54 protein-coding genes and 2 pseudogenes (1 of these 56 running past the window's edge) are annotated in these 56724 nt (G+C 61.0%); 23 read left to right on the top strand and 33 right to left on the bottom strand.

Annotated features, from left to right (window positions below):
• From HX821_RS02040 to HX821_RS02055, 4 genes are all read left to right on the top strand, one after another.
• Nucleotides 1-605 carry the 3' portion of a glutathione S-transferase family protein gene (locus HX821_RS02040; protein ID WP_177035211.1) on the top strand. It extends 28 nt beyond the left edge of the window, so 605 of the gene's 633 nt are visible here — the last part of the coding sequence; its start codon lies off the left edge, out of view; it ends in the stop codon at nt 603-605.
• 16 nt (nt 606-621) lie between these two features.
• A complete protein-coding gene (locus HX821_RS02045) occupies nt 622-1359 on the top strand; it encodes an NAD(P)-dependent oxidoreductase (RefSeq protein ID WP_177035212.1) in 738 nt (245 codons plus the stop codon).
• Nucleotides 1360-1370: 11 nt separating this feature from the next.
• Complete coding sequence (locus HX821_RS02050) at nt 1371-2780, top strand: MFS transporter (RefSeq protein ID WP_177019375.1); 1410 nt, start codon at nt 1371-1373, stop codon at nt 2778-2780.
• Nucleotides 2781-2915: 135 nt separating this feature from the next.
• Nucleotides 2916-3425 (top strand): hypothetical protein, encoded by a 510-nt coding sequence (locus HX821_RS02055; RefSeq protein WP_003213081.1) that lies wholly within the window; start codon nt 2916-2918, stop codon nt 3423-3425.
• Between the two features lie 137 nt (nt 3426-3562).
• Here HX821_RS02055 and HX821_RS31955 read toward each other — a convergent pair whose 3' ends face one another.
• The 3 genes and pseudogenes from HX821_RS31955 to HX821_RS02065 form a co-directional block, all read right to left on the bottom strand.
• Complete coding sequence (locus HX821_RS31955) at nt 3563-4135, bottom strand: methyl-accepting chemotaxis protein (protein WP_371132976.1); 573 nt, start codon at nt 4133-4135, stop codon at nt 3563-3565.
• Between the two features lie 18 nt (nt 4136-4153).
• A pseudogene (locus HX821_RS31960) lies at nt 4154-4882 on the bottom strand (PAS domain-containing protein); the annotation flags it as partial.
• Between the two features lie 167 nt (nt 4883-5049).
• Nucleotides 5050-5919: a LysR family transcriptional regulator gene (locus HX821_RS02065; protein WP_008431612.1), complete on the bottom strand. Its 870-nt coding sequence runs from the start codon at nt 5917-5919 to the stop codon at nt 5050-5052.
• A 98-nt stretch (nt 5920-6017) separates the two neighbouring features.
• On the opposite strand from HX821_RS02065, the gene gstA reads away from it, so the two are divergent.
• Nucleotides 6018-6620, top strand: coding sequence for a glutathione transferase GstA (gene gstA / locus HX821_RS02070; protein WP_003213075.1), 603 nt, complete (start codon nt 6018-6020; stop codon nt 6618-6620).
• Between the two features lie 106 nt (nt 6621-6726).
• Here gstA and HX821_RS02075 read toward each other — a convergent pair whose 3' ends face one another.
• The 9 genes from HX821_RS02075 to HX821_RS02115 form a co-directional block, all read right to left on the bottom strand.
• On the bottom strand, nt 6727-8121 hold the full coding sequence (locus HX821_RS02075) for an aromatic amino acid lyase (RefSeq protein WP_177035213.1): 1395 nt from the start codon (nt 8119-8121) through the stop codon (nt 6727-6729).
• Complete coding sequence (locus tag HX821_RS02080; protein ID WP_177035214.1) at nt 8118-9122, bottom strand: ornithine cyclodeaminase family protein; 1005 nt, start codon at nt 9120-9122, stop codon at nt 8118-8120. Before HX821_RS02080 ends, HX821_RS02075 begins: the two co-directional genes overlap by 4 nt.
• A gap of 344 nt (nt 9123-9466) precedes the next feature.
• Complete coding sequence (locus HX821_RS02085; RefSeq protein WP_087693173.1) at nt 9467-10393, bottom strand: aliphatic sulfonate ABC transporter substrate-binding protein; 927 nt, start codon at nt 10391-10393, stop codon at nt 9467-9469.
• Nucleotides 10393-11406 (bottom strand): ABC transporter substrate-binding protein, encoded by a 1014-nt coding sequence (locus tag HX821_RS02090; RefSeq protein WP_003213067.1) that lies wholly within the window; start codon nt 11404-11406, stop codon nt 10393-10395. The genes HX821_RS02085 and HX821_RS02090 overlap by 1 nt, the downstream gene beginning before the upstream one ends.
• Before the next feature lie 60 nt (nt 11407-11466).
• Entirely contained in the window at nt 11467-14106 is a 2640-nt protein-coding gene (locus HX821_RS02095) for a TonB-dependent receptor (RefSeq protein WP_177008467.1), read from the bottom strand.
• Nucleotides 14107-14359: 253 nt separating this feature from the next.
• Nucleotides 14360-15295, bottom strand: a complete 936-nt coding sequence (locus HX821_RS02100) for a FecR domain-containing protein (RefSeq protein ID WP_177035215.1) — start codon at nt 15293-15295, stop codon at nt 14360-14362.
• Entirely contained in the window at nt 15292-15801 is a 510-nt protein-coding gene (locus tag HX821_RS02105) for a sigma-70 family RNA polymerase sigma factor (protein WP_003213062.1), read from the bottom strand. Before HX821_RS02105 ends, HX821_RS02100 begins: the two co-directional genes overlap by 4 nt.
• 218 nt (nt 15802-16019) lie before the next feature.
• The gene (locus HX821_RS02110) at nt 16020-16799 is read right to left on the bottom strand and encodes a phosphate/phosphite/phosphonate ABC transporter substrate-binding protein (RefSeq protein ID WP_008431597.1); all 780 of its coding nucleotides are present in this window, start codon (nt 16797-16799) and stop codon (nt 16020-16022) included.
• A 9-nt stretch (nt 16800-16808) separates the two neighbouring features.
• Nucleotides 16809-17750, bottom strand: coding sequence for a fatty acid desaturase (locus HX821_RS02115; protein ID WP_177008471.1), 942 nt, complete (start codon nt 17748-17750; stop codon nt 16809-16811).
• Between the two features lie 334 nt (nt 17751-18084).
• On the opposite strand from HX821_RS02115, the gene HX821_RS02120 reads away from it, so the two are divergent.
• Together HX821_RS02120 and HX821_RS02125 are read left to right on the top strand one after the other, a co-directional pair.
• Nucleotides 18085-18522 (top strand): GNAT family N-acetyltransferase, encoded by a 438-nt coding sequence (locus tag HX821_RS02120; protein WP_087693187.1) that lies wholly within the window; start codon nt 18085-18087, stop codon nt 18520-18522.
• A 60-nt stretch (nt 18523-18582) separates the two neighbouring features.
• Nucleotides 18583-19401, top strand: a complete 819-nt coding sequence (locus HX821_RS02125) for a class I SAM-dependent methyltransferase (protein ID WP_102606205.1) — start codon at nt 18583-18585, stop codon at nt 19399-19401.
• A gap of 136 nt (nt 19402-19537) precedes the next feature.
• Here HX821_RS02125 and def read toward each other — a convergent pair whose 3' ends face one another.
• From def to HX821_RS02140, 3 genes are all read right to left on the bottom strand, one after another.
• Nucleotides 19538-20077 carry a peptide deformylase gene (gene def, locus HX821_RS02130; RefSeq protein ID WP_003213049.1) on the bottom strand — a complete coding sequence of 180 codons (540 nt, stop codon included), beginning with the start codon at nt 20075-20077 and terminating at the stop codon, nt 19538-19540.
• A gap of 3 nt (nt 20078-20080) precedes the next feature.
• The gene (locus HX821_RS02135; RefSeq protein ID WP_003213047.1) at nt 20081-21025 is read right to left on the bottom strand and encodes a YihY/virulence factor BrkB family protein; all 945 of its coding nucleotides are present in this window, start codon (nt 21023-21025) and stop codon (nt 20081-20083) included.
• Nucleotides 21026-21206: 181 nt separating this feature from the next.
• On the bottom strand, nt 21207-21392 hold the full coding sequence (locus HX821_RS02140) for a CsbD family protein (RefSeq protein ID WP_003213044.1): 186 nt from the start codon (nt 21390-21392) through the stop codon (nt 21207-21209).
• A 199-nt stretch (nt 21393-21591) separates the two neighbouring features.
• Here HX821_RS02140 and HX821_RS02145 point away from each other — a divergent pair, with 199 nt between their 5' ends.
• Entirely contained in the window at nt 21592-21969 is a 378-nt protein-coding gene (locus tag HX821_RS02145) for a hypothetical protein (protein ID WP_003213043.1), read from the top strand.
• A gap of 183 nt (nt 21970-22152) precedes the next feature.
• On the opposite strand, the gene fadD1 is transcribed toward HX821_RS02145, so the two are convergent.
• Nucleotides 22153-23844 (bottom strand): long-chain-fatty-acid--CoA ligase FadD1, encoded by a 1692-nt coding sequence (gene fadD1 / locus HX821_RS02150; protein ID WP_003213041.1) that lies wholly within the window; start codon nt 23842-23844, stop codon nt 22153-22155.
• 394 nt (nt 23845-24238) lie between these two features.
• A complete protein-coding gene (fadD2, locus tag HX821_RS02155) occupies nt 24239-25927 on the bottom strand; it encodes a long-chain-fatty-acid--CoA ligase FadD2 (RefSeq protein ID WP_177035216.1) in 1689 nt (562 codons plus the stop codon).
• 209 nt (nt 25928-26136) lie between these two features.
• Between fadD2 and HX821_RS02160 the strand changes: the two genes are divergently transcribed.
• Together HX821_RS02160 and HX821_RS02165 are read left to right on the top strand one after the other, a co-directional pair.
• On the top strand, nt 26137-27081 hold the full coding sequence (locus tag HX821_RS02160) for an alpha/beta hydrolase (RefSeq protein ID WP_003213037.1): 945 nt from the start codon (nt 26137-26139) through the stop codon (nt 27079-27081).
• A 58-nt stretch (nt 27082-27139) separates the two neighbouring features.
• On the top strand, nt 27140-27610 hold the full coding sequence (locus HX821_RS02165) for a MaoC family dehydratase (RefSeq protein WP_003213034.1): 471 nt from the start codon (nt 27140-27142) through the stop codon (nt 27608-27610).
• Nucleotides 27611-27665: 55 nt separating this feature from the next.
• On the opposite strand, the gene HX821_RS02170 is transcribed toward HX821_RS02165, so the two are convergent.
• Complete coding sequence (locus tag HX821_RS02170) at nt 27666-28133, bottom strand: PA2169 family four-helix-bundle protein (RefSeq protein WP_008431582.1); 468 nt, start codon at nt 28131-28133, stop codon at nt 27666-27668.
• Nucleotides 28134-28339: 206 nt separating this feature from the next.
• On the opposite strand from HX821_RS02170, the gene HX821_RS02175 reads away from it, so the two are divergent.
• From HX821_RS02175 to HX821_RS31710, 3 genes and pseudogenes are all read left to right on the top strand, one after another.
• Nucleotides 28340-28576: a DUF3820 family protein gene (locus HX821_RS02175; protein ID WP_003213031.1), complete on the top strand. Its 237-nt coding sequence runs from the start codon at nt 28340-28342 to the stop codon at nt 28574-28576.
• Nucleotides 28577-28588: 12 nt separating this feature from the next.
• On the top strand, nt 28589-29770 hold the full coding sequence (locus HX821_RS02180; RefSeq protein ID WP_008431580.1) for an aminotransferase class V-fold PLP-dependent enzyme: 1182 nt from the start codon (nt 28589-28591) through the stop codon (nt 29768-29770).
• Nucleotides 29761-29868, top strand: a pseudogene (locus HX821_RS31710) (outer membrane lipoprotein carrier protein LolA); the annotation flags it as partial. The gene HX821_RS02180 and the pseudogene HX821_RS31710, both read left to right, overlap by 10 nt.
• Nucleotides 29869-29967: 99 nt before the next feature.
• Here HX821_RS31710 and HX821_RS02185 read toward each other — a convergent pair.
• From HX821_RS02185 to zwf, 3 genes are read right to left on the bottom strand one after another with little or no spacing between them, the layout of a single operon-like run.
• The gene (locus HX821_RS02185; RefSeq protein WP_003213027.1) at nt 29968-30633 is read right to left on the bottom strand and encodes a bifunctional 4-hydroxy-2-oxoglutarate aldolase/2-dehydro-3-deoxy-phosphogluconate aldolase; all 666 of its coding nucleotides are present in this window, start codon (nt 30631-30633) and stop codon (nt 29968-29970) included.
• Nucleotides 30634-30650: 17 nt separating this feature from the next.
• Nucleotides 30651-31364 carry a 6-phosphogluconolactonase gene (gene pgl / locus HX821_RS02190; protein ID WP_177019390.1) on the bottom strand — a complete coding sequence of 238 codons (714 nt, stop codon included), beginning with the start codon at nt 31362-31364 and terminating at the stop codon, nt 30651-30653.
• Nucleotides 31351-32817, bottom strand: a complete 1467-nt coding sequence (zwf, locus tag HX821_RS02195) for a glucose-6-phosphate dehydrogenase (protein WP_063027707.1) — start codon at nt 32815-32817, stop codon at nt 31351-31353. Before zwf ends, pgl begins: the two co-directional genes overlap by 14 nt.
• A 218-nt stretch (nt 32818-33035) precedes the next feature.
• On the opposite strand from zwf, the gene HX821_RS02200 reads away from it, so the two are divergent.
• Nucleotides 33036-33896: a MurR/RpiR family transcriptional regulator gene (locus HX821_RS02200; protein ID WP_173406104.1), complete on the top strand. Its 861-nt coding sequence runs from the start codon at nt 33036-33038 to the stop codon at nt 33894-33896.
• Between the two features lie 142 nt (nt 33897-34038).
• On the opposite strand, the gene HX821_RS02205 is transcribed toward HX821_RS02200, so the two are convergent.
• The 10 genes from HX821_RS02205 to HX821_RS02250 form a co-directional block, all read right to left on the bottom strand.
• The gene (locus HX821_RS02205; protein ID WP_003213018.1) at nt 34039-34884 is read right to left on the bottom strand and encodes a D-hexose-6-phosphate mutarotase; all 846 of its coding nucleotides are present in this window, start codon (nt 34882-34884) and stop codon (nt 34039-34041) included.
• Between the two features lie 178 nt (nt 34885-35062).
• Nucleotides 35063-36409 (bottom strand): carbohydrate porin, encoded by a 1347-nt coding sequence (locus HX821_RS02210; RefSeq protein ID WP_003213016.1) that lies wholly within the window; start codon nt 36407-36409, stop codon nt 35063-35065.
• Nucleotides 36410-36514: 105 nt separating this feature from the next.
• Nucleotides 36515-37675: an ABC transporter ATP-binding protein gene (locus tag HX821_RS02215; RefSeq protein WP_017475738.1), complete on the bottom strand. Its 1161-nt coding sequence runs from the start codon at nt 37673-37675 to the stop codon at nt 36515-36517.
• Between the two features lie 2 nt (nt 37676-37677).
• On the bottom strand, nt 37678-38523 hold the full coding sequence (locus HX821_RS02220; RefSeq protein WP_003213012.1) for a carbohydrate ABC transporter permease: 846 nt from the start codon (nt 38521-38523) through the stop codon (nt 37678-37680).
• A complete protein-coding gene (locus HX821_RS02225; RefSeq protein WP_003213011.1) occupies nt 38516-39424 on the bottom strand; it encodes a carbohydrate ABC transporter permease in 909 nt (302 codons plus the stop codon). Before HX821_RS02225 ends, HX821_RS02220 begins: the two co-directional genes overlap by 8 nt.
• Nucleotides 39425-39512: 88 nt before the next feature.
• Complete coding sequence (locus tag HX821_RS02230; RefSeq protein ID WP_177035217.1) at nt 39513-40799, bottom strand: ABC transporter substrate-binding protein; 1287 nt, start codon at nt 40797-40799, stop codon at nt 39513-39515.
• Between the two features lie 106 nt (nt 40800-40905).
• Nucleotides 40906-42165, bottom strand: a complete 1260-nt coding sequence (locus HX821_RS02235) for an AGE family epimerase/isomerase (protein WP_177035218.1) — start codon at nt 42163-42165, stop codon at nt 40906-40908.
• Nucleotides 42166-42321: 156 nt separating this feature from the next.
• On the bottom strand, nt 42322-43149 hold the full coding sequence (locus tag HX821_RS02240) for a hypothetical protein (RefSeq protein WP_003213005.1): 828 nt from the start codon (nt 43147-43149) through the stop codon (nt 42322-42324).
• A 118-nt stretch (nt 43150-43267) separates the two neighbouring features.
• Nucleotides 43268-44266 (bottom strand): NAD(P)-dependent oxidoreductase, encoded by a 999-nt coding sequence (locus HX821_RS02245; RefSeq protein ID WP_003213003.1) that lies wholly within the window; start codon nt 44264-44266, stop codon nt 43268-43270.
• Nucleotides 44267-44318: 52 nt separating this feature from the next.
• On the bottom strand, nt 44319-45212 hold the full coding sequence (locus tag HX821_RS02250; protein ID WP_003213001.1) for a LysR family transcriptional regulator ArgP: 894 nt from the start codon (nt 45210-45212) through the stop codon (nt 44319-44321).
• 98 nt (nt 45213-45310) lie between these two features.
• On the opposite strand from HX821_RS02250, the gene HX821_RS02255 reads away from it, so the two are divergent.
• The 7 genes from HX821_RS02255 (at nt 45311) to HX821_RS02285 (ending at nt 52988) form a co-directional block, all read left to right on the top strand.
• Nucleotides 45311-45712, top strand: a complete 402-nt coding sequence (locus HX821_RS02255) for an ACT domain-containing protein (RefSeq protein WP_003213000.1) — start codon at nt 45311-45313, stop codon at nt 45710-45712.
• Between the two features lie 5 nt (nt 45713-45717).
• The gene (locus HX821_RS02260; RefSeq protein ID WP_003212999.1) at nt 45718-46320 is read left to right on the top strand and encodes a LysE/ArgO family amino acid transporter; all 603 of its coding nucleotides are present in this window, start codon (nt 45718-45720) and stop codon (nt 46318-46320) included.
• Between the two features lie 175 nt (nt 46321-46495).
• A complete protein-coding gene (locus HX821_RS02265) occupies nt 46496-47092 on the top strand; it encodes a superoxide dismutase (RefSeq protein ID WP_003212997.1) in 597 nt (198 codons plus the stop codon).
• A gap of 158 nt (nt 47093-47250) precedes the next feature.
• Nucleotides 47251-47448 (top strand): hypothetical protein, encoded by a 198-nt coding sequence (locus tag HX821_RS02270; RefSeq protein WP_003212995.1) that lies wholly within the window; start codon nt 47251-47253, stop codon nt 47446-47448.
• 269 nt (nt 47449-47717) lie between these two features.
• Nucleotides 47718-49769 (top strand): bifunctional diguanylate cyclase/phosphodiesterase, encoded by a 2052-nt coding sequence (locus HX821_RS02275; RefSeq protein ID WP_003212994.1) that lies wholly within the window; start codon nt 47718-47720, stop codon nt 49767-49769.
• 162 nt (nt 49770-49931) lie between these two features.
• Nucleotides 49932-51269 (top strand): imelysin family protein, encoded by a 1338-nt coding sequence (locus HX821_RS02280; RefSeq protein ID WP_003212990.1) that lies wholly within the window; start codon nt 49932-49934, stop codon nt 51267-51269.
• 264 nt (nt 51270-51533) lie between these two features.
• Nucleotides 51534-52988, top strand: a complete 1455-nt coding sequence (locus tag HX821_RS02285) for a TrkH family potassium uptake protein (RefSeq protein ID WP_177008478.1) — start codon at nt 51534-51536, stop codon at nt 52986-52988.
• Here HX821_RS02285 and HX821_RS02290 read toward each other — a convergent pair.
• Nucleotides 52945-54000 (bottom strand): AraC family transcriptional regulator, encoded by a 1056-nt coding sequence (locus tag HX821_RS02290; protein WP_003212986.1) that lies wholly within the window; start codon nt 53998-54000, stop codon nt 52945-52947. The genes HX821_RS02285 and HX821_RS02290 overlap by 44 nt on opposite strands.
• A gap of 161 nt (nt 54001-54161) precedes the next feature.
• Between HX821_RS02290 and HX821_RS02295 the strand changes: the two genes are divergently transcribed.
• Both HX821_RS02295 and HX821_RS02300 read left to right on the top strand, forming a co-directional pair.
• A complete protein-coding gene (locus tag HX821_RS02295; protein ID WP_003212984.1) occupies nt 54162-54473 on the top strand; it encodes a DUF962 domain-containing protein in 312 nt (103 codons plus the stop codon).
• A 33-nt stretch (nt 54474-54506) separates the two neighbouring features.
• On the top strand, nt 54507-55091 hold the full coding sequence (locus HX821_RS02300) for an HD domain-containing protein (protein WP_177035219.1): 585 nt from the start codon (nt 54507-54509) through the stop codon (nt 55089-55091).
• Here the strand turns inward: HX821_RS02300 and HX821_RS02305 are convergent.
• A complete protein-coding gene (locus HX821_RS02305) occupies nt 55088-56362 on the bottom strand; it encodes an MFS transporter (protein ID WP_052024259.1) in 1275 nt (424 codons plus the stop codon). The genes HX821_RS02300 and HX821_RS02305 overlap by 4 nt on opposite strands.
• Nucleotides 56363-56724: the final 362 nt, after the last annotated feature.

Genomic DNA, 56724 nt, shown 5'->3' on the forward strand with positions numbered 1-56724 from the left:
GCACTTCTTCCATCAACGTGCGAAAAGTCCTGTGGACCTGCCAGGAACTGGATATCCCCTACGATCGCGAAGACTGGGGCATCGGCTTCGCCTCCACCCAGTCCCCCGAATTCCTGGCCCTGAACCCCAACGCCCAAGTCCCGGTGATCATCGACGACAACGGCGTGCTGTGGGAATCCAACACCATCTGCCGCTACCTCGTGAGCCTGCACCAACGCCACGACCTGCTGCCCACCGAGCCGGTCGCCCGTGCGAAGGTCGAGCAATGGATGGACTGGCAAGCCACCGAACTCAACCCGTCGTGGGGCTACGCCTTCCACGCTCTGGTACGCAAGAACCCGGACTACCAGGACCCGCAACGCATCAAAGCCGGGGTAAAAAGCTGGAACGACAAGATGGGCCTGCTTGAAGAGCAACTGATCAAAACCGGCGCCTACGTCGCCGGTAACGACTTCACACTCGCCGACATCCTCATCGGCCTGTCGGTGCACCGCTGGTGGATGACGCCCATGGAGCATCCGTCCTACCCGGCGGTCAGCGCCTACTACGAAACCCTCAGCCAACGCCCCGGCTTCAAAACCTTCGCCCTCGACGGCCACAACTAAAAACAAGGACTACCCAATGAACGGACTCAACGTACTACTCACCGGCGCCTGTGGCCGCATCGGCAAGACGTTTTTCGAAGCCTCGAAAGACCGCTACCGCTTCACCCTCACCGACCGCATCGAGCCGGATTTCGCCCTCGGCGAGCACCGTTTCATCCACGCCGACCTGAGCGACAAAACCGCCCTCGCCGCCCTGCTCGACGGGATTGACGTGATCGTGCACCTGTCGGGCATCCCCCACGCCAGCGCGACCTTCGACGAGTTGTTGCCCAACAATATCCTGGCCACCACCTACCTGTTCGAAGCTGCCGTGGCCGCAGGTGTGAAGCGCCTGGTATTCGCCAGCAGCGCCCAGACCATCGAAGGCTACCCGGTAGACCGGCAGATCACGCCGGGCATGCTTGTATTGCCCGCCAACCTGTACGGCGTGAGCAAATGCTACGGCGAAGCCCTGTGCGGTTTTTACGCGGCCAAAACCCCGCTCTCCACCATCGCCCTGCGCATCGGTGCGTTTGAATTCCCCGAAACCCACGACCTGAACAACGCCCGCGATCTCAGCGCCTGGCTCAGCCCCCGCGACGCCGTGCAACTGCTGCAACGCTCGGTGGAAACCATCGGGGTGAAACACCTGATCGCCCATGGCATTTCCAATAACCGTTTCAAACGCCTGGACCTCAGCGAAACAACCCGTGTGCTGGGTTACCAACCGGTGGATGATGCGTTCCAGGAATTCGAGATCCCGATCACTTATTGAGTCTTCTGCCCATGTCTTCACCCTCTCTTGCAGACGGTATCGACCCGATCCGCGCCGCGCACATCAGCGCGCGCATTGATCGGTTGCCCGCCGTCGCCACTGTCTGGCGCCTGGTGGCGCTGCTGTCGATTGGCGGCTTTTTCGAGCTGTATGACTTGTTCCAGACTGCCTATATCAGCCCCGGCCTGATCAGTGACGGAATTTTCCACACCGGCAGCCAGGGCGTATTCGGCTTCTCCGACCAGGCGGCCTTTGCCTCGGCGACCTTTCTCGGCCTGTTCCTCGGCGCCAGCCTGCTCAGCCCGATTGCCGACCGCTACGGGCGCCGGGCGATCTTCACCTTTGCGTTGATCTGGTACACCGTCGCCACCGTGTTGATGGGTATCCAGACCTCCGCCCTGGGCATCATCTGCATGCGTTTCCTGGTGGGCATCGGCCTGGGCATCGAACTGGTGACCATCGACGCCTACCTCTCGGAACTGGTGCCCAAGCGCATGCGCAGCTCGGCGTTTGCCTTTGCGTTTTTCATCCAGTTCCTGTCGGTGCCGGCGGTGGCGTTGATGTCGTGGTGGCTGGTACCCCAGGCACCGTTCGGGATTTCCGGCTGGCGCTGGGTAGTGGTGAGCAGTGCGGTATTTGCGCTGTTTATCTGGCAACTGCGCAAGCGCCTGCCGGAATCGCCGCGCTGGCTCGCACAAAAAGGCCGTTTCGAGGAAGCCGGGCAGATCATGGACAGCCTCGAAGCGCGCTGCCGGAAAGACCACGGCAAGCCACTCGATGAGCCGGAACCGCAAGCCGTCAGCGTGCAGGGCCAAGGGCGCTTCGCCGATATCTGGCAACCGCCGTACCGGCGCCGGGCGTTGATGCTGATTGTGTTTCATGTGTTCCAGGCCATCGGCTTTTTTGGCTTCGGCAACTGGCTGCCGGCGCTGCTCTCGGGCCAGGGCGTGAGCGTCACTCACAGCCTGGGCTATGCCTTCATCATCACCCTCGCCTACCCGCTGGGGCCGCTGCTGTTTGTGAAGGTGGCGAACCGGTTTGAGAACAAATGGCAGATTGTCGGCTCGGCGCTCGGCGCGGTGATCTTCGGCAGTTTGTTCGCGCTGCAAACCACCGCCGTGGGCCTGGTGATCTGCGGGGTGATGATCACCTTCTGCAACGCCTGGCTGAGTTTCAGTTATCACTCCTACCAGAGCGAACTGTTCCCCACCAACATCCGCGCCCGGGCGGTGGGTTTCTGCTATTCGTTCAGCCGGTTGTCGACGGTGTTCAGCAGCCTGTTGATCGGCGTGATCCTCGAACACCTCGGCACTCCCGGCGTGTTGGCGTTTATCGCCAGCAGCATGTTGATCGTGATGATCACCATCAGTTGGTTCGGCCCGCGCACCCGCAACCTGGCGCTGGAGAACATTGCCCACTAGCGGCAAACAATGGCCGGCGGCACGCCAACGCTTGCCGACGGTAGCGGCCAAAAGCCCCGTAAACACGGGGCCATACCACTGGGCACGCTAATTGCTCCACCTGTGGCACCGCCCACATCCACAGGTGTCCTGATCATGCTGATCAACAACAACCCCCAGGCTCAGTCGACGATCCAACGCATCAAGCGCGCAGACATGGACCCGGCCAACGCCGCGGCCAGCGCGCTGTACAGCGGTGCTGCGCAAAACGTGCAACAGGGCACTACGACTGTATCGACCACACAGGCAGCGGCCGACGCCACTGCCGACAACATCAATGCCGCCTTCGCCAAGACCCGTGTGCAGTTGCAAGCCACCACCGCAACCGCCTCGACCACCGATACGGCCAAGACCGACTCCACCACGTCCGCCCGCAGTGACTTCACCGACTACATGAAAAAAAGCCCGGCCGAGCGCATCCGCGAGCAACTGCTCAAGGAACAGGGTTTGACCGAGGATGATGTGAAGAACATGCCTCAGGACAAGCAGGATGCTATTTCCAAAGAAGTGGCAGAACGCCTGAAGGAGCAGCAGGCGCAGCAGGTAGCGGCGAAGACCGCTGACCCGCAGGCGCAGACGGTGAAAGAAACCCTGGCTGCGATCTAAGCCACACCACAAACCAAATGTGGGAGCGGGCTTGCTCGCGAATGCGGTGTGTCAGTCAATCCATGTGCTGACTGACACACCGCATTCGCGAGCAAGCCCGCTCCCACACAAGCTCATTCCACATTTGATCTGCGGTGTTACTGCAATTGCAGTGTCGAGTTGAACTGACTGATCGCATCCACCACATGCCGTGACCCTTCCTGAATCTCCAGGATCACCTGCCCCGCCTCATTCGCCAGCTCCACCCCAAGCCCCGTGCGGCTCAGGCTCGACTGCATGCTCGACACCGCGCTGATCGACAGGTCGTGGTTCTTGCGCACCACATCCACAATCTCGATCGTCGCCTGGCTGGTTCGCGCCGCAAGGCTGCGCACCTCATCCGCCACCACCGCAAACCCGCGCCCATGCTCGCCCGCCCGGGCCGCTTCGATCGCCGCATTCAGCGCCAGCAGGTTGGTCTGGTCGGCGATGCCGCGGATGGTCTGGACGATGGTGCCGATGATGTCCGACTGCTTGCTCACTGCGTCGATGCTCACGGCCGCTTCGTTAAGGTCACGGGAAATTTCTTCGATGATCTGCACGGTCTGCTGCACCACTTCCGAACCCTTGCGGGCGCAGGCGTCGTTTTGCACCGAGGTGGCGTGAGCCGAGTCGGCAGCCGTGCGCAAGGTGGTGACCTGGTCGGTGATGTCGCTGGCGAACTTCACCACTTTGTACAGGCGCCCGTTGGCATCGAAGATCGGGTTGTAGGAGGCTTCCAGGAACAGCGTTTGGCCGAATTTATCTTTGCGCTCAAAGCGGTGGGAGTGATATTCGCCGCGGTTGAGCGAGGCCCAGAATGCCTTGTAGGCCGGCGAATCGGTCTCACCGCGATGACAAAACAGACTGTGGTGCTGGCCGACGATTTCACTGAGGGAATACTTCACCGTCTTCAGGAAGTTGTCGTTGGCATTCAGGATCTGGCCTTGCGGGGTGAATTCAATGACCGCCATGGAGCGGCCGATGGCGTCGATCAGGCTCTGGTTTTCATGCTCGCGGTGAATCCGCGCCGAGATGTCCGAGGCCACCTTGATCACGCTTTGCACCTGGTTGTCGGCACCGATTACCGGCATGTAACTGGCCTCCAGCCACACTTCCTGACCATGCTTGTTCAACCGCATGAAGGTGCCACTGAGGGGCTCGCCCCGCGCCAGGTCGCGCCAGAGCTTGGCGTAGGCGTCGGTGTGGGTGTAGGCCTCTTCGCAGAAAATCCGGTGATGCTTGCCGCGAATTTCTTCGGCGCGGTAGCCCATGGTCTTGCAGAAATTTTCATTGGCATCCAGCACGATGCCGTCGCGATCAAACTCGATCATTGCCATGGAACGGCTGATGGCGGCCAATTTGGCTTTGGCTTCGGTAAGGGCACAGGAGAAACGTTCGATTTCCAGCAGGTCGGATTTGTGTTGGCGGTTGAACATGTCAGATCACCCTTTATTTTCCCGACGCCCACGCGGGCGCATTCCATTCACGGTTTGAATCTTGATCGAAGACCTTTATGGGGAAACCTATCCGAAACGCTTTATATGCCGAGCGTCATCAACGGTTCTGGGTGAGCATAGACAGGCGTTGGCGCTATGCAAGGCCACTAGTCAGCCAGCATTTGCAACAAAGCATTAACCACTGCGGAGGGCGGTTGGTGGCGTGATGTCACCAACGCAAACTCGCGATGCACCGGCTCCGCCAGGGGCATGATGCGCAAGCCTTGGCGCTGGGCCGGCAGGGTCATCTCGGGCACCAGCGTCACTCCCACGCCTTCACGCACCAGGCTAAAAGCGCTGTTCCATTCGCGCACTTCCACCCGCACCTCGCGCAGCACCAGGCCGGCTTCCTGGGCCAGGCTGCGGGCGTTGACGGTGCAGCCGCCGGTGGCAAGCACGAACGGTTGCTCCACCAACTCTTCCAGCGTGACCGTTGCCTGCGCCGGGCGCCGGGAAAACCCGTGGGCCATCGGCAGCACCGCCACCCAGTTATCGCGCCCCAGCACGGCGGCATTGCGCTCGGACGGCGGGTTGAGCACCACGCCCAGGTCGATCAGATTCGCGTCGAGCAAGGTGTTCACTTCATCGTCGGTCACTTCCAGGGCGGTGACCTCGATGCCGGGATAAAGCTGGTTGAACCGACGCAGCAGCGGCGGCAGGAACACCGCCAGCACCATGGGGAAACTCGCGATGCGAATCGTCCCACGCAGCATCGGCCGCGCTTCGTCCACGGTGGTGCGAATCGCCTGCAAGGCCCCGAGCATCACCCGCGCCTGCTCGATCACTTGCAGGCCCAGGGCGGTAGGCACGGTCTGACGCGCCTCACGCACAAACAACTGCGCACCGAGGTTGGCCTCCATGGCCGCCATCGCCTGGCTGGCGGCGGACTGAGTCATGCCCACTCGTTCGGAGGCGGCAGTGATGCTGCCGTTGTCCGCCACGGCCACCAGCAGGCGCCAGTGCATCAGGTTCATCATGGCAGTAGCTGTCCTTATGGCAGGATTCTGAAAGATTAATTTTACCCAAGGTGCCATGCCCACGAGACTGAAGGCAACTGTCCTGCGGAGTTGCCCCGATGAAGCTGTATTTTTCCCCGAATGCCTGTTCCCTCGCCTCCCATATCGCGCTGCGGGAATTGGCCCTGCCGTTTGAATTGATTCGCGTCGACAACCAGAAAAAGCTCACGGCTGACGGTGATGATTTCCTGCAGATCAACCCCAAGGGCTATGTGGCCGCACTGCAACTGGACAATGGCGAGGTACTGACCGAAGGCGCCGCCATCCTGCAATACCTGGCCGACCGTGTACCCGCAGCGGGCCTGGCGCCGGCCAATGGCAGCTGGGAGCGGGTGCGTTTGCAGGAGTGGCTGAACTATGTCTCCAGCGAGATTCATGGCGGACTGGGAGTGTTGTTCAAGGACGCGATTCCCGATGAGGTGAAGGCGCTGTTCAAGGCCACGCTGTTCAAGCGCTTTGCGATTCTGGTGCAGACCCTGGAGCGCCAGGATTACCTGCTGGGCGCGCAGTACTCGGTGGCGGATGCGTACCTGTTTGTGGTGCTGCGCTGGGCGGGGTTGTTTGATATCGACTTGCAGCAGTGGCCGGCGTTGGCGAAGTTTCAGCAGCGGGTCGGTGAGCGGCCGGCGGTGATTGCCGCCCTGGCCGCTGAAAATCCATGACCTGAAATGCGATCAACCTGTAGGAGCTGGCTTGCCTGCGATAGCGATGGTGAATCCAACACCGCTATCGCAGGCAATCCAGCTACCACAGTTGGTCTTCATAGTTTTAGAGAATGGGTTTCAAACCATCGTTTTCGATGAATGCGCTTAACGCCAACACATCCACCGACCCCGAACGGTCCTGATCCAGGTGCGCCACCTGGCGACGCACCGCCTGATGAATACGCCGGGTGCCCTGCCCCAGTTGAACCGTGCCGCGCAGGTCTACCGCCTGCGCCGCCACGATCAACTCAATGCTGCCCAGCCACACCACGCGCTGCACCAGTTGCCGGGTTTTCTCGACCACCGCCAGCGCCTGCCCCGCATAATCTTCCACGCGATCCGCCACCGGCACGCTCACCGCCGGGATCGGATTGGCCAAGTGCCCGATCTCCGCCACCAACGCCGAACCGGTGCGCTGCAAGGCGGCCATGCCCACGTGCCCGGGCTGGTTGATCAGAAAGCGCGGCAGTTCACTGGAAGCCGGCGACAGCAACTTGGCAATCCGCTCGGCGCTGCACACCGCCACGCGGCTCAACGCCAGGCCCAAGCCTTCGGCCGCCAGCGCGAGATGGGTGCTGTCGAAATTGGCCGTGGCCAGCACCAACACGTCTTCGCTGATCAACGCCGGATTGTCCGCGCCGCTGGCCAGTTCCAGTTCGATCAACTCGCGTAACGCCTGCACTGCCTGTTGTGCCGCGCCTTGAACCACCGTGGCACAGCGAAAGCTCAGCGGGTCCTGTAGCCGACGCGGGTTATCGGCCAATTCGCCGCCCGCCAGCAATTCCAGCAACGTCGCTGATTGCCCGCTTTGCCCCGGCGCCGGGCGCAACCGCGAAGCCCAAGGCTGGAACGGACTGAGGTTGGCCCGATAGCCTTCACACGACAACGCCAGCCCCGCCAACACGGCCTGCAATGCCTGTTCGGCCTCGGCCACCAGCAACGCGCCAAGGCCGATGCTCGCGGAGTTGGCCGACACCAGCGCCAGGCCATCCTTGCCCGTCAATGGCACGTTCAGCGCCAGACTCAAATGCGCCAACGGCGCCAGGTCGCTCTCACCCAGCGAGCCGAGCAACGGCACCGCGGGCTCCATGCCGCAGTTGAGTAACGCCAACAGCGCCTGCGCTGCACCCGGCGAAATACCCGAACGCCCCTGGGCCAACCCGGCCAAGCGGGCTGCGGTGATCGCGCGTAATTCCTCACGCGTGGCCAGGCGGCCAACGCCCACCGCACGCCCCAAAGGAATGTTTGCCTGTTCCGGCGCGACCTGCGTATCCACCGCCGCACCGAGGCCGGTGGTCACCCCGTAAATCGGCGTGCCTTCAGCCACCAGGCGCAGCAACAGTCGATGCCCTTCGTCGATACGTTGGCGCGCCGCATCGCTGAAGTCAGCCGGTGCGTCTTGGCGGGCAATCGACAGCAAATGCTCAATCGTCAAACCGGCGGGATCGAAGTGAATCATGCCCAGCGCAACCGCTGGCCGATCCCCAGGCGTCTGGATTTTTCCAGCAGTGCGTGGCCCAGGGCGATATCGCTGAGGCTCAAGCCACGGTGCCAGAACAGGATGGTTTCCTCGGGGGTTTCCCGGCCGGTCTTCAAGCCGGCCACGATCTGCCCCAACTCGCCATGCAAGGTCTCGGCGCTGAGTTTTCCGGCGTCGACATGGGCGCGCAATGCGCCGAACATCCCGCCCTTGCACTGGCCCCAATCGTCCACCACCAGCTTGTGCATGATGTCGGTCAACGACAGTTCCACCGCGCTCATGGTGCCGTAGGGCACGACGAAGGCACCGGGCTTGATCCACTCGGTGTGCAGCAACGGTTGCGGCTGATCCAGGCGTGAAGCTTCCACCACGATGTCGGCGCCGCACACCGTGGACTCCCAATCGTCGGTGACAATCACCGGCTTGCCGAGGTCTCGGCGCAGGCGTTCGGCGAAGGCTTCGCGGCTTTCACTGCGGCGCGAGTGCACGCGGATTTCGTCGAAGTCGAACAGGTGGTCCAGCAGCCGCACGTTCCAATACGCCGTGCCACGGGCACCGATGTGCGCGAGGACTTTACTGTCGGGACGGGCCAGGTATTTGGCACCGATGGCGGTGACGGCGCCGGTGCGCATGTCGGTGATCGCCGAGGCGTCCAGGATGGCCTTGGGGATGCCGGTGGCCGGGTCCAGCAGGTTGAGAATCGCCAGTTCCGAGGGCAGGCCCTTGCGGTAGTTGTCGACAAAGTCGCCCACCACCTTGACCCCGGCGTAGCCGATTGCGCCGCCCAATACACCGCGCAGCACGTTGAAGTGGCCGTTGATTTCACCGCCGGGAATCAGGTGCATGCGCGGCTCGATCACCGCCTCGCTGCGGCCCTGGATCGCCAGGCTGGATTCGATGGCGTTGAGGATTTCATCGTTGGTCAGGGCCAGTTCGTCGATGTCCAGGCCGTTGAGGAAGTCGATGTAGATCGGTTGCATGGTCTGCTCACTGATGGGTTGCGAAGGTCGATGCTGAAGATGCTTTTATGGGGTGAGGGAGATTGCTGTGGTGAGGAGCTTGCTGTGGTGAGGAGCCTGTCGTGGTGAGGAGCTTGCTGTGGTGAGGAGCCTGTCGTGGTGAGGAGCTTGCTGTGGCGAGGGAGCTTGCTCCCGCTGGAGTGCGCAGCGCTCCCGCTTTTTTTGGGGCCGCTACGCAGCCCAGCGGGAGCAAGCTCCCTCGCCACAGCAAGCTCCCTCGCCACAACAGCTCTTTCCCTAAAGCAAGCTCCCCTGCCACAGCAAGCTCCCTCCCTACAGCAAGCTCCCTCTCCACAGGGATCAAGTTATGGAGCCTTGAACACAACCTGCTGCACATCGACCTTTTTCGGGATCAGGCCGTTGGCAAAAAACGCGTCGGCCGTACGTTGCTGGTTGGCGATATCCACCGCTTCCAATGGCCGGCTCGGCGTCGGCGAGCGGTGCTGGAAGTAACTCTCCACCACCGCCGGCTGCAAGCCCAATGTCTTGGCCATCAGCGCGACGCTTTCGTCATGCTGGTCCAGCGACAACCGCTGCGCCTGGGCAAACACCTTGAGAATCGCCGCAATCGCCTGCGGGTGCTGCTTGGCAAACGGCCCGCTGGCGATGAAGAAACTGCCCGCCGGGTTCAGCCCCTGGCCATCCCCCAGCACCTTCGCCGAACCGTCCACCACGGCCGCCGAGTAGTACGGGTCCCACACCACCCAGGCGTCGACCTTGCCTTGTTCAAACGCGGCACGGCCGTCGGAGGGCGACAGGTACACTACGTTCACGTCCTTCCACTGCAAGCCGGCACGCAGCAAACTTTTGAGGAACAGGTTGTGGGCGCTGGAACCCTTGAGCAACGCCACGCGCTTGCCCTTGAGTTCGGCCACGCTTTGCACGGTGCTGTCCTTGGGCAGCAGGATGGCTTCGGTGCGCCCGTCATTGGGCTCGACGCCGATGTAGCGAATGTCGATGCCGGCAGCCTGGGCGAAGATCGGCGGGATGTCGCCGATATTGCCGATGTCGATGCTGCCGCCATTTAGGGCTTCGATCAGCGGCGGGCCGCCGAGGAATTCGATCCACTCGACCTTGGTGCCCGGCAACCCTTGCTCGAACAGGTGATGCTCACGGGCGAGCACCATGCTCACCGAGCTTTTCTGGTAGCCGACGCGCAGGGTGGCCGGTTCTGCCGCCAGCAGCGGCCCGGCGCACAGTGCCAGCAGTGTGGCTGCGATGAACTTGCGCATCAGAGACTCTCCTTGACCTTGGCCGCGACGTCCGCCGGCACCCACTGCTGCCAGACCTGCGGCTGTTCTTTCAGGAACGCTTCGGCCACCTGGCGCGGCGCGGTACGTTTCTCGGCCATTTGCGCGAGGATGCCGTTGAGCAGGTCAATCGGCAGGTCGACTTTTTCAAAGAACGTCACCAGTTGCGGGTACTGCGCCTTGAACGGCGCCGACACGCCAATCGCCAGGTGCGCTGGCATCGAACGAGTACCGATGGGGTGCGGGTTGTTGGCGTCGGCCAGGGTCTTCCAGGCTTCGGCGTTGAACGGTGGTTCTTCCAGTTTGATCAACTTGAAGCGCCCCAGCAGTGGCGTCGGCGACCAGTAGTAGAACAGCACCGGCTTGCCGCGACGGATCGAGGATGCAACCTCGGCATCCAGCGCCGCGCCGGAGCCGGTACGGAAGTTGACGTAGCTGTCGGTCAGGCCATAGGCCTTGAGTTTCTGGCTGTTGACGATCTCCGAGGTCCAGCCGGTGGGGCTGTTGAGGAAGCGCCCACGGGTCGGGTCTTCGGGGTCGCGGAACACGTCTTTGTAGCGGGCCAGGTCGGCGACGGATTTAAGCTCCGGGGCCAGGGGTTTGATGCCCCGTTCGGCGTCGCCCTTGATCACGTATTCCGGCACCCACCAGCCTTCGGTGGCGCCTTTGACGGTGTCGCCCAGGCCGAACACCTTGCCTTCGCTTTCGGCCTTGACCCACGCCGGACTGCGCCCGGCCCACTCTTCGCCGATCACCTGGATATCGTCCTTGGCCAGGGCGGCCTCCAGGCTCACGGTGCTGCCGGGCAAGGTGTCGGTGGGCAGGCCATAGCCTTTCTCGACGATCAGGCGCAGCACTTCGGTGATCAGGCTGCCGCTTTCCCAGGTGATGTCACCGAAGTGGATCGGTTTGGCAGGTTCGGCGGCCGTGGCTGATTGTGCCAGGACGGTGAGTGCCAATAGCGAGCCACCGAGCAGGTTCTTGATTGTTTTCATGTGTTACCTCGTGGTGATTCCATGAAGAGTGCTCCCTCGCCACAGGTTTTGCATCAGGGTTTAAAAGTCATAACTGAGCCGCGTGTAGTAAAACGCCCCTTCCGGCGCCGTCGGCGACAGGTAGCTGTATTGCTGGCCCGGGGTCTGGCGCAAACGGGTGTTGTAGTCGTCAGGCTTGCTGTCGAACAGGTTGTTGACGCCCACCGACACCCGCAGTTGTTTGGTGAAGGCGTAGTTCACGTCCAGGTCGGTGGTCCATTGCGCGCCGAAGGTCTGGTCGTACTGGGCGTTGGCTTCGCTGGAGGCATATTTGCGGTACTTGCCGTAACGGGTTTCGTTGAGGGCAATGGTCCATTGGTTGAGCTTGTGGACCGCGCCAAACACCAGCTTGTCTTCCGGGTAACCGTGCTCCAGGAAGCCACGGGATTCACGGGTCAGCACTTCGAAGCCGTTGGGGTTTTCGTGGACCTTTTCGATAGTGGTGCGGGCCTTGGTGTAGCCCGCCGACAGGTTCAGGTTGCCGAACTGCTCAAGGTCCAGGTTGTACTTGCCCACGATGTCGACGCCGCGGGTGCGGGTGTCGGCGGCGTTGGTCATGAACTGCGCCCAGGAGTACTGGCCGTAGCCGGCGTCCTTGAGGATCTGCTCGGCCAGCGGCCCGGAAATACCACCGCTGAACAGCAGGCGGTCACGAATCGAGATCTGGTAGGCGTCGATGGTCAGCGAGGCCTGGTCGGTTGGGCGCAGCACCAGGCCCAGGGAGAAGTTGGTGGACTTCTCGGGCTTCAGCGGCTGCGCACCGAGGGCACGGGCGGCCGGGTTGTCGGCCGGCAGCATGCGGGTCAGCACCGGGTTGCCGTTGGCGTCGAGGTTGGTGGTGGTGGTCCAGGAGGTGCCGATCTGGCCCAGGCTGGGCGCGTGGTAGGCATTGTTGACCGTGGCCCGCAGGCCGACTTTCGGGGTGAAGTCATAGCGCGCCGAGAGTTTGCCGGTGGTGGCTGAACCGAAGTCCGAGTAGTGCTCGGTACGCCCGGCAATGCCCACCTGGAGCTTGTCGGTGACCTGGTTTTCCAGGCCGAAATACACGCCGCCCACATCACGCTTGAAAGTGCCGGCGTCGTCCGGGGTCAGGCCCGAAGCCTGCACCGCGCCAACCTGCACGCCGTCGATGCCACCGTAGGAATAGGAATCGTAGTCGCCGGCCTCCAGCCGGTATTGCTCATGCCGGTAGGCAACGCCCGCCGACACGGTGAGTGGATGGCTCGACCAGTCGACGTTCAGATCCTTGGCGTAATCCAGGGTGATGTTGGTCTGGTCGTTGACCAGGGTGGCGACGTTGAACTTGGTCGGGCTGTTGATACCGTAGCTCGGGTTGACGGTGTTGAAAGCCAGTTCGTCGTGCTCGTCGCGGCCATAGGTGGCGCTCAAATCGAAGCGGCCGATGCTCTCGTCTTCATAGCGGGTGCCGACGGTGACGGCGCCGTCTTCATAGCGATAGCGGTATTTCGGGATGGTGCCGTTGGGGTAGATCCCGGCCACGTTGTTCGGGCTGCTGGCCAGCAGCGGCGGCGTGTTGTTTACCGAAGTGTCCTGGCCGAAGGTGGCGAAACTGTAGAGGCGCCATTGGTCGTTCAAGCCGATTTCGGCGTTGGCCGCCAGGTTGTATTTGTCGCGCCCGGCACCGCCCCAGCGCGGGTCTTGTACCTGGCCGTCGGCGACGTATTTGTCGCCGATGTCATCGGGTTTGTTGTTCAGGGTGTTGAAGCTCAGGGTCAGGAAACCATCCCCCGGCAAGCCGATGCCGTACCAGCCATCGGTGGTTTTGCTGAAGCCGTCGCCCTGGGCGTATTTGCCCAGTTGGGTGTTGATGCCGCCACCGCTGTCGCGCTCCTTGAGCACGATGTTGACCACCCCCGCCACCGCGTCCGAACCGTATTGCGCCGAGGCACCGTCGCGCAGCACTTCGACGTGGTCGATGGCGCTGATGGGGATCATGTCGAGGTCCACCGGCTGCGCGCCAATGAACGGCACGCCACCGGAAATGTTCACCACCGCCGAGGTGTGCCGGCGCTTGCCGTTGATCAGCACCAGGGTCTGGTCCGGGGACAAGCCGCGCAGGGAGGCGCCTTTCGGATCCTGGCCGCGGGTGGCGCTGTTGTTCTGCGGAAAGTTGAACGAGGGCAGCAGTTGGAACAGCGCCTGGTTAAGGCTGGTGGCGCCGGTTTGCTTGAGTTCTTCGGCGTTGATCACATCCACCGGGGCGCTGCTGGTGAGGGCCGTGGCGTCACTGCGACGGGTACCGATGGCGACCACACGGTCGAGGGTCGGCGCCTGGGCTTCGGCGGTTTGCGCCTTGATGCTGTTGCTGGCAGGCGCGACTTTGGCGCCTTCCTTGATGATGAATGCACCGTCCGGGCTGACCTGGACTTGCAGGCCGGTGCCCTTGAGCGCGGCGTCTACCGCCTGTTGCGCCGACAGCGAACCGTCGACCCGCGCCGAGGAATAATTGCCCAGCTGCGGCGTGAAGGAAATCACCTGGCCGCTCTGGCGGCTGATGTTCAGCAGCACTTCGTCCAGCGGGCCGGGCGCGATGTGGTAGACCTGGCGCGCCTCTTCGGCGCTGGCGGCGAAAGACAGGAACAGACTGGCCAACGGCACCAGGGCAAAGGTTCGAAGCGGTGTACGGTTGAATGGGCTCACGTTGGCTCCCCCCAAGGAAACTCCTGAGCGCTGCTCCCCGCAGCGCTTACGGGAGTGATGTGGGATGGCCGGGGGAAAACTTGCAGATCGTTTGGTTATGTCGTTAGAACCGACATTCGGAAACGACGCGGTCAACTGTGGGAGCTGTCGAGCTTTAGCGAGGCTGCGATGGTATCGCTGCGGTACATCTGAGAGGCCGAGGTGCTCGCATCGCAGGCAAGCCAGCTCCCACATTGACCGAGGTGAACCGTTTTCATGTGGCACTGACGGTCACCCACAACCCGGTCCGGCGGGTGATGTGGATCGGCAGGGTGCGTGCCAGGGTGTCGAGGATCTGGTCGGGATTGTCGAGGCGGTACAGGCCGCTGACCCGCAACCCTGCCACCGCCGGATCGAGGCGCAGCACACCGTTGTGATACGGGCGCAGTGCGTCGATCACTTCCACCAGCGGGCGGTCGCGCACTTGCAGGAAACCGTCGATCCACGCCGTCGCCCCCGAGGAACTGGCCAGCACCGGGCCGAAGCCGAAGCGGTCGTAAGTCACCTCGTGCCCGGCCTCCAGTTGCAGGCGTTCGCCGTTCTGGCCGTCGATCTCCAGGGCGCCGTTGAGCGCCACCACATGGCCCTGCCCTTCGCGCTCGCGCAGCAACAGGCGATTGCCCAAGGCATGCAGTCGAGCTTGATCGGTCTGGATGAAAAACGGTCGGTTGCTGTCCCTGGCAATCTTCACCAGCAACTCGCCATCGCGCAGGCGCACCACGCGGTGTTGTGGGTCGAACTGGATGTCGGCGGCACTGCGGGCGTTGAGCAGTAACTCGCTGCCATCCGCCAGCGCTACAGTGCGCCGTTCGCCGGTGCCGGTGCGGATATCGGCGGTCAAATCCTCCACCACCGGCCGGGCCAGCCAACCGGCGCCCAGCATCAGGCCAGCGCCCACCAGGGCGCCGCGCAACACCGTGCGGCGGCTGGATGGCGCGTCCAGTGCCTGCTGCAATACCTTGCCGCTGACGCCTTGGGCCTGCGGAATTTGAAACACACCGAGGCGGGTTTCCAGTTGTTGGCACAAGGCTTCGTGACGCGGGTCTGCGGCGCGCCACTGATGGTAACGCTGCCAGTCGGCGGCACTCGCCTCGCCGGAGCGCAGCAACACCACCCAGCGAGTGGCGCTGTCGATCAGGTCGTCGCTCATTCCAGGCACAGCCGCAGGCAGCGGTTGACGGCACGGGTCATGTAGTCGCTGACCGAGCGTTGGGAAATGCCCAGCTCGGCCGCGATTTCCGGGTAGGTCAGGCCATTGAGTTGCGACAGCAGAAAGGTCGCCTTGACCTTGGCCGGCAAGCCGTCGAGCAACTGGTCGATGGCCTGCAGGGCTTCGAGCATCTGCGCCAAATCCTCAGGGGATGGCGCGGGCGAGGTTTCGTCCTGGTCGAGGGCGTCGAGGTAGGCGCGCTCCAGGTCACGGCGACGCCACAGCTGGTACATCAGGCGTTGGGCAATGGTGGTGAGCAAGGCGCGTGGCTGGCGGATCGGCGCCACGCCCGGGGAACTCAGGAGCTGGACGAAGGTGTCGGCGGCGATGTCTTCGGCGTGGGCACGGGAATCGAGATGGCGGTGCAAACGGCCGCACAGCCAGTCGTAATGACTGCGGAACAATCCGCCCACGTAATCGCTGTGAGAAGTGTCGGCGCCGGACATAGTGGCTCCATCTGAGTAGGTTGCGCGTTATGTCCGGTGTTCCGGTGGAGCGATCCTAGCAAGGCTGCTTATTCTTTAATAATATTTAAAAGGTATTTTTATATAACCGATCGGTCACACGCTCTGCGTGGGAATGCCGCCTTGGACGCTCTGCGTCTGCTTTGAAATCGTGACGCAGAGCGTCACAGGATGCATTCCCACGCGGAGCGTGGGAACGATCATTGGAGGCGTGGATAACCCAAGGCTTCCGCCTGCTGCCGGTAATCCAGCAGCACCTGGTAATCCGCTTCGGTGGCGGGCAGCACTTCGTGTACGCCGAGGGTTTGCACCACTTCGGGCAGATCCTGCAAGGCCAGGTTCATGACCTCCCGCAGGTGTTCACTTGAGCCCGGCGCGCTGATGTAAGGCAGCGTCGGGCTGGGCGCGCTGCGGGTGACGATCCTCAGCCCGGCCACTTCCTCTGGGGCAAAACGGGCGAGGTAGTCGTAGGTCACGCTGTCGATGGCGGCAAGGTCGGCGCGGTTTTCCCGCAGCCAGCGCAGGCTTTCGCGATGGGCGCCGCTGATGCCGACTTCGGCAAAGAACCGACCGCCCTGCTGCAGCGGCGCCAGGCGTTCGCGCAGCAGGTTCATGCCGCTGTTGGAGTCATGGCCGTTGATCACGCCGCGGCTGTCTTGGAAGTCCGCCAAGGCAACGCGGGGATTGTCGTCGCGGGTCAGCAGCAGGCTGCAATGCTGGCCGCCGCTGCTGTGGGGCAGTTCGTAGCGCGGGCGGCCAATCACCTGGACTTGCCCGCGCAGCTCGGTCATCAGCGGGTAGCCGCAGGTTTGCGTCAGCAGCAATTGCGGGGCGCGCCACAGGCTGCGCAGGTCGAGATGATCAGCCTTGCGGCGGGTCGCGCCCAGGCGCTCAAGGATGCGCGAAAGCCAGCGCTCATTGGCCTGTTGCACCTGCTGCGGCGCCACGTACATCAGCAGTTCGGCGTAGCGGTCACTCATGGTCGTCTCTCAAGCAAAGGGGTGCCGTGGGCTGTCGATGGCCTTGAGCCCGTGACGGCCGATCAACTGGCCGTAACCCTGCACCAGGAACCCGCCGCTGCGCGCCACCCATTGTTCGCGGCGCGCGCGGTACACGGTGGGCAGCAAATACCACGGCAGCTTCGGCAAGTCGTGATGCACCAGGTGCAGGTTGTTGTTGAGGAACAGCCAGGTCCACGGCCAGGCGGCTTCGTTAAGCACCGTGCGCTGTTCCGGTTGTGGGTGCGGGCGATGCTCATAGTAGGAACGGATCGCCGCCACCGACAAGGCCGGCACGCTGACCAGCGCCACGTAGTGCCACACCGGCAGCACGCTGTAGTGGGCGATGAAGGTCAGCATCAGCACGGTCACGGTGCCATGGCTCAGCCACATCAGCCACGCCTGGCGCTGGCCTTTGCGCAGGCGTCTGACCTCGTTGCGCGCCAGCTTCCACAGCGCCAGCGGCGAACCCAACAGGAAGCGCCCCAGGACGGTCTTGGTCAGCCAATGCAAGGTGCGCTCGAACAGCGAACTGTCATCCCACTGCCGCTGATTCAGGTAGCGGCTTTCCGGGTCGACACCGGGCACCGTCAGGTCTTCGTCGTTGTGGTGCACCAGGTGGCAGTTGCGGTACAGGGTGTAGGGGTACCAGACGGCAAACGGTGCGTAGCCGAGGAGTTTGTTCAAAGCAGTGAAGCGGGTGGGATGGCCGTGCAGCAGTTCGTGTTGCAGGGACATCCACAGCGTCACGAGCGGGATCAACAGTGCGGTACTCAGCCACAGGCCAAGCCAGCGGCTGGCGAGGATCACGGCAAACCAGCCGGCATAGACGCCGATCAACAGCAGCCAGGTCGGCCACTCGGTGCGGGCGGTAAAGGTCTGGGCCAGGGCTTCGATTTCCCGGCGCTGGGTTTCATCAAGGTAGTTGGACATCGGCAGCTCAGGGCAGGCGTGGCCGACGAAAAAGTCGGCTTCATCCTGCTCTGTGCAATGGGGCGGGAAAATCTTGCAGATCGTTTGGTGCTTAGCTTAGAACTTAATGACCGAACAGGTTGCTGTCGGTTTTCTTGGCCTTTTTCTCGGCGCGTTTTTCATCGGCGGTCTTTGCCGGTTTCTTCTTGTCAGCTTTCTTGGAATTCAGACCTTTGGCCATGATGCGTGCTCCACTTACAGGGGATGTAACACTGGGTATAACACCGATTGCCCAACAGAAGGCGCTTTGCCCGACTTATAATCTGCACCCCCTGGATTCGCGTGTTTGAAAACCATGCCCGAGTTGCACATCGACCGACTGGCAGAGCCGTTGTGGCCGCTGCTGAACAAGTTCTATCGCAGCCATAACTCACCGATGAAGGCCCTCAAGGGTGGCCAGTTGTGGGTGGCCAGGGGCAGCGAGATTGTCGCGGGCCTGTGCCTGACGCCGGTGGTGGGTGGGCAGTGGTTGACCGGGCTGTTTGTCGACCCGGCGCTGCGTGGCCAGGGGCTGGCGGCGCAATTGATTCGCGCCTCGGTCGCAAGCGTTGAAGGCACGGTGTGGCTGCTGTGCCATCCGGACCTGGAAGGCTTTTATCAACGCCAGGGTTTTACCCAGGACACGTTGCTGCCGCAGTCCTTGTCGGAGCGCCTGGTGCGCTACAAACGCAACAAGCCGATGATCGCCATGGGCTTAGAACCGTTGGTGAGGTCGACCTTCAATAAAGTGTGATCAGCCGTTGTGGGCCCCGTGCTAGCCTCGGCGGCACCAGCGGCCCATTACAGGATGATCATGAAAGCGACCCTTGCAGCCTTATCCCTTGCAGCCCTCCTCGCCCCGGCCTTGAGCCAGGCAGCCGAAGCGCCGGTTTCCGCCGAGCAGTATGCAACCGTGCTCGCCGGCAGTTGGCGCGTGCCGGCCAACAGCGCGCGTGATGTGTATCGTCACCCGCAGCAGACCCTGGAGTTCTTTGGCCTGCGGGGCGACCAGACCCTGATCGAAATCACCCCCGGTGGTGGCTGGTACAGCGAGCTGCTGGCGCCGCTGCTCAAGGATAACGGCCACTACATCGCTGCCGTGCAGGCGCCGAACAGCAGTGCCTACGCGCGTACATCAGAAGAAAACCTGAAAAAGAAATTCGCCGCAGACCCGGTGCATTATTCCAAGGCCGGCTTCGCCGAGTTCGACCCCAAGGCTCCGGTGCTGGGCAAGCCTGGCTCGGCCGACACCGTGCTGACCTTTCGCAACGTGCATAACTGGGTGATGGCGGATACGGCGCCGGCGATGTTCGAGGCGTTCTTCAAGGTGTTGAAACCGGGCGGCGTGCTGGGGGTGGTGGATCACCGGGCCAAGGACGGGGCATCGCTGGAAGACATCAAGCACAGCGGTTACCTGACCACCGCGTATGTGGTGAAACTGGCGACGGATGCGGGGTTCAAGCTTGAGGGGCAGAGCGAGGTGAATGCCAACCCGAAAGATACCAAGGACTACCCGGATGGGGTCTGGACCTTGCCGCCGGCGTTGACGTTGGGGGAAAAGGACAAGGCGAGGTATGTGGCGATTGGTGAGTCGGACCGGATGACGTTGCGGTTTGTGAAGCCCGCAAAATAAGCTGAATGCACACAGAACAAATGTGGGAGCGGGCTTGCTCGCGAATGCGGTGGATCAGTCTATATCTTCGGTGACTGGCACTCCGCTTTCGCGAGCAAGCCCGCTCCCACAGTTTGAGGTGTGTTTTGCCTGAGGGTTATTCGTCTGCCGTAGGATCCATATCCGGGAACATCACTTCGATAAACCCGAACTTGCTGAAATCGGTAATCCGCGACGGGTACAGCCGGCCGATCAGGTGATCGCACTCGTGCTGTACCACCCGCGCGTGAAAGCCTTCGGCAATCCGCACAATCGGCTCGCCCTTGGGGTCAAACCCTTCGTAGCGAATCTGCTGGTAACGGTCCACGGCCCCGCGCAAGCCCGGCACCGACAGGCACCCTTCATAGCCTTCTTCCAGCACCGGGCTGAGCGGCGTGATCAGCGGGTTGATGAGGATGGTCTGGGGCACGGCGGGCGCGTCCGGGTAGCGTTCGCTGCTCTCGAAACCGAAGATCACCAGTTGCAGGTCCACTCCAATCTGTGGCGCGGCCAGGCCGACGCCGCCGACGTGTTCCATGGTCTGGAACATGTCATCAATCAACTGCCACAGCTCGGGGCTGTCGAACATTTCCGGCGGAACCGGCGGGGCAATGCGCAGCAGGCGCTCATCGCCCATTTTCAGGATTTCACGGATCATCGATCAGACTTCATCGGTAGTGGGCTTTAGGGAAGGGTCGCGGCCAAGGCCTGAGACATGCTTTTTTTCGTCGTGCTCGCCAAAGTCCTTTTCACCAGGATCCTTGCCTTCGGCCGACATGTGTTCGATCACCGCATTCATCTCCGCCCCCAGCAACAGCACGGCAGCCGAGATGTAGAAGTACAACAGCAGCACAATGATCGCGCCGATACTGCCATACATGGCGTTGTAGTCAGCAAAGGTTTTGACGTAGTAGCCAAAACCCAGGGAAGCGACGATCCAGACCACCACCGCCAGCACCGAACCCGGTGTGATGAAGCGAAACTTCTGCTTCACGTCAGGCATCACGTAGTACATCAAGGCCACGGAGAACATCAACAGGATGACGATCAGCGGCCAACGCAGGATGGTCCACAGCGTGACCACGAATTCCTGCATGCCGATCTGCCCCGCCAGCCATTCCATCACCTGGGGCCCGAGCACCATCAAGGCGGCGGCGGCCAACAGCATGCCGGCGAAGCCTACGGTGTAGAAAATCGACAGCGGGAAGCGCTTCCAGATCGGTCGGCCTTCCACCACGTCATAGGCGGCATTCATCGCACTCATCATCAGGCGCACACCCGCCGAGGCGGTGTACAGCGCGATCACGATACCCACCGACAACAGGCCACCCTTGGATTGCTGCAACTGGTCGATCACCGGGTTGACCTGCTCCAGGGCCTGGGGCGGCAATACCAGTTCCGATTGCATGCGCAGCCAGGTGAAGAAGTCCGGCAGGTGCAGGAAACCGATCAGGGCAATCAGGAACAGCAGGAAGGGAAACAGCGAGAACAGCATCTGGTAGGCCAGCGCCGAGGCGTACGTAGGCATCTCGTCATCGAGGAACTCTGTGACAGTGCGCACCAGCACTTTGTGCAGGGGCAAGCCTTGTAATACCGGAAAAATCATAGCGTCTCCTTTCGCCGCAAAAAGTTGAGTTCGTGGGCGACTCAGGGGCCGTTTTCTACATCAAGGTAGCTTATTTGGCGACCTTGAAACAATTTCCAAACTTTAATCACTGCAGGTGACACAAAAACGGCCATCCGTGGATGGCCGTCGGGCTGCTGGAGTGCAGGCAGCCAGGTCGGGACTATTTGACCGCTTTCTTTACTGCGTCCTTGGTGTCGCCGACTGCTTTTTGCACTTCACCTTTCTTTTCCTGAACCACGCCTTCAGCCCGCAACTTGTCGTTGCCGGTGACTTTGCCAACACCTTGCTTGATGTTGCCTACGGCTTCGTTCGCCAAACCTTTTGCCTTATCCGATGTGCTACTCATGGTATTTCTCCTGGGAACAATCAAGGATTTTGGTCACTACGTAAACGTTGACCCTTGGCCTTTCCAGAGAGTTTCAATTATTTTTTCAGCGGCATTTCATCGCGCCGTACAGGTTTGGCTTTATGTTTTGCGGCCAACCCACGAGAATGCCGGGCACATCCAGGCGCAAGCGCTGGGTAACAGATCCCGTAGGAAGGTTATGAAACTCAATAAAGCACAGGCCATTGCCCGCAGAAACCAGGAACTGGGCGGTGCCGTACTCGGTGTCAACAACTGCCACTTCACCGACCTGGACCGCAAACGCAACATCTGGTGGTTCGACCTGCCGGTGGGCCGGATTGCCGTGGGCCAGTACGAGTGGATCCACTTGTTGATGCACAACGCCGAGAGCGACCAATTGCTGCACCTGAAGGTGCCAACGGTGTTTCTGCGCGAGAAGCTGGAAGGCCTGGTGGTGCGCAATGCCGGCAAGCGCAAGCCGGAGATTACCCTGGAGCTGAGTGCCGACAAGGACTCGTTCCTCAAGGACGTACGCCCGGCCGGTGCCGGTGTGAGCTTCGCGCAGTTCGCACTGTAGGAATACGGTAAAAACTGTGGGAGCGGGCTTGCTCGCGAATGCGGTGTGTCAGTAACCGGTATATCACTGGCACACCGCTTTCGCGAGCAAGCCCGCTCCCACATTTGGATTGCATTTCAATGCGGGAAAATCATCGTTCAATAAAAAGCCCCGCATCTGCGGGGCTTTTTGTTGGGGGCCGAGTTACTTCTTCAAACCCAGCTTTTTCAGCTCTTCATCCCGCAGCTCACGACGCAGGATCTTGCCCACGTTGGTAGTCGGCAGCGCATCGCGGAATTCCACGGCCTTGGGCACCTTGTAGCCGGTGACGTTGGCGCGCATGTGCTCCATCACCTGGTCTTTGGTCAGGCTGGCACCCGGCTTGACCACGATGAAGATCTTGATGTGTTCCCCGGACTTCTCGTCCGGCACACCAATGGCCGCGCATTGCAGCACGCCCGGCAGGGTCGCCAGCACATCTTCCAGCTCGTTGGGGTAGACGTTGAAACCGGAGACCAGAATCATGTCCTTCTTGCGGTCGACAATGCGCATGTAGCCATCCGGCTGGATGATCGCGATGTCACCGGTCTTCAGCCAGCCTTCGCTGTCGAGGATCTCGGCGGTGGCGTCTTCGCGCTGCCAGTAGCCCTTCATCACTTGCGGGCCCTTGACGCACAACTCGCCCACTTCACCCAGTGCCAGCTCGACGCCGTCATCGGTGATGACCTTGCACAGGGTCGACGGCACCGGAATGCCGATGGTGCCGATCTGGATGTTCTGGATCGGGTTCACGGTGGCCACCGGGCTGGTTTCGGTCATGCCGTAACCTTCGCAGATGGAGCAGCCGGTGACCGCTTTCCAGCGCTCGGCCGCCGCCAGTTGCAGGGCCATGCCGCCTGACAGGGTGACCTTCAGCGCCGAGAAATCCAGCTTGCGGAAGGCGTCGTTGTTGCACAGGGCAACAAACAGGGTGTTCAGGCCGACAAAGCCGCTGAACTTCCACTTCGACAGTTCCTTGACCATCGCCGACAGGTCGCGCGGGTTGCTGATCAGGATGTTGTGGTTGCCGATCAGCATCATCGCCATGCAATGAAAGGTGAAGGCATAGATGTGGTACAGCGGCAGCGGGGTAATCAGGATCTCGCAACCTTCATTCAGGTTGGAGCCCATCAGCGCCTTGCACTGCAGCATGTTGGCGACGAGGTTGCGGTGGGTCAGCATCGCGCCCTTGGCCACGCCCGTGGTGCCGCCGGTGTATTGCAGCACGGCGACTTCGTCGCTGGCGGGGCTGACTTCGTTCACCGGCTGGCCGTGGCCCTTGGCCAGGACGTCGTTGAACTTGATCGCCTTGGGCAAGTGGTACGCCGGGACCATCTTCTTCACGTACTTGATGACGCTGTTGATCAGCAGGCGCTTGAGCGGCGGCAACAGGTCGGCGACTTCGGTGACGATCACGTGCCGGACGGAAGTCTTGGGCACGACTTTTTCAGCCAGGTGCGCCATGTTGGCCAGGCAGACCAGGGCCTTGGCACCGGAGTCGTTGAATTGGTGTTCCATTTCCCGCGCGGTGTACAGCGGGTTGGTGTTGACCACGATCAAGCCGGCACGGATGGCGCCGAATACGGCGACCGGGTATTGCAGGACGTTGGGCAGTTGCACGGCGATTCGATCACCGGGCTGCAAGTCGGTATGCTGTTGCAGGTAAGCGGCGAAGGCGCCGGACAGTTCGTACAGTTCACCGTAGGTGATTGTCTTGCCCAGGTTGCTGAAAGCCGGTTTGTTGGCGAAGCGTTGGCAGGACTGCTTCAGTACCGCCTGAATATTCGGATACTCGTCTGGATTGATTTCTGCAGCAATCCCGGCGGGGTACTTATCCTTCCAAAAGTCTTCGATCATGGAAGCCCACTCCTCAGCGACGCGAATTCATTCATCGCATTTGATGCGATTATTATTTGTTTGTTTTTGGGTGAGTCTGGCGGTTAAAAGCAGGCCAAGAGGTCACAAAGCGCGCCGAGAGTAGCAGCTTTGCCAAGGGCCGCCTAGAGCCAAAAGAGGCCCCTACGGTCATAAACATGACTCAAGAATATCTAATGGTCATTTTTAGAGCAAAGATTCTATAAGCCAAGAAAGGGCTCTGGAATGGGCTTCTACGCATTTAAACTGAATGAATAAAAACCAAATGTGGGAGCGGGCTTGCTCGCGAAAGCGCAGTGTCAGTCACAGGATATGTCGACTGGTACACCGCTTTCGCGAGCAAGCCCGCTCCCACATTTTTTGACCTTATTTCAAATCAGGCTATGTCGCGCAATTCGCGCCGCAGGATCTTGCCCACCGGCGTCATCGGCAACGACTCACGCAACACAATATGCTTGGGCACCTTGTAGCCGGTGAAGTTGGCCTTGCAGTAGGTCTTCAGCTCTTCAAGGCTCACGCCCTGGGCACGGGCCACCACAAACAGCTTCACCGCCTCGCCGGTACGCTCGTCCGGCACGCCGATCACCGCGCAGCTGGCCACCGCCGGATGCGCCATCACCACGTCTTCGATCTCGTTGGGGTACACGTTGAACCCCGAGACGATGATCAGATCCTTCTTGCGATCAACGATGCGCACAAAGCCGTCCGGGTCGATCACCGCGATATCGCCGGTCTTGAGCCAGCCTTCGGCGTCCAGGGTCTCGGCGGTCGCCACCGGCTGCTGCCAGTAGCCCTTCATCACTTGCGGGCCCTTGATGCACAGCTCGCCCCGCTCGCCCAGCGGCAGCTCCGCGCCGTTGTCGTCGATGATCTTCATCGCCGTGCCCGGCACCGGAATGCCCACGGTGCCCAGCTTCGATTTGCCGCCATAGGGGTTGGTGCTGGCCACCGGTGAGGTTTCGGTCAAGCCGTAGCCTTCACCAATCGCGCAGCCGGTCAGTTGCTGCCAGCGCTCGGCCGTGGCCTTGACCAGTGCGGTGCCGCCGGAGTTGGTGAGCTTGAGGTGGGAGAAATCCAGGCTCTTGAAGTCCGGGTGGTCCATCAAGGCCACAAACAGGGTGTTGAGCCCCAGCAGCCCGGTGAAGCGCCACTTTTTCAGCTCCTTGATAAAGCCGCCGATGTCCCGGGGATTGGTGATCAGTACGTTGTGGTTGCCCGATACCATCATGCACATGCAATTCGCGGTGAAGGCATAGATGTGGTACAGCGGCAGCGGCGCCACCATCACCTCCTGGCCTTCCTTGATCAGCGAATGGCCGTCGTCCCCCAGTTGCGACATGCACGCCCGCACTTGCTGCATGTTGGCCACCAGGTTGCCGTGGGTAAGCATTGCGCCCTTGGCCAGGCCGGTGGTGCCGCCGGTGTATTGCAGCACCGCGATGTCGTCGAGGGTCACCGGATGGCGGTTGAGTGCCTGGCCGGCGCCCATGCGCAGGGCGCGCTTGAAGGAGATGGCTTGCGGCAGGTTATAGGCCGGGACCATCTTCTTCACCTTGTCGACCACGGTGTTGATCAGCCAGCCCTTGGCAGCGGGCATGAAGTCGCCCATCTTCGCTTCGATCAGGTATTCGATCTCGGTGTCCTTGCTGACTTCTTCAACACGCGAGCCAAACAGGTTCAGGTACACCAGCGCACGAATGCCGGCATCCTTGAATTGGTGACGCATTTCCCGCGGGGTGTACAACGGGTTGGTGTTGACCACGATCAGCCCGGCGCGCAGGGCGCCGAACACGGCAATCGGATAATGCAGGACGTTGGGCATCTGCACGGCAATGCGGTCACCCGGCTTGAGGTCGGTGTGCCACTGCAGGTAACCGGCGAACGCGGCGCTGCGCCGATCCAGCTCGGCGTAGGTCAGGGTGATCCCCATGTTGCTGAACGCCGGACGATCGGCAAAGGTCTTGCAGGAACGCTCGAAGACTTCGATCACCGATTTATAGGCTGTGAGGTCGATCTCGTTGGGAACCCCGGCTGCGCGTTTGTCATTCCAGAAATCAGGTTGCATTATTCTTGTCCTCTTACCTGAGTGGTCCGGCCGCTTTTGATGTTGCGATGAAAGCGGAGCTTTGGGGACGTTAGCAGCTATGGTCAATCAGGCAAATACAACAAGATGCGTCATTGATTGTGTGAATCTCCCCGCCAAGGCCAGCGCTGATCCAGCGGCCTGCGGTGAATGAGCTATACACTGCAACGACCCTGAGCAAAGGAAGCGCCATGAACCACACCACTTTCTGGCTGACCGCGAATGACCGCAGTCGGGTGTACGTCAACCAGTGGCTGCCGGACGGGCCGCCCAAGGCGCTGATCATGCTGGCCCACGGCATGGCCGAGCACAGTGGCCGCTATGCCCGCCTGGCCCAGGCGTTGTGCGATGCCGGCTACGGCCTGTACGCCCCCGACCAGCGCGGTCACGGGCGTACCGCCGACGAGGGCACCCTGGGGCTGTTCGCCGAGAAAGACGGCTGGAACAAGGTGGTGGGCGACCTGGCGAGCCTCAACCAGCATATCGGCCAGCAAGCGCCGGGGGTGCCGATCATCCTGCTGGGCCACAGCATGGGCAGCTACATTGCCCAGGCGTACCTGCTGCACCACAGCGCGAGCCTTAACGGGGCGATTCTCAGCGGCTCGAATTTCCAGCCGGTGGCGCTGTACGGCGCGGCCAAGGTGATTGCCCATGTCGAACGCCTGCGCCAGGGGTTGCGCGGGCGCAGTGCGCTGATTGATTTCCTGTCATTCGGATCGTTCAACAAGGCGTTCAAACCCAATCGCACCGCTTTCGACTGGCTCAGCCGTGACCCGGCCGAGGTCGACAAGTACGTCAGCGACCCGCTTTGCGGCTTCCGTTGCACCAACCAGCTGTGGATCGACCTGCTGGGCGGCTTGCAGCAAATCAGCAAAGCGTCCAATCTCGCTCAGATAGACCCGGGGCTGCCGATCCTGATAATGGGCGGTGAATGTGATCCGGTCAGTGAAGGCAAGCGTCTCAAAAGTCTGGCCAATGCGTTGCGTGAAGCTGGCTGCCAGCACCTGGAGCTGAGCATTTACCCACAGGCGCGCCACGAATTATTCAACGAAACCAACCGTGATGCGGTCACAGCCGACGTGCTGACGTGGCTGGCCCAGGCAGCAGTGCTGCGCCGCCCTACTCGCTGCGAATGATTTTTCGTTTAAAATCAATATATTAAGATTTCTGATTAGCCACAGGATGCACCAACTGATGACCCAGGTTACCAACACGCCTTACGAAGCCCTCGAAGTCGGCCAGACCGCCAGCTACAGCAAGACCGTCGAAGAGCGCGATATCCAGTTGTTCGCGGCAATGTCCGGCGACCACAACCCGGTGCATCTGGACGCCGAATTCGCCAAGGCGACCATGTTCAAGGAGCGCATTGCCCACGGCATGTTCAGCGGCGCCCTGATCAGCGCGGCGGTTGCGTGCGAGTTGCCTGGGCCCGGCACGATCTATATCGGCCAGCAAATGACCTTCCAGAAGCCGGTCAAAATCGGCGACACCCTGACCGTGCGTCTGGAAATCCTCGAGAAGCTGCCGAAATTCCGCGTGCGCATCGCCACCCGCGTATTCAACCAGCGCGACGAGCTGGTGGTAGACGGCGAAGCCGAGATCCTCGCGCCACGCAAGCAGCAGACCGTGACCCTGACCGAACTGCCGGCCATCAGCATCGGTTGAACGAACGCCCATGAAAAAGCCCCGCATCTGCGGGGCTTTTTTATTCAGGCGGGGCTCAAGACTGAGCGCGAGCCTGGTTACGCAGGGCTTTCACCTGGTCGTGGTTGCGTTGCGCGCCGTGGAACTGACGCTCTACCAGGTCACGAATGCCCAGCAGGTTGTGCTTGTTGATCTTCTCGATCGCTTCTTTGTAAGCCTTCAGTGCGTGGTCTTCACCGCGCTCGGCTTCATTCAGCACGGCTTCTTCGTCTTTACCGGTCACCATCGACTTCACGTCGACCCAACCACGGTGCAAGGCACCGGCGACGCTACCGGATTTTTCCGGATCGCCACCCAGTGCTCTTACTGCGGTCTGCAGTTCGGCTGCGGCGGTACCGCAATCAACGGAACGTTTGGCAAACAGGGCTTTGAGTTCTGGGTGCTTGATGTCTTCTGCGCAGGTCTTGAAGCCTTCCTGGCCGTCTTTGCTGGTCTCGATCAGGTCGTTGAGTACGGAGATCGATTCTTTGTTGATATCAGTCATTTTTCAATTCCTTCGCGGGTTAAGAAACGTGTATTAGTAATTGCAGCGCCCGTGCCAGCTTTTGAAAAACAATTTATTACTTAAATTTCAATAAGTTAGCCAATACACAAAAATCTGTATCCGCTTTATTTGCATGATCTGTCATTTGGCCTCCATGCAGAATGCCTGTATTTTCCAAACCACCGACTCAAACACCTGAAGCCGCAATGAACCCTGAAAAACTTGAACTGCTGATCACCCGCGAAATGCCCTTCGGCAAGTACAAGGGCCGGATCATTGCCGACCTGCCCGGCCCCTACCTGAACTGGTTCGCCCGTGAAGGTTTCCCCCACGGCGAACTGGGCGGGTTGCTGGCCCTGATGCAGGAAATCGACCACAACGGTTTATCCGAACTGCTGGAACCCCTACGCGCCAAACACGGCAAGCCTGCCCCTCGTCATTAATAGAGCACGCACATGGACAGTACCCGCGACGAACAACACTGGCACGCCATCGCCCAGCGCTACGACCTGGAGCCCGGCCCGATCAACCTCGAAAACGGTTACTTCGGGCGCATGAGCCGCGCGGTACTTGAGCAGTATCAGGACAACGTCGCCTTCATCAACCGCAGCAACTCGATCCATGTGCGCCAGCGTTTCGAGCAGGGCGAAAACGTCGAGATCCGTAACCAGTTGGCGCAGTTGATGGACGCCGATCCTGAAGCCATCGCCCTCACCCGCTGCGCCTCGGATGCGTTGCAGTCGCTGATCCGCAACTACAACCGCTTGCAGCCCGGCGACCAGGTGCTGATCAGCGACCTGGAGTACGACACCGTCAAGGGCGCCATGCGCTGGCTGGCGCAGAATCGCGGTGTAGAAGTGATCGAGATTGCCCACGAACACCCGGCCAGTTTCGACAGCCTGGTGCAGACGTATCGCGATGCGTTCCTGCGCTATCCCCGCCTGAAACTGCTGGCACTGACCTACGTGACCCACCGCACCGGGCTGGTGATGCCAGTGGAGGCGATTGCCGGCGCTGCCAGGGAACATGGAATTGATGTGATCCTCGATGGCGCCCATGCGCTGGGGCAGATCGAGTTCAACCTGGCGCAGTTGGGTATCGCGTTTGCCGGTTTCAACCTGCACAAGTGGATCGGTGCGCCGTTGACCCTGGGCTTTATTTATATCGACCCGCAACGGTTGGCGGACATTGATCCGGACATGGGTGAGTTTCACTATCCGGTGACCGATGTACGTGCCCGCACGCCGTACAGCACGCCGAATTTCCCGGCGTTGATGACCTTGCCGCTGGTGTTCGAAGAGCATCGGGCATTGGGCGGGTCGAAGGCCAAGGGGGCCCGCCTTAATTACCTGCGGGATTTGTGGGTGAGTGAGGTGCGGCAGTTGCCGGGAATTGAAGTGCTGACGCCGGACGACCCACGGCTGTATTGCGCGATTACGTCGTTCAAGTTCACTGATAAGCCGGATCAGCAGGTGATGGCGGACCGACTGCTCAAGGAATACAACCTCTTCACCACAACCCGCAGCGGCGCGTCGTTCGGCAGTTGTATTCGGGTGACACCAGGCTTTTTGACGTCAGCGGCGGACATTCATGCGCTGATCAAAGCCATCACCGAACTGAGCGCGATATCACTGTAGGAGCGAGCTTGCTCGCGAAGGTCGTTAACGATGACACGGGAAACCTGACACCCAGCGGTGCTCTCGGTTTTTTCGCGAGCAAGCTCGCTCCTACAGTGGGAGTGGGCCATTTTCCGCAGGCAAAAAAAAGCGGCACACCGACCAAGTGCACCGCAAAAATGCCGTAGAACACAGCAACAACGATTCGGTAAATCCAATCAGTCCAGCAGGGCCAGCGCCTCGGCGGTGGTTTCCTGGATGCGTGCCCAGTCGCCGTTCTTGACCCATTCCGGATCAAGCATCCAGCTACCGCCCACGCACATCACATTTTTCAACGCCATGTAGCTCTTGATGTTGGCCGGGCCAACCCCGCCAGTCGGGCAGAATTTCACTTCGCCAAACGGGCCGCCCAGGGCCTTGATCGCCGCCACGCCACCGCTGACTTCAGCCGGGAACAGCTTGAAGCGGCGATAACCCAGGCCATAACCTTCCATGATCCCGGAGGCATTGCTGATCCCCGGCAACAGCGGAATCGAGCTGTGTACCGAGGCTTCCAGCAGGTCACGGGTAATCCCGGGGGTGACGATAAATTGCGAACCGGCCACTTCGGCCGCTTCCAGCATATGACGATCCAGCACGGTACCGGCACCGGTGCACAGCTCCGGACGCTGCTCACGCAGTACCTGGATGGCCTTGAGGCCGAACTGCGAACGCAGGGTCACTTCCAGTGCGGTCAAACCACCGGCTGCCAGGGCATCGGCCAAAGGCAGAATGTCCTGTTCACGGGCAATGGTGATCACCGGCAGGATCCGCGCCTTGGCGCAGAGGCTGTCGATCAAGGCAACTTTGTCCGCCATGGAAACGGTAGGTTGAGGGCTGTTCATCGCGGCTGATCCTTGGCTCATGGGCACCAGTAAATCTCTAGAGTAGGTTGCAAAAACGCGCGTATCGGCATGGCAGCAACGTCGTCACTGGCCAGCGCGGCGCTCAAGGTGGTCAATTTCGAGCTGCCGGAAATCGACAGCACGGTGTAGTGGGCGGTAGCCAGCAACGCGCGACTCATGGTCAGGCGCTGGTGCGGCACGGTCGGCGCCAGCATCGGCCAGCAACGACGACTGCCATCGGGCTTCAGTGCTTCAGCCAGGTTCGGGCTGTTGGGGAACAGCGACGCGGTGTGACCGTCGTCGCCCATGCCCAGCACCAGCACATCAATTGCCGACAACTCGGCCAGCAGGCGATCGGCTTGCTCGGCAGCGTCGTCAAGGGTGGCGGCGACGCTGTACAGGCTGAGGAACTTGGCCTTGGCCGCCGGGCCTTGCAGTAAATACTTCTTCAACAGGCCGGCATTGCTGTCGGCATGTTCCACCGGCACCCAGCGTTCGTCGGCCAGGGTGATGGTCACCTTGGACCAGTCCAGGCCTTGCTTGGCGAGGTTCTGGAAGAACGCCACCGGGCTGCGGCCGCCGGACACCACCAGGGTCGCTTCGCCACGGGCACTGATGGCCGCGCGCAGTTGTTCGGCCACGTCATTGGCCAAGCCATCCGCCAGCAGCACCGGGTTGCGGTACTCATGGGCAGTCACGCCCTGAGGCAGTTTCAAATCAGATATCGCCATACCAAGACCTCCCGTCCCGCGTGATCAGTGCAATCGAGCTCATTGGCCCCCAGGACCCCGCCGCGTACGGCTTGGGCGCATCACCGGATTTTTTCCATCCGGCGATCAACTGGTCACACCACTTCCACGCAGCTTCGATTTCATCTTTGCGCACAAACAGGTTCTGGTTGCCACGCATTACTTCCAGCAACAGCCGCTCGTAGGCATCGGGAATCCGTGCGCTGCGATAGGTGTCGGAAAAATTCAGTTGCAGCGGGCCGCTGCGCAGTTGCATGCCCTTGTCCAGGCCCTGCTCCTTGGTCATCACGCGCAAGGAAATCCCTTCGTCCGGTTGCAGGCGGATGATCAGTTTGTTGCTGATCTGCAAGCGCTGCTCGGGGGCGAAGATGTAGTGGGACGGTTCCTTGAAGTGGATGACGATCTGCGACAGTTTTTGCGGCATGCGCTTGCCGGTACGCAGGTAGAACGGCACCCCGGCCCAACGCCAGTTACGGATATCGGCACGCAGGGCGACGAAGGTCTCGGTGTCGCTCTGGGTGTTGGAGTTCTCTTCTTCCAGGTAACCCGGTACCGGCTTGCCGGCGCTGTAGCCGGCGATGTATTGGCCACGCACCACCTGGGTGGTCAGGCCGTCCGGGCTGATGGGCGCCAGGGCCTTGAGCACCTTGACCTTCTCGTCCCGAATACTGTCGGCAGACAGGTCGGCGGGCGGGTCCATGGCGATCAGGCACAGCAGCTGCAGCAGGTGATTCTGGATCATGTCCCGCAGCTGCCCGGCCTTGTCGAAATAGCCCCAGCGACCTTCGATGCCTACTTGCTCGGCCACGGTGATTTCCACGTGGGAGATGTAGTTCTGGTTCCACTGGGTTTCAAACAGGCTGTTGGCAAAACGCAGGGCGATCAGGTTCTGGACGGTCTCTTTGCCCAGGTAGTGGTCGATGCGGTAGGTGCGGTTTTCCGGGAAGAACTGCGCCACGGCGTCGTTGACCTTGCGCGAGGAATCCAGGTCCGAGCCGATGGGTTTTTCCAGGACCACGCGGGTATTTTCCGCCAGGCCGACCTTGGACAGGTTCTCGCAGATCGCGCCATACACCGCCGCCGGGGTGGCGAAGTAGGCAATCAGGCGTTGTTCAGTGCCGGCATTCTCTGCCAGGGCGACGTAGTCATCGGCCTTCAGGAAGTCGACATGCAGGTACGTCAGGCGTGCGAGGAAACGTTGGGCGACGGTTTCGTCCAGTTCCTTGCCAACGTAGCTGCGCAATTCTTTTTCGATGTGGGCCAGGTGCTGTTGCTCGGAACCGGCCTCACGGGCCAGGGCCAGGATGCGCGTGTCTTCGTGCAGCAGGCCCGCACCATCGAGTTGATAGAGGGCAGGAAATAACTTGCGCAGCGCCAGATCACCCAAGGCGCCAAACAGGGCAAAGGTGCAGGGTTCTACGGTTATCGAAGGCATGATGTTTGTTCTTTTATCAAGTTAAGCTACAAATACCTTTTTTTAAGGCATCACTCAAGGAAAAATGTAGTAATAACCACAACATTTTCCCGAAAAACGTATTCCGAGTGGTGGTGTTCAACTACCCTCAGTAGGATAGGCCACCGCAAAGGGCCGCTCGTCGATTGGTTGACGACCCTTATTTGCATCGTCGCCCTAAGGAAACATGAATGGACCGCGTGCGAAATCTACTGGAACAGATCCAGAAACGCCTCGAAGAACTGAACAAGGCTGAACGTAAAGTCGCCGAGGTCATCCTGCTCAACCCGCAGCAGGCGACCCGCTTCTCTATCGCCGCCCTCGCCCAGGCCGCTTCGGTCAGCGAACCTACAGTGAACCGCTTCTGCCGCTCGTTCGGCGTGAGTGGTTACCCTGAACTTAAATTGCAGCTGGCGCAAAGCCTGGCCAGCGGCGCGGCGTATGTCAGCCGCGCGGTGGAGGCCGATGATAACCCGGAGGCCTACACCCAGAAGATCTTCGGCAGTGCCATCGCGTCCCTCGACAGCGCCTGCCAGGCCCTGGACCCGAACCTGATCAGCAAGGCCGTCGACCTGCTGATCCAGGCTCGGCAGATCCACTTCTTCGGCCTGGGCGCTTCGGCGCCGGTGGCCATGGACGCGCTGCACAAGTTTTTCCGTTTCAACCTGTCGGTCACGGCCCACGCCGATGTGCTGATGCAGCGGATGATCGCCTCGGTGGCCCACACCGGGGAGTTGTTCGTGATCATTTCCTACACCGGGCGTACCCGTGAACTGGTGGAAGTAGCACGTATTGCGCGGGAAAACGGCGCCTCGGTGCTGGGCGTGACCGCCGAAAACTCGCCGTTGGCCAAGGCCAGTACGGTGAGCCTGAACATTCCGTTGCCGGAAGACACCGACATCTACATGCCGATGACCTCGCGGATCATTCAGTTGACGGTGCTGGATGTACTGGCGACGGGCATGACCTTGCGTCGCGGGGTGGATTTCCAGCCACATTTGCGCAAGATCAAAGAGAGCTTGAACGACAGCCGGTATCCGGTTGGGGATGAATTCAACTAGGCCCGAATCTACTGTGAATGTGCCGGCCTCTTCGCGAGCAAGCCCGCTCCCACATTCGACTGCATTCCAAAAGTGGAACTCGGTCTAATGTGGGAGCGGGCTTGCTCGCGAAAGCGGCATCAGCAACACCGGAACATCCGGATCAAGCCCCCGCCCTCGCCTGCAAACTCAAATGCGCCCGCTCCCCCGGCGCCAGGCTCGCAGCAGCCATCGCCGACTCCACACACACAAACCCCGCAGCCTCGTTGAAGCTCACCCCCAGCAACGGTCGACTCCCCGGGTGCCACACCACCGTGTCGGCACTCTCGCCGGTGTCGATGCACAATTCGCGCTGCCAGGCATGGTCCTTGAGGTGCAGTTCGCCGTCGTGCTGGAACACCCGCTGACACCCACCATCGACACGCAACTCACCTTCCTGCTGGCACGCCTGGCGATTCAGCTGGTCGTAGCCCTGCGCGCCATCGAGCCCAGACAGCGCTATCTCACCAACGTTGCCAATCCGCCAATAGGCGTGCAAAGCATGGCTCAATTGGCACGGCAGCTCGTCCTGGTGCTCGGTGGCCAGGCGCAGCTCCAGGGTTTCCCCCAGGTGTGCATGCAGGTCCACCTGCCAGTCGCATAGCTGCAATTGCCAGTGCAAACGCACGCCGTCGTCGTCGGTGCTGCTGTCCAGCAATTTCCAGTCGATCAGCCGTGCCCAGCCATGGGACGGCCAGGCGTTTTCGCTGGGATGGCGGCCATACCACGGCCAACACACCGGCACGCCGCCACGGATGGCGCCGACCTGCGGCCACTTGGCCGCGCACCACAGCCAGGGTTTCTGGCCCGTGGGCTGAAAGTGCAGCAATTGCGCGCCCTGGCGACTGAACACCGCCTGGCAGAGCGGGTGATCGATCACCAGCACATCGCGCATCTGGAAGCGTTCCCAGGCGAATACCGGCCGCTCGCGCAGGGATTTGAAAAAGCGTTGCAGCGGATGCTCATGCATGTGCCACGGTCCTGAATATCTTTGCAGGCGCTGGCTTGCCTGCGATGGCATCGCCTCGGTGTGGCAGATACACCGCGGGGCGCGCATCGCAGGCAAGCCAGCTCCCACACAAAAAAAAGCGGATAGCCATGGCTACCCGCAAAATGCGCACAGAGAGAAGGAGCTTATCGCAACAACGTTAGAACGTAGACTGAATTTTCAGGCCCGCTACCACCGCGTTGTCGACTTGCTTAACACCACCTGGGTTGGCGATGTATTGCAGGTTGGGACGCACGGTCAGCCAGTTGGTGACGTGGATGCCGTAGTTGAGTTCGACGTTGTACTCCGTGTTACGCAGCGGTGCGTAACCCGATTGGTCGTAATCCGTGAAACCGCCGGCCGCGTTGAGCAACTCAGCATTTTTCTTCACGTCACTGTTGGCATGGATACGGGATACACCGATACCCACGTCATCTTTTGTACGTGCGTCGAATGGACCTTTATACACAAGCATCAGCGACTGGTAGTTGTCGACCAGGTTGGTGTCTTTGTCGTGGAAGGTGACGTTGGCCGCAATGTTCAAGCCGCGGGAAGCATCGCCATTGTGGGTGGTGAGTTGCTGTTGCAGAACGCCCCAGTAACCGCTTTTGCTGCTGCGAACGCGGAAAGCTGCGCCCGTGGTGCCAGCATCGTTACCGTTGACGTCTTCACGTACGTCGGTAGCGTCGGCGGTGCTCTTGTAGTAACCCACACGGTATTCGCCCGGCAGGCCATTGACCTTCGGCGACCAGACCAATTCAACCGGCAATACGGTGCCCTTGGTGCCGCTGCCGCTGAGCTTGAAGCCGTTGCCGTGCTCCAGTTGCGACGGGTTCTGGTTGTACGCACCGATTTGCGCATACAGCTCAGGCGTGATGTTGTACTTCACGCGGATAGCCGCCTGGCTGACGGGCCAGTTGTACCAGGTGTTTACATAGTTACCGACCTGCGAGCCACAGAACGACAGGTTCTGGAAGTCGCACGGGAAGGTGTTGAAGTCTTCGCCTTCACCGAAGTAACCGAGTTTCACGTCCAGCTTGTTGTCGAACATCTGGTGCTGAATCCAGAACTGGGTCAGACGCACCATGTGGCCTCGGCCGTCGACTTCCTGAGACGAGCTCAAGGTGCCGGCACGCGGGTCACCAATACGGTCGTTGGAAATGTTTGCGCCATTACGATTGGTCAACTGGATCTTGGCCTGGGTGTTATCCCAGCCCCACAGCTTTTGCAGGTCCAGTGCCACGCCCAGACCGAACTGGTCAGCGTAACGGGCAGTCTTGTCGTTGTTGTAGCCACCGCTGAGGTTGCCACCGACTTCACCGACGTAATCCGCCTTGATGTCGATACCTTGCTCGATCAGCTTGGTGCGCTCGCCGCCCCAATCGCCGGTCATCCACTTGGAATCGGCGCTGAACGCGTCGTCCGCCATCGCATTGGCGGACAGTACCAGGGCGGCTGCTGCTGACAGTTGGCAGATCAGCCGGGTGTTGTTGTGGTGCTTTTTCATCCCTACATCCTCGTCTTTATTGTTATTAACTGTTTTTATCTAACGCGGTTTACTTCTTTGTGAGAGCAGGACTCTCACAAAAGCCCCTACACATCATTTGAAACTTCAGCGTCCCTTGAATTGAGCGACGTTGTCGGCACGGTCCTGGGCAGGCAACGAAGCGGCAGTGCCCAGGCGCTCGCCGGTCTTGGCGTCGAACAGCAACACTTTGGCCGGGTCGAACTGCAAGGTCAGGGTCTCGCCCACTTGCGGCGCCACATCGGGCGCCAGGCGGCAGCAGACCTTGGTGTCATTGATTTGCACGAACACCAGGGTGTCCGGACCGGTCGGCTCGGTGACTTGCACCTCGGCCCGAATGGTCGGCGCGCCGGTGGCTTCGGCGGCGGCCAGCACGATCTGCTCCGGGCGCAGGCCCAGGATCACTTCGCGGTCTTCAAGACCGGCATCGTTCATGTTCAACGGCAATTCACAGCGGGCCTGGCCGCTGTCCAGCAGCGCCACCAGGCGGCCGTCCTTGCGTTGCAGGCGCAGTGGAATGAAGTTCATCGGCGGCGAACCGATGAAGCTCGCCACGAACAGATTGGCCGGGTCGTTGTAGATCTCTTTCGGCGTGCCGAACTGCTGGATGATGCCGTCCTTCATGACCGCCACTTTGTCGCCCAGGGTCATCGCTTCGATCTGATCGTGGGTGACGTAGACGGTGGTGGTTTTCAGACGCTGGTGCATCAGTTTCATTTCGGTACGCATCTCGACCCGCAGCTTGGCGTCGAGGTTGGACAGCGGTTCGTCGAACAGGTAGATCTTCGGGCGACGCGCCAGTGCACGGCCCATGGCCACGCGTTGTTGCTGGCCACCGGAGAGCTGGCCCGGCTTGCGATTGAGCAGGTGCTCGATCTGCAGCAACTTGGCCACTCGCGCCACTTCTTCATCGATCGCCGCCTGGGGCATCTTGCGAATCTTCAGGCCGAATTCGATGTTCTCGCGCACGCTCATGGTCGGGTACAGCGCGTAGGACTGGAACACCATGGCGATGTCACGATCCTTGGGGCTCATGCCGCTGACGTCCTGGTCGCCGATCATGATCGCGCCACCGGTGATGTTTTCCAGGCCGGCAATGCAATTCATCAAGGTCGATTTGCCGCAACCCGAAGGGCCGACCAGGATCAGGAACTCACCTTCCTTGATCGACAGTTCGATGTTCTTCAGGGTGTCCGGCAGACCGGTACCGTAGGTCTTGTTTACGTTACGAAGTTCGAGCGTTGCCATGATTACCCCTTGACCGCGCCGGCCGTCAGGCCGCGCACGAAATACTTGCCTGCGACCACATAGACCAGCAGGGTCGGCAGCCCGGCGATCATCGCCGCCGCCATATCAACGTTATATTCCTTGACCCCGGTACTGGTGTTGACCAGGTTGTTCAGCGCCACCGTGATGGGCTGCGAATCACCGCTGGAGAACACCACGCCGAACAGGAAGTCGTTCCAGATCTGCGTGAACTGCCAGATCAGGCACACCATGATGATGGGTGTCGACATCGGCAGGATGATCAGGCGGAAGATCGTGAAGAACCCCGCGCCATCCAGGCGAGCCGCCTTCACCAGTGCATCGGGAATGCTGACGTAGTAGTTACGGAAGAACAGTGTAGTAAACGCCAGTCCGTAGACGATGTGCACGAACACCAGGCCCGTGGTGGTACTGGCCAGGCCCATCTTGCCGAGGGTGAACGAGGCTGGCAGCAGCACGGTCTGGAACGGCAGGAAGCAGCCGAACAGCAACAGGCCGAAGAACAACTGCGAACCACGGAAGCGCCACATCGACAGCACGTAGCCGTTCAACGCACCGATGGCGGTGGAGATCAGTACCGCCGGAACGGTGATCTTGATCGAGTTCCAGAAGTAGCCGTCAACCGTGGCCCAGGCTTTCACCCAGCCGATGCCGGTGATCACGGTGGGCCAGCTCAGCAGGTTGCCGGTGCTGATGTCTTCCGGGGTCTTGAAGCTGGTGAGCAACATGACCACCAACGGCACCAGGTACAGCAGGACAGCGAGAATCAGCACCGCGTAGATCGCGACGCGGCTCAGGCTGATGGCAGGTTTGCCAGCAAGACTAGTCATTGCGCTTGGTCCTCAGCTCGGAGTACAGGTAAGGCACGATGATCGCGAGAATCGCACCGAGCATCAGAATCGCACTGGCCGAACCCATGCCCATCTGGCCGCGGCTGAAGGTGAAGGAGTACATGAACATCGCCGGCAGGTCGGAGGAGTAACCCGGACCACCCGCCGTCATGGCCGCCACCAGGTCGAAGCTCTTGATCGCGATGTGCGCCAGGATCATTACCGCACTGAAGAACACCGGGCGCAGGCTTGGCAGCACCACTTTCCAGTAGATGCGCGGCATGCTCGCGCCGTCGATCTGCGCCGCACGGATGATCGATTGATCAACACCGCGCAGGCCGGCGAGGAACATCGCCATGATGAAGCCCGAGGCTTGCCACACAGCAGCGATCACCAGGCAATACACCACACGGTCCGGGTCGATCAGCCAGTCCAGGCGAAAGCCTTCCCAGCCCCAGTCACGCAGCAGTTTGTCCAGGCCCATGCCTGGGTTGAGCAGCCATTTCCAGGCGGTACCGGTGACGATCATCGAGAGCGCCATCGGGTACAGGTAAATGGTGCGGATAAAACCTTCGCGACGGATTTTCTGGTCGAGGAAAATCGCCAGGGTCACGCCGATCACCAGGGTGATGCCGATGAACATGCCCCCGAACACCGCGAGGTTCTTGCTCGCGACCCACCAGCGGTCGTTGTCGAACAAGCGCACGTATTGCGCCAGGCCTACGAACTTGTAGGTCGGCAGGAAAGTCGAGTTAGTGAACGACAGCACGAACGTCCACAGGATGTAGCCATAGAAGCCCACCAGAACGATGAACATGCTCGGCGCCAGCACCAGTTTGGGTAGCCAGCGCTGCAGTGCATCGAACGGCGAGGCTTTGCTGAACACAGCAACAGAACTCATGGGAAAATCCAGTACAGGGAAAAAGGACTACAGGAACAGGCCTTGTGGGGGTTAGGGGTCCCCCCACAAGGCCATTCGGTACTAACCGTTACTTGGCCGACTTGATCGCTGCCGCGAGTTTCTTCGCGGTATCGGCAGGGTCAGCTTTCGGGTCGTTGATGTAGTTGGTCACGACATCAAAGAACGCGCCTTGTACCGCCAGCGTGGTTGCCATGTTGTGGGCCATGCTTGGTTGCAGGCCGCCAGTCTTGGCATCCGCCAGGAAGTCCTTGGCAGCAGTCTGGGCGCAGGAGTCAAAGCCGTATTTGCCCATGTCTTGCAACATGTCGATACGAACCGGGATCGAGCCTTTGTTGATGCTGAAGACTTTCTGGAAGTTTTCGCTCAGCACGACCTTGGCGATGTCCTGCTGACCGGCAGCAGTGCCTTTGTCTTTCTGCTTGAAGGCTGCGAGGGAGTCGATGTTGTAGGTGAAGGCCTTGTCGGTGCCCGGGAAGGCTACGCACTCGTAGTCTTTGCCGGCGACTTTCTTGGCGGCGGTCCATTCACTCTTGGCCCAGTCACCCATGATCTGCATGCCGGCCTTGCCGTTGATGACCTTGGCGGCTTCCAGGTTCCAGTCCTGGCCTTTGCCGTCGGCGTCCATGTAGGTCGCGACTTTCTTCAGCTCGGTCAGGGACTTGATCATTTCAGGGCCGGTCAGGGCTTTTTCGTCGAGGTCCACCAGGGCTTTCTTGTAACCGTCAGCCCCCATGACCGAGAGCACGACCGCTTCGAAGACGGTGCTGTCCTGCCAAGGCTGGCCACCGTGGGCGAGCGCAATGAAGCCGGCTTTTTTCAGCTTGTCGCCAGCGGCGTAGAATTCTTCGAGGGTGGTAGGCGGTTTTTCGATACCGGCTTTCTTGAACACTTCCGGGTTGATCCACAGCCAGTTCACGCGGTGAATGTTCACCGGCACGGCCACGTAATCACCTTCGTACTTCACGGTATCGGAGACTTTCTTGTCCAGCAGGCTGTCCCACTTCTCTTCTTTGGCGGGTTCCTTCAGGACGTCGGTGTCGAGCAGCCCGGTGGACGCCCATTCCTGGATGTCGGGGCCTTTGATCTGGGCCATGCCTGGCGGGTTGCCAGCAACGGCGCGGCTTTTCAGTACGGTCATGGCAGTGGAACCGCCACCGCCGGCGACGGCACCGTCTTTCCAGGTGAAACCGTCTTTTTCAACTTGGGCCTTCAGGACATCTACTGCCGCTTTCTCGCCACCCGAGGTCCACCAATGCACAACTTCAACCGTCCCTTTCGAGTCGGCGGCAAAAGCACTGAGGGGAAACAACGAGGCAACGGAAATAGCTACGGCGAGGCGACTGATCGCTTTCATCTGAGTACCTTTTTTCTTGTTGTTATGCATGCAAGTCGGTGCTTGCGCTGCAAACGAGTTTAAACAGGGATTTTTCAGGTGCAGGTAACAAAGGGACGCCAAAATGTCACCACTTGGTGACATAGCGCCCGGTGGCCACGGCACTGGCCATGCTCGGTGACAAGGGTAGACCCGGCAGCAAGACAGACTGCCAGGCGTGGTAGAGGTCCGGTTTGCCACCCCAGATTTTCGCGCTGGGCTGGTTTTTCGGGCTCAGTTCGTGGTGCCAGCTGCCGTGGGTGCGGTCAATGAAACGGGTTTCACAGAACTCCCAGAAGCGCCGGTACCAGGTTTCGTAATGCAGCTCCCCCGTGCGTTTGAGCAGCGCCTGGGCAGCGGCACTGGCTTCGCAATGGGTCCAGTGCAGGCGCTCGCGCACCACGGGGCGCTGGCTCCAGTCGAGGGTGTAGACAATGCCGGGGGCGCCGTCGACGGCCCAGGCGTATTCACAGGCGCTGGCGAACAGGCCCTTGGCGTCGGTCACTAGCCACTCAGGGGTGACGAGCCCGGCATCCAGGCGCGCAGCCTCAAGGTGCAACACCAGTCGCGCCCATTCGAAGCCGTGGCCGGGGGTGATGCCGTAAGGGCGAAAACCATCGGCCGGGTTGTCTTCGTTGTAACCACGCAGGGGTTGCCAATGGCTGTCGAAATGCTCGATCACCATGTCCCGGTTTTCTGCCGCATGGGTATGAATAATCCGCTCGACGATGCGCAGTGCCCGGTCCAGCCAGCGGGTTTCACCGGTGACATCGGCCAGGGCCAGGAAGGCTTCAGTGGCGTGCATGTTGCTGTTGGCGCCGCGATAGGCTTCTACCCCGCTCCAGTCCTGGGCGAAGGACTCGAGCATCGCGCCCTCCTCTTCGCTCCAGAAGTACTGGTCGATGATGTGGATCGCGTCGTTGAGCAAGGTTTGCGCGCCGGGCGCGCCGGCCACTACTGCGGAGCTGGCGGCCAGTGCGACAAAGGCGTGCAGGTAGGCGGCCTTGCCGGTGTTGCCGTCGCGGGCGTCGGGCGTGGCGAACCAACCGCCGTGCCGGATATCGCGCAGCGGGCCGCTGAGGGCCACGACGCCGTGTTCCACCAGGTCGGCATAACCTGGCAGGCCCAGGCCATGGGCCATGGCAAAGCTATGGGTCATGCGGGCGGTGTTCATGGTTTCGGCGACGGCATCGGGCGGCAAAACACCGTGATCGTCGAGGTTGCCGAAGCCGTCAGGCAGCCTGGAAGCCTTGGCGAATGACAGCAGGCGCTGGCCTTCAGTGGCAAGCCAGGCGTGATGGGCAGGTGCGTTCAGCCAACTTCTGGCAGGCAGTGGTTGCGTGGTCATGATTAGCCCTTTTTATTATGTGCGGGATGACGGGAGTCTAAACAAGGGCGGCGCGAGGGCAAGTAACGAAGGAGACGGGAAATGTCACCGATTGGTGACATTGATTGTGCCAGGGCCTGCAGGCGTCATGTGTAGTGACGCCTGCAGCACCTCACATCACTGCTGCCCGAGAGGGGTGATCCGGGCCGGCTGGTTGATCTGCTGCTGCAGGTTCTGCACCTGGCTTTGCAAGGCAGTGACGTTACGCGTGGTCTGGATGCGGAACACGTCGAACTCCTTGGTGGACGGACCGTCGGAAGCAGCGGCGCGGTTGTCCAGTTCGCTCTTGAGGACCACAAGGTCCTGCTCCAGGCGGGCGATGGCGGCCGTGGGGTTGCCCTGTTTTTTCAGGGCTGCGACGTCGGCGGAGAGGTCCTTGAACTCGGCGTCCCGGGACTTGAGGGTAGCCACCGCCTCCGTCAGCGCCTGGACCTGGCCCTGCAATTGCGCGTTGGCACTGGACAGTTGGGTCGTGCTGGCGGTCATCTGCTCCAGGCGCTTGTCCAGGTCCGTTGCCTGGCCGGCCACGCCCATCTGCTGCTTGCCCTGCTCCAGCAACTGGGTCTCCAGCTGCTTGATCTGCAGTTTCAGGGCCTCGCTGCCATTATTCACATTGGCTTCGCTGGCCACCACCTTGCCGGAAATATCCTGCAGGCGCCCCGCCGCTTCCTCGCTGATGCGCGCGAAGCTTTCCTGGGTCGCCACCAGTTGCTGGCCCATCAGGGAAATCTGCTGGAAGCTCCACCAGGCAAGGCCGGCGAAGGCGAACAGCAGCGCACCGACCAATGCCCACAGCGGCCCGGTACTGGCGCTCTTGACCTTGACAACCGGCGCAGGCCGGGAGCGCACGGAGGTAGCCGGCGTGGGCTCGAAATCATCGTCGTCCGAGGTGTCGGCCCGCAGGCTGGGAACGTTGTCGAAGTCGTCGTTAGCATCGTTACGCATGAATCAACCTTAAATCCTTTGAGGTGGCATATGGATAGCCAGGCGTCGGAGTATAAACCCCCGACCTGCCGCACTGATCGACCCGGGTTCGCAAATTCGGTTCCCGGTGTGTTGCCGGTTATTTAAGTCCCACGTCCTGGGCCTTCCACCAGCTACAGAACTCGTCGAGGGCCGCCCACAGGCTGACCTTGGGCTGGTAGTCGAGATAATGCCGTGCGCGGGTGATGTCGAGGGTGAAATCTTTGTTCATCACCTGCATGCCCAGCCGTGACAAAGACGGTTCCGGGCGCCCTGGCCACATGGCACAGAAGGCTTCATTGAGCGCCGCAACGCTGTAAGACAAGCCGTAGGACCGATAACGGGTGACCTGAGGCATGTCCATCTGTCGCATCACGTAGTTCACCACATCCCAAACCGGCACCGGGGCACCGTTGCTGATGTTGTAGACCTTGCCCAACGCCGAGCCCGTCGCCAGCAAACTGCTGAGCAGGGCTTCATTGAGGTTGTGCACGCTGGTGAAATCGACCTTGTTCAGGCCATCGCCGACAATCGCCAGGCGGTTCTTGCGCTGCATCTTCAACAGGCGCGGGAAGATGCTCATGTCGCCGGCCCCCGTGACAAAGCGCGGGCGCAGGGCCAGCACTTCGAGGCCAAACTCCTGGGCGCCAAACACCTTTTGCTCCGCCAGGTATTTGGTGGCTGCATACGGATGCTTGAAACGCTTGGGCACTTGTTCTTCGGTCAAGCCCAGGTGGTCACGGCCGTCGAAGTAGATCGACGGCGAAGACAGGTGCACCAGGCGCCCGACCCGCTGCTTGAGGCAGGCCTCCACCACGTTTTCGGTAACCAGCACATTGCCCTGGTGGAAGTCCTGATAACGCCCCCACAGCCCCACGGCCCCGGCGCAATGCACCACGGCCTCGACGTCGCGGCACAGCTCGCGCACCAGGTCCGGATCATTCAAATCACCCTGGATAAACTCGGCGCCGCGCCGTACCAGGTGCTCCACACCTTCGGCCCGCCGCCCGTTGACCCGCACGTCCAGGCCCTGCTCCAGGGCGAAACGCGCAAAGCGCCCGCCAATGAAGCCGCTTGCGCCGGTGACCAGAATTTTCATGACTTACTCCGCATTCTTTCGTTTTTCATCGCTGTTGCCTTGACGCTGGCCATCACGCCAACGGCACCAACCATTGCCCCGTTGTGTGTGCCAGATGATCCGTCAGCAGGCCCAGCAATTGTCCACCACTGCGCCAATGATGCCAGTACAGCGGCACATCGATCGGCTTATCTGGCAGTAACTCCACCAACACGCCCTTTTCCAACTGGTCGCGCACCTGCAGTTCGGGCACCAGGCCCCAGCCCAATCCGGCTTCCGTCAGGCGAATAAAACCTTCGGACGAGGGGCATAGATGGTGTTCGAAACCACCGTCGACGCCCAGGGACGCCAGGTAGCGATGCTGCAGGAAATCATCCGGGCCGAACACCAGCGCCGGCGTGCGGGCCAGTTGATCGGCCCGCACGCCCTCGGGAAAGTGCCGGGCGACAAACGCCGGGCTGGCCAGCGCCCGATACCGCATCGCGCCGAGCAACAGGCTGCGGGCACCGGCCACCGGGCGTTCGCTGGCGCAAATACAGGCTGCCACTTCGCCGGCGCGCATGCGCTTGAGGCCGACGGTCTGGTCTTCTACCACCAGGTCCAACAGCAAATGCTGCTCGGCGCAGAAGTCGCTCACCGCCTCGGCCCACCACGTGGCGAGGCTGTCGGCATTCAAGGCGATGCGCAGGCGCTCGGGCATGCCCTCTTCATCCAGCGCGGGCACCTGGCTTTGCAGGTCGCGCTCCAGCAATCGTACCTGTTGCACGTGGTTGAGCAGGCGGCGGCCGATCTCGGTGGGCGTCGGCGGCGTGGCACGTACCAGCACCGGCTGGCCGATCCGCGCCTCCAACAGCTTGATGCGCTGGGAGATCGCCGACTGGGAAATTCCCAATACCTGCGCGCCCCGCTCGAAGCCGGCCTGTTCCACCACCGCCGCCAGGGCGGAAAGCAATTTATAGTCGAACATCAGTTTTCCTAATGAGCGATCAGCAATATTGGTTTTTCTTATACAGCCTTGGACGGGAGAATAGCCAGCATCGCTTCTTCTTATTCAAGGACCTCCACATGGCTGGCGAAACCGCCCTGGCAACCCTGCTGCGCAGCATGAGCCCACAGCTCAATGACGGCGACTACGTGTTCTGCACCCTGGCCGACAGCCGAATCCCCGAAGGTTGCGAGGTGATCGGCAGCTTCCGCGAGCAGGAAGGCCTGACGTTGATCGTCGAGCGCCAGCAGGCCGAGCGGGCCGGACTGGCCTTCGACTATGTGGCTGCGTGGATCACCCTCAACGTGCATTCGGCCCTGGAAGCGGTCGGCCTGACCGCCGCGTTCGCCACGGCTCTGGGCCAGGCCGGGATCAGTTGCAACGTGATTGCCGGCTACTACCACGATCACCTGTTTGTCGGGCGCGCCGATGCCGAGCGCGCCATGACGGTGTTGCGGCAATTGGCGGCGGGCGCGGAGTAAATCCTATGTGGCAAAGCTATATGAACGGCCTGTTGGTGGCCTTTGGTTTGATCATGGCGATCGGCACCCAGAACGCGTTTGTGCTGGCGCAGAGCCTGCGGCGCGAACATCACCTGCCGGTGGCGGCACTGTGCGTGGTGTGCGACGCGATCCTGGTGGCCGCCGGCGTATTCGGCCTGGCCACCGTGCTGGCGCATAACCCGGTATTGCTGGCGATTGCCCGCTGGGGTGGCGCGGCGTTCCTGCTCTGGTACGGTACCCTCGCCCTGCGCCGGGCCTGCTCGAAGCAGAGCCTGGGCGAGGGCGAGAACCTCAAGGTACGCTCGTTGAAGGCGGTGATGCTCAGCGCCCTGGCAGTGACGTTGCTCAACCCCCACGTGTACCTGGACACCGTCTTGTTGATCGGCTCCCTCGGCGCCCAGCAAACCGAACCGGGCGCCTACGTGGCCGGCGCCGCCAGCGCTTCGTTCCTGTGGTTCATGACCCTGGCCCTGGGCGCCGCATGGCTGGCACCGTGGCTGGCGCGTCCCGCCACCTGGCGGATTCTGGACCTGCTGGTAGCCGCCATGATGTTCAGCGTGGCCTATCAATTAATCAGCGCAGCGTAGATATTCCAAAACGCTCTGGAACCTCTATCCCACACAGTTGTTGCGTGGTTTTGCCGCACCCCCGGTGCTATGATCCAGCCCCTGCGCCGCAAAGAGTACAAACTCCCCGGCGCTTGTTTGGCCGCCCGTGATCGGCCTTGCGCTCACCGCAACTGACCTGATTAGGAGAATCATCATGGCTTTCGAATTGCCGCCGCTGCCCTACGCACACGATGCCCTGCAGCCGCACATTTCCAAGGAAACCTTGGAATACCACCACGACAAGCACCACAACACCTATGTCGTGAACCTGAACAACCTGGTGCCTGGCACCGAGTTCGAAGGCAAGACCCTGGAAGAAATCGTCAAGTCTTCTTCGGGCGGCATCTTCAACAACGCCGCTCAGGTCTGGAACCACACTTTCTACTGGAACTGCCTGGCGCCAAACGCTGGCGGCCAACCTACCGGCGCACTGGCTGAGGCGATCAACGCTGCCTTCGGTTCGTTCGACAAGTTCAAGGAAGAGTTCACCAAGACTTCCGTCGGCACCTTCGGTTCCGGTTGGGGCTGGCTGGTGAAAAAGGCTGACGGTTCCCTGGCACTGGCCAGCACCATCGGCGCCGGCAACCCGCTGACCAGCGGCGACACCCCGCTGCTGACCTGCGACGTCTGGGAACACGCTTACTACATCGACTACCGCAACGTGCGTCCAAAGTATGTGGAAGCGTTCTGGAACCTGGTCAACTGGAAGTTCGTGGCTGAGCAGTTCGAAGGCAAGACCTTCACCGCTTAAGTACCGCTTGCAGTAGAAAGAGCCCGGCGATTGCCGGGCTTTTTTGTGGGCGATTACAAATGGAAAAATGCCAGAAAACCACTGGAACTCATCAAAAGAATTTCGCCACGCAGCATGTAAGAGGAATGTCCCTCTGATTGACTGCAGGAGAACTTGATATGGATCTAGCATCTTTGATCGGCATGGCCCCTCAAGCACTTAACGTGTTCGATAACGTGACAGATAAGGGCCTGGACGTCCTGGACAAAAGCTTGGGCATCCTTGATAAGACCGTGGACATAGCTCGACAGGCCTTGGGGCAAATCGATCCTCAGGCGCAAGACCAGCCACAACCGCCGAAAATTTCGTTTACCTGATGGGCGCTGACGCTCGACGGTTTGTTTCGCTGGCCTGAAAAACCCGCGCTCGTCCTGAAAAGACGGTACAAGAAGTCGGCACGTACGATCCGCCGACTTCACTCCATGCCAGGCCTGCCTTTCCATTCCCCCTCCCAACGTCTTACCCCGGACGCGCTCATCTAAACTGCAAAACCTGCCCTGGCCGCAATGTCCCTTTGACTGCCCTCACGGGATTGCCAATACTCATGGCATATTGAGGCTACCCGCATGGAACAAGGAATAACCCTTTGAAGCTGGAACTCAAAAACAGCTTGTCGGTGAAGTTGCTACGGGTGGTACTGCTTTCGGCATTGGCCGTGGGCGTGGTACTGAGCGCGGCGCAGATCGTCTTTGATGCGTACAAGACGCGCCAGGCCGTGGCCGGTGATGCCCAGCGCATCCTCGACATGTTTCGCGACCCGTCCACCCAGGCCGTCTACAGCCTGGACCGGGAGATGGGCATGCAGGTCATCGAAGGCCTGTTCCAGGATGATGCCGTGCGCATGGCCTCCATCGGCCACCCCAACGAAACCATGCTCGCGGAAAAAACCCGCGACCTGCAACAATCCCCGAGCCGCTGGCTGACCGACCTGATCCTGGGCCAGGAACGCACGTTCACCACGCCGCTGGTGGGGCGCGGGCCTTACAGCGAGTACTACGGTGACCTGAGCATCACCCTCGACACCGCCACCTATGGCAAAGGGTTTCTCGTCAGTTCGGTGATCATTTTCATCTCCGGGGTGCTGCGGGCGCTGGCCATGGGGCTGGTGTTGTACCTGGTCTATCACTGGCTGCTGACCAAGCCGCTGTCGCGCATCATCGAGCACCTGAGTTCGATCAACCCCGACCGCCCCAGCGAGCACAAGATCCCGCAGCTCAAGGGCCACGAGAAAAACGAGCTGGGGCTCTGGATCAACACCGCCAACCAGTTGCTCGAATCCATCGAGCGCAATACGCACTTGCGCCATGAGGCGGAAAACAGCCTGCTGCGCATGGCCCAGTACGACTTCCTGACCGGCCTGCCGAACCGCCAGAAACTGCAGGAGCAACTGGACAAGATCCTGATCGACGCCGGCCGCCGGCAACGCCGGGTCGCGGTGTTGTGCGTGGGGCTGGATGACTTCAAAAGCGTCAACGAGCAGTTCACCTACCAGGCCGGCGACCAGTTGCTGCTGGCCCTGGCCGACCGCCTGCGCGCCCACAGCGGCCGCCTCGGCGCCCTCGCCCGCCTCGGCGGCGACCAGTTCGCCCTGGTGCAGGCCGATATCGAGCAACCCTACGAAGCCGCCGAATTGGCACAAAGCATCCTCGACGACCTGGAAGCCGAATTCGCCCTCGATCACGAACAGATCCGCCTGCGTGCCACCATCGGCATCACCCTGTTCCCGGAAGACGGCGACAGCACCGAGAAGCTGCTGCAAAAAGCCGAACAGACCATGACCCTGGCCAAGAGCCGCTCGCGCAACCGCTACCAGTTCTATATCGCCAGCGTCGACAGCGAAATGCGCCGCCGCCGCGAGCTGGAAAAGGATCTGCGCGACGCCTTGAGCCGCGAGCAGTTTCACCTGGTGTACCAGCCGCAGATCAGCTATCTCGACCACCGTGTGGTGGGTGTCGAAGCGTTGATCCGCTGGCAGCACCCGGAGCACGGCCTGGTGCCGCCCGACCTGTTTATCCCCCTGGCCGAACAGAACGGCACCATCATTGCCATCGGCGAATGGGTACTGGACCAGGCCTGCCGGCAACTGCGGGAATGGCATGACCTGGGCTTCACCGAGCTGCGGATGGCGGTCAACCTGTCGACCGTACAGTTGCACCACGCCGAGCTGCCACGGGTGGTCAACAACCTGCTGCAAATCTACCGCTTGCCGCCGCGTAGCCTGGAGCTGGAAGTCACCGAGACCGGCCTGATGGAAGACATCAGCACCGCCGCCCAGCACCTGCTGAGCCTGCGCCGCTCCGGGGCACTGATTGCGATTGATGACTTCGGCACCGGCTATTCGTCCCTGAGCTATCTGAAAAGCCTGCCGCTGGACAAGATCAAGATCGACAAGAGCTTCGTCCAGGACCTGCTGGATGACGACGACGATGCGACCATCGTGCGGGCGATCATCCAGCTCGGCAAAAGCCTTGGCATGCAGGTGATCGCCGAGGGTGTGGAGACCGCCGAACAGGAGGCCTACATCATCTCCGAGGGTTGCCACGAGGGTCAGGGCTACCACTACAGCAAACCCTTGCCGGCACGGGAGTTGGTGGCCTACTTGAAGCAGGCCCAGCGCAATAACGCCGCCATCCTCTGAAGCGATGCCGGCCATCGGGGCCACGCGCACCGATGGCCGGCAAATCGATACTAAATATTTCCTGCTTATAACGCTTTACACAAAATGCAAATCTTTCGCATTATGTCGCAGTTTTGCGCGCCCCCCGCGTGCCCCATCAACAACCGAAGCAGGATGTTCGCCATGATTCGTATGCCCCTGGCCACCGCCAGCCTTCTCGCCATTGCCATTTCGCTCGCCGGTTGCGGTGAAGGCAAAGACAAGGCCGCCGCGCCTCAAGCCCCGGCCGCCGCCAGCACCACCGCCCCGGCGGCTGCCCCGGCAGGCCAGGTAGACGAGGCCGCCGCCAAGGCTGTGGTCGCGCATTACGCTGACATGGTGTTCGCGGTGTACAGCGATGCCGAGTCCACCGCGAAAACCCTGCAAACCGCGATCGACACTTTCCTTGCCAACCCGAACGACGACACCCTAAAAGCGGCCCGTACCGCCTGGATCGCCTCGCGCGTGCCGTACCTGCAGAGTGAAGTGTTCCGCTTCGGCAACACCATCATTGACGACTGGGAAGGCCAGGTGAACGCCTGGCCCCTGGACGAAGGCCTGATCGACTACGTCGACAAGACCTACGAACACGCCTTGGGCAACCCTGGCGCCACCGCCAACATCATCGCCAACAACGAGATCCAGGTCGGCGAAGACAAGGTCGATGTCAAAGACATCACCCCGGAAAAACTCGCCAGCCTGAATGAGCTGGGCGGTTCCGAAGCCAACGTAGCCACCGGCTACCACGCAATTGAATTCCTGCTCTGGGGCCAGGACCTGAACGGCACCGGCCCGGGCGCCGGCAACCGTCCAGCGTCGGACTACATGACCGGTGATGGCGCCACTGGCGGCCACAACGAGCGCCGCCGCACCTACCTGCGCGCCGTGACTCAACTGTTGGTCAGCGACCTGGAAGAAATGGTCGGCAACTGGAAGCCCAACGTCGAAGACAACTACCGCGCCACGCTGGAAGCAGAACCTGCGACCGATGGCCTGCGCAAGATGCTGTTCGGCATGGGTAGCCTGTCCCTGGGCGAGCTGGCCGGTGAGCGCATGAAGGTTTCCCTGGAAGCCAACTCGCCGGAAGACGAACAGGACTGCTTCAGCGACAACACCCACAACTCGCACTTCTACGACGCCAAGGGTATTCGTAACGTTTACCTGGGTGAGTACACCCGCACCGACGGTACCAAGATGACCGGCGCCAGCCTGTCCTCCCTGGTGGCCAAGGCCGACCCGGCGGCCGATGAAGCGTTGAAGGCTGACCTGGCCTCCACCGAAGCGAAAATCCAGGTGATGGTGGACCACGCCAACAACGGCGAACACTACGACCAGTTGATCGCTGCCGGTAACGATAAAGGCAACCAGATCGTACGTGACGCCATCGCCGCATTGGTGAAGCAGACCGGTTCGATCGAACAGGCTGCTGGCAAGCTGGGCATCAGTGACTTGAACCCGGATAACGCTGATCACGAGTTCTGATCAGTGCCGCGTTGAATGAGGCGACCTTCGGGTCGCCTTTTTTGTGCCTGCCCTCCAAGCTCCATCAACCAGCACAAATCTCCTGTGGGAGCGGGCTTGCTCGCGAAAGCGGTGGGTCAGCCAATGCATCCGTTGACTGATACACCGCTTTCGCGAGCAAGCCCGCTCCCACACTTGATCTGCCACGTCTCCAACGCCCCCCCGGTTTACTTGCCCTGCACCGCAGGTAGAATGGCGCCTTTCCTGTCACCCCGAGCGGACCTCATGGCGTTGCCGACCTTACGGATAATCGGTTTCATTATCGGCATCTTCCTGATCACCCTGGCGATCGCCATGGTCATCCCCATGGCGACCCTGGTGTTTTTTGAACGCACCAGCGACCTGCCGTCGTTCCTCTGGGCCAGCCTGATTACCTTTATCGCGGGCCTGGCACTGGTCATCCCCGGCCGCCCGGAACATGTGCACCTGCGCCCGCGGGACATGTACCTGCTGACCGTCTCCAGCTGGCTGGTGGTGTGCATCTTCGCCGCACTGCCGTTCCTGCTGACCCAGCACATCAGCTACACCGACTCGTTCTTCGAAAGCATGTCCGGCATCACCGCCACCGGTTCCACGGTGCTCAGCGGCCTGGACACCATGTCCCCGGGCATCCTCATCTGGCGCTCGCTGCTGCACTGGCTCGGCGGCATCGGCTTTATCGGCATGGCGGTGGCGATCCTGCCGCTGCTGCGCATCGGTGGCATGCGCCTGTTCCAGACCGAATCCTCCGACCGCTCGGAAAAGGTCATGCCCCGCTCACACATGGTGGCGCGCCTGATCGTGGCGGCGTACGTGGGCATCACCATCCTCGGCAGCCTGGCGTTCTGGTGGGCCGGGATGGGGCTGTTCGATGCGATCAACCATGCGATGTCGGCAATTTCCACCGGCGGGTTTTCCACTTCCGACGAATCCCTGGCCCACTGGAAACAGCCGGCGGTGCACTGGGTGGCCGTGGTGGTGATGATCATGGGCAGCCTGCCGTTCACCCTGTATGTGGCCACGATGCGTGGCAACCGCCGGGCACTGATCAAGGATCAGCAGGTGCAAGGCATGCTCGGCTTGCTGCTGGTGACCTGGCTGGTGCTCGGCACCTGGTATTGGTGGACCACCAATCTGCATTGGCTGGAGGCGCTGCGCCACGTGGCGGTAAACGTCACTTCGGTAGTCACTACCACAGGTTTTGCGCTGGGGGACTACAGCATCTGGGGCAATTTCTCGCTGATGCTGTTCTTCTATCTGGGCTTTGTGGGCGGTTGCTCCGGCTCCACGGCTGGCGGGATCAAGATCTTCCGTTTCCAGGTCGCCTACATCCTGCTCAAGGCCAACTTGAACCAGTTGATTCACCCACGGGCGGTGATCAAGCAGAAGTACAACGGTCATCGCCTCGATGAAGAAATCGTGCGTTCGATCCTGACCTTTTCGTTTTTCTTCGCCATCACCATCTGCGCCATCGCCCTGGCCCTGTCGTTGCTGGGCCTGGACTGGATGACCGCGCTGACCGGCGCCGCCAGTACCGTGTCCGGCGTGGGCCCGGGCCTGGGTGAAACCATCGGCCCGGCCGGTAACTTCTCCACCCTGCCGGACGCGGCCAAGTGGATCCTGTCATTCGGCATGCTGCTGGGCCGGCTGGAGATCATTACGGTGTTTGTGCTGTGCATTCCGGCGTTTTGGCGTCACTGACAGGCAGCTCATGCAACCGCGCCCGGTACTCGCCGGGCGTGGCATCGAACCAGCGGCGAAACGCACGAAAGAAGTTGCTCGGGTCGGCAAACCCCAACAGGTAGGCAATTTCCAGCAGGGTCATGCTCGGCTGCGCCAGGTATTGCTCGGCCAGTTCGCGGCGGGTGTCGTCGAGCAAGGTCTGGAAACTCGTGCCCTCCTCCTGCAAGCGGCGCTGCAAGGTGCGCTGGGACAGGTGCAACGTCTGCGCAACCACTTCACGCTTGGGCTCGCCCTGGGGCAGCAATCGGCATAGCACCTGCCGCGCCTTGTGGGTCACCCGGCTCTCGGAAAACCGCGCCAGGTACTCCCCGGCAAAACGATCGTGCAACAACGCCATCGCCTCGTTCGCCGTGGGCAACGGCGCCTCCATATCGGCCCGTTCGAAGATCAGCGCGTCATAGGGCGCGTTGAACACCAGCGGTGCATGGAAGGCTTGTTTGTAGGGCGCCAGGTCCGCTGGCTGATCGCCCTGCACCAGCACCTTGCGCGGTTGCAACGTGCGCCCGGTCAGCCAGCCGCATAACGCCAGGGCACTGGCCAGGGACGCTTCGGCACTTTGCCGGGTAGGCGGCAGGTGGTCGCCGTGCACCGTCAGAATCAGCGCATAACCTTCGGGCAACAGGCGGAAACTCAGGTCGGCACTTTCAGCAATGATTCGCTGGTAACGCACCAGCCGCATAAAACCTTCGGCCAGGGTATTGCTGGACATCAAGGCGTAGCCGGCCACATGAAACGACGCCGGGCGCACCACCTTGCCCATGTTCAAGCCAATCGCCGGGTTGCCCGACAGCTCGACCGCGCGCTGCCAGAGCCGGGTCATGGAGTCCTGGGGGAAGCGTGCATCCGGGTCATTCAGCGCGGCGTAATCCAGGCCAAGCTGCTTGAACAAGGCACGGCAATCCAGGCCGTCCATTTCCAGCGCCTTGACTATCCCCATCGCCCAGCTTGCAGAAGTCGTTCGTTCGCTCATGGCGTTTTCTTAACAAGGAAGGCTGAAACGACAGCCAGGAATCCGAAGGATACTAAAGTGGCATCTATTGTCACTGGCTGTTACCACTGATGACTCTAGACTCAAATAAGCTCCCCGCCGAACATCTGTCGGGCAGAACAATAACCAGAGGGCCGACCACTGTGGAAAATGCCAGGCAATTCAACAGCTTCGCCGATTTCTACCCGTATTACCTGAGCGAACACGGCAACAGTACGTGCCGTCGCCTGCACTTTATCGGCACCAGCCTCGTTATCTTCATACTCGCGTTGGCGATCGGCAAAGGTGCGTGGTGGCTGCTGCTGGCGCTGCCGGTGGCCGGCTACAGCTTTGCCTGGATCGGCCATTTCTTCTTTGAAAAGAATCGCCCGGCGACCTTCCAGCATCCGCTGTACAGCCTGTTGGGGGATTTCGTGATGTACCGCGACATGATTCTGGGCAAGGTGCCGTTCTAGCCCCACGCTTGAAGAACAATAAGAGAGGCTTTGATGAACCAGCAGGCCCGTTTCACCCATATGCAGGATGGTACCCAGGAAGACTGGGCGATCATCGCCAAGGATTTCAGTGCTTACGCCCGGCAATTGCCAAGCCGGATCCTGGCGCATCTACGACTGCTGGAGGGCGACTTCGGCGGCTTCCCGGTGGACCGCCTGACCCACTCGCTGCAAACCGCCAGCCGCGCCTGGCACGATGGCCGGGATGAAGAGTACGTGGTGTGCGCCCTGCTCCACGACATCGGCGACACCCTCGGTTCCTACAACCACCCGGACATCGCCGCCGCGATCCTCAAGCCGTTTGTGAGCGCCGAGAATCTGTGGATGGTGGAGAAGCACGGGATCTTCCAAGGCTACTACTTCTTCCACCACCTGGGGATGGACCGCCACCTGCGCGAGCAATTTGGCGACCACCCGCAGTACCGGCAAACCATCGAGTTCTGCGCGCAGTACGACGCGGCGGCGTTCGACCCGGCCTACGACACCCTGCCGCTGAGCTTCTTCGAGCCGATGCTGGCGCGGGTGTTTGCCCAGCCGAAGAACTCGCTCTACAAGGCGGCGATGGAACGCCAGGTTTAAACCGGCAGCAATGTGCCACCGTGACCGGTTTGGGTGGCTGGCTCCGGATCTTTGACGATCTCCCGGGCCACCATCAGGATCACGATGGCCGCAATGATGTCGAAAATCGCCAGCACCACAAACAGCGGGCTGTAGCCGACCTTGGTCACCAGCACGCCGAACACCGCAGTAAATGCCGCAGCCCCGATAAACCCGCACATCTGCCCGCCACCGGTGGCGGTGGCCACGTCATTCTTGCCGAATGAGTCCGAGGCGATGGAAAACAGTGCACCCGACAAGGTCTGGTGGGCGAAACCGCCGACACACAGCAGGGCAATCGCGGTGTAGGCACTGTCCACCAGGCCGATGCACGCCGGGCCGATCATGCACAGGCAACCGAACAGCATCACCAGCTTGCGCGAGGTGAACAGCGAGACCTTGAAGTAGCGGTGGAACAACGGGCTCAGGTAGCCACCCAGCACACAGCCAATGTCGGCGGCCAGGAACGGCAGCCAGGCAAACAGCGCCATTTCCTTGATGTTCATGTGCCGCTCGGTCATCAGGTACAGCGGAATCCAGGCATTGAACGTCTGCCAGGCCGGCTCCGAGAGCATCCGCGCCGAGGCGATGGCGAAAAAGTTGCGGCTCTTGAGGATGCGCTTCCAGCTGGCTTTCTTCTGCACGCCTTCCTTGAGGTGGGTTTCCTGGCCGGCCTCGATGTACTCACGCTCGGCCTGGGCCAGCAGGCGCTGGTCACGCGGGTGCTTGTACAGCAGCAGCCACAGCCCGCTCCACACCAGGCCGATGCCGCCAACGATCAGGAATGCCAACTGCCAGCCGCTGTGCAAAATCGCCCAGACCACCAGTGGCGGCGCCAGCAACGCACCAAACGACGAACCAAAGTTGAACCAGCCGATGGCGACGGAGCGCTCCTTGGCCGGGAACCACTCGGTAATCGCCTTGACGCCGCCGGGGAAGCCCGCCGACTCCGTCAGCCCCAGTGCGCCACGGGCCACTGCCAGGCTCTGCCAACCGGTGGCGAATGCCGCCAGGGCACAGACTACCGACCAGGAGATGGCGAAGATGGCAAAGCCCATCTTGGTACCGATCGCATCGATCACATAACCGGCGATCGGCTGCATCAAGGCGTAGCACACCTGCCAGGCAACAACGATGTGGGAATACTGCTCAGTGGAGATACTCAGGTCGGTCATCAGCGTGGGGGCTGCGACTGAGAGCGTGTTGCGGGCCAGGTAGTTAATAATCAGGCCGACCGTCATCAGCCCGACCATCCACCAACGGATGCCTTTGATTTTCATCGCTTCACCTTAATTATTTTTAGATTTGAGGCGTACGTTCTGCGACCGAGCGCATCCGTATTACGGGCGCTATAAAACTGTAACGTCATATGTCGTCATACAACTGTTAGCGTTATATTCAGTCAGCAGCACGATGTCAATCCGTTGCAGGCGATGTTGTACGATGACAATCGACACCCCTGTGGCGCCACGTCACTTGCGCGGCGGGATGAAGACGCGTTCATTTTCTGAGATAAAATCTTTCTGTCATTTACAGTGCTGTATCCTGCACAGGCTTTTTGAACGCGCGGAATCACCTGCGATTGATAAAACAGATCTTGCGAGGAGCGACGACG

The organism is Pseudomonas sp. B6001, from assembly GCF_013386015.1.
Taxonomy (GTDB): Bacteria; Pseudomonadota; Gammaproteobacteria; order Pseudomonadales; family Pseudomonadaceae; genus Aquipseudomonas.

Coding starts and splice junctions, on each gene's coding strand:
- fadD1 (WP_003213041.1), bottom strand. CDS start 23,844: ATGATCGAAGACTTTTGGAAGGATAAGTACCCCGCCGGGATTGCTGCA.
- HX821_RS02105 (WP_003213062.1), bottom strand. CDS start 15,801: ATGTCCGGCGCCGACACTTCTCACAGCGATTACGTGGGCGGATTGTTC.
- HX821_RS02045 (WP_177035212.1), top strand. CDS start 622: ATGAACGGACTCAACGTACTACTCACCGGCGCCTGTGGCCGCATCGGC.
- HX821_RS02185 (WP_003213027.1), bottom strand. CDS start 30,633: ATGAACAGCCCTCAACCTACCGTTTCCATGGCGGACAAAGTTGCCTTG.
- fadD2 (WP_177035216.1), bottom strand. CDS start 25,927: ATGCAACCTGATTTCTGGAATGACAAACGCGCAGCCGGGGTTCCCAAC.
- HX821_RS02265 (WP_003212997.1), top strand. CDS start 46,496: ATGGCTTTCGAATTGCCGCCGCTGCCCTACGCACACGATGCCCTGCAG.
- gstA (WP_003213075.1), top strand. CDS start 6,018: ATGAAGCTGTATTTTTCCCCGAATGCCTGTTCCCTCGCCTCCCATATC.
- HX821_RS02100 (WP_177035215.1), bottom strand. CDS start 15,295: ATGAGCGACGACCTGATCGACAGCGCCACTCGCTGGGTGGTGTTGCTG.
- HX821_RS02050 (WP_177019375.1), top strand. CDS start 1,371: ATGTCTTCACCCTCTCTTGCAGACGGTATCGACCCGATCCGCGCCGCG.
- HX821_RS02065 (WP_008431612.1), bottom strand. CDS start 5,919: ATGATGAACCTGATGCACTGGCGCCTGCTGGTGGCCGTGGCGGACAAC.
- HX821_RS02115 (WP_177008471.1), bottom strand. CDS start 17,750: ATGTCCAACTACCTTGATGAAACCCAGCGCCGGGAAATCGAAGCCCTG.
- HX821_RS02210 (WP_003213016.1), bottom strand. CDS start 36,409: ATGAAAAAGCACCACAACAACACCCGGCTGATCTGCCAACTGTCAGCA.
- HX821_RS02080 (WP_177035214.1), bottom strand. CDS start 9,122: ATGCAACCGATCTACATCGACTTCCTCAACGGCCTGGACATCGACGAA.
- zwf (WP_063027707.1), bottom strand. CDS start 32,817: ATGCCTTCGATAACCGTAGAACCCTGCACCTTTGCCCTGTTTGGCGCC.
- HX821_RS02140 (WP_003213044.1), bottom strand. CDS start 21,392: ATGAGTAGCACATCGGATAAGGCAAAAGGTTTGGCGAACGAAGCCGTA.
- HX821_RS02170 (WP_008431582.1), bottom strand. CDS start 28,133: ATGACTGATATCAACAAAGAATCGATCTCCGTACTCAACGACCTGATC.
- HX821_RS02280 (WP_003212990.1), top strand. CDS start 49,932: ATGATTCGTATGCCCCTGGCCACCGCCAGCCTTCTCGCCATTGCCATT.
- HX821_RS02205 (WP_003213018.1), bottom strand. CDS start 34,884: ATGCATGAGCATCCGCTGCAACGCTTTTTCAAATCCCTGCGCGAGCGG.
- HX821_RS02055 (WP_003213081.1), top strand. CDS start 2,916: ATGCTGATCAACAACAACCCCCAGGCTCAGTCGACGATCCAACGCATC.
- HX821_RS02180 (WP_008431580.1), top strand. CDS start 28,589: ATGGACAGTACCCGCGACGAACAACACTGGCACGCCATCGCCCAGCGC.
- HX821_RS02135 (WP_003213047.1), bottom strand. CDS start 21,025: ATGATTTTTCCGGTATTACAAGGCTTGCCCCTGCACAAAGTGCTGGTG.
- HX821_RS02075 (WP_177035213.1), bottom strand. CDS start 8,121: ATGATTCACTTCGATCCCGCCGGTTTGACGATTGAGCATTTGCTGTCG.
- HX821_RS02245 (WP_003213003.1), bottom strand. CDS start 44,266: ATGAAAATTCTGGTCACCGGCGCAAGCGGCTTCATTGGCGGGCGCTTT.
- def (WP_003213049.1), bottom strand. CDS start 20,077: ATGATCCGTGAAATCCTGAAAATGGGCGATGAGCGCCTGCTGCGCATT.
- HX821_RS02225 (WP_003213011.1), bottom strand. CDS start 39,424: ATGAGTTCTGTTGCTGTGTTCAGCAAAGCCTCGCCGTTCGATGCACTG.
- pgl (WP_177019390.1), bottom strand. CDS start 31,364: ATGGCGATATCTGATTTGAAACTGCCTCAGGGCGTGACTGCCCATGAG.
- HX821_RS02085 (WP_087693173.1), bottom strand. CDS start 10,393: ATGCGCAAGTTCATCGCAGCCACACTGCTGGCACTGTGCGCCGGGCCG.
- HX821_RS02220 (WP_003213012.1), bottom strand. CDS start 38,523: ATGACTAGTCTTGCTGGCAAACCTGCCATCAGCCTGAGCCGCGTCGCG.
- HX821_RS02175 (WP_003213031.1), top strand. CDS start 28,340: ATGAACCCTGAAAAACTTGAACTGCTGATCACCCGCGAAATGCCCTTC.
- HX821_RS02230 (WP_177035217.1), bottom strand. CDS start 40,799: ATGAAAGCGATCAGTCGCCTCGCCGTAGCTATTTCCGTTGCCTCGTTG.
- HX821_RS02165 (WP_003213034.1), top strand. CDS start 27,140: ATGACCCAGGTTACCAACACGCCTTACGAAGCCCTCGAAGTCGGCCAG.
- HX821_RS02110 (WP_008431597.1), bottom strand. CDS start 16,799: ATGAGTGACCGCTACGCCGAACTGCTGATGTACGTGGCGCCGCAGCAG.
- HX821_RS02125 (WP_102606205.1), top strand. CDS start 18,583: ATGAAAGCGACCCTTGCAGCCTTATCCCTTGCAGCCCTCCTCGCCCCG.
- HX821_RS02285 (WP_177008478.1), top strand. CDS start 51,534: ATGGCGTTGCCGACCTTACGGATAATCGGTTTCATTATCGGCATCTTC.
- HX821_RS02090 (WP_003213067.1), bottom strand. CDS start 11,406: ATGAAAACAATCAAGAACCTGCTCGGTGGCTCGCTATTGGCACTCACC.
- HX821_RS02145 (WP_003213043.1), top strand. CDS start 21,592: ATGAAACTCAATAAAGCACAGGCCATTGCCCGCAGAAACCAGGAACTG.
- HX821_RS02260 (WP_003212999.1), top strand. CDS start 45,718: ATGTGGCAAAGCTATATGAACGGCCTGTTGGTGGCCTTTGGTTTGATC.
- HX821_RS02235 (WP_177035218.1), bottom strand. CDS start 42,165: ATGACCACGCAACCACTGCCTGCCAGAAGTTGGCTGAACGCACCTGCC.
- HX821_RS02290 (WP_003212986.1), bottom strand. CDS start 54,000: ATGAGCGAACGAACGACTTCTGCAAGCTGGGCGATGGGGATAGTCAAG.
- HX821_RS02270 (WP_003212995.1), top strand. CDS start 47,251: ATGGATCTAGCATCTTTGATCGGCATGGCCCCTCAAGCACTTAACGTG.
- HX821_RS02160 (WP_003213037.1), top strand. CDS start 26,137: ATGAACCACACCACTTTCTGGCTGACCGCGAATGACCGCAGTCGGGTG.
- HX821_RS02255 (WP_003213000.1), top strand. CDS start 45,311: ATGGCTGGCGAAACCGCCCTGGCAACCCTGCTGCGCAGCATGAGCCCA.
- HX821_RS02240 (WP_003213005.1), bottom strand. CDS start 43,149: ATGCGTAACGATGCTAACGACGACTTCGACAACGTTCCCAGCCTGCGG.
- HX821_RS02300 (WP_177035219.1), top strand. CDS start 54,507: ATGAACCAGCAGGCCCGTTTCACCCATATGCAGGATGGTACCCAGGAA.
- HX821_RS02120 (WP_087693187.1), top strand. CDS start 18,085: ATGCCCGAGTTGCACATCGACCGACTGGCAGAGCCGTTGTGGCCGCTG.
- HX821_RS02215 (WP_017475738.1), bottom strand. CDS start 37,675: ATGGCAACGCTCGAACTTCGTAACGTAAACAAGACCTACGGTACCGGT.
- HX821_RS02250 (WP_003213001.1), bottom strand. CDS start 45,212: ATGTTCGACTATAAATTGCTTTCCGCCCTGGCGGCGGTGGTGGAACAG.
- HX821_RS02305 (WP_052024259.1), bottom strand. CDS start 56,362: ATGGTCGGGCTGATGACGGTCGGCCTGATTATTAACTACCTGGCCCGC.